The organism is Paraburkholderia sp. A1RI_3L, assembly GCF_048957895.1.
Lineage (GTDB): Bacteria > Pseudomonadota > Gammaproteobacteria > Burkholderiales > Burkholderiaceae > Paraburkholderia > Paraburkholderia kururiensis.
Window position 1 is genome coordinate 396,435 of sequence record NZ_JARCHA010000005.1, and the last position, 43,342, is coordinate 439,776.

Genomic DNA, 43,342 nt, shown 5'->3' on the forward strand with positions numbered 1-43,342 from the left:
AGTGATCGTCGTGGCGCGCCCCGACGACGACGCCACGCACGAATGCCTCGCCAAACACGTTGCGAGCCGCGTGCTGCCGCTCGTCGTGGTGCCCGTGGACGTGCCGGGCCAGGTGGCCGCGCTGAACCGCGGCCTCGATGCCGCCACGTGCGACGTCGTGGCCATCACCGACGACGACGCCGCGCCGCGCGCCGACTGGGTCGCGCGCATTGCGATGAGCTTCGAAAGCGACCCGCGTCTCGGTGCGCTGGGCGGTCGCGACTGGGTGCACGAGAAGGGCCGCGTGCTCGACGGCGCGCGCCCGCTCGTCGGCAAGCTGCGTCTGTCGGGCAAGATCGTGGGCAACCATCACCTCGGCGTGGGTAGCGCGCGCGAAGTGGACGTGCTCAAGGGCGCCAACATGAGCTACCGGCGCGAGGCGATTCGCCACATCCGCTTCGACAACCGGCTGCGCGGCGCGGGCGCCCAGGTCCACAACGACATGGCCTTCAGCATGAGCGTGAAGAACGCGGGCTGGAAGCTCGTCTACGACCCGCAGGTGGCCGTGGACCATTTCCCTGCCGAACGCTTCGACGACGACCGTCGCGACGCGCAAACCCTGCAGGCGGTGCGCAACGCCGCCTACAACCTGCACCTGATCCTGCGCGCCCAGTTGCCGCCGCTGCGCCGCGAGACAGCCTGGTGGTGGTACGCGCTGGTGGGCACGCGCGTCTATCCCGGCTTCGTGCATGCAGCGCTTGCGCTCGCCTCGAAGCGCGGACGCACCACGATCGCCCGCTGGCGCGCGGTGCGAACGGGCGCGCACGAGGCACGGCGCGCAGCGCTATGACCCACGCCGTTGACCGCGCTCGAGGTCCTGCCCTGGCCCGCGAACACCTTCCGGAGAACCGCATGAGCGTGACCCACGTCCACGTGCATCTTTTTTACGGCGCCGATCCGCGCTACTACCGCAAGGGCGAGAACATCGGCTGCCTGTATGGATATCACCACGCCGAGTCGCCTGAATTCGCGCTGTCCTATTCGGAGGACGCACGCGAAGGCGCGCCGGTGCGGCTTGCGCGTCGCGCGCTCAAGGCCGTGCTCGGTTTCGACTTCATTCACACGTGGCGCAATCGCTCAGCCATCCTGAATTCGGACGTGATCTGGACGCATACGGAGCACGAGCATCTTTCCGTGGCGTTGCTGCTGCTCCTGCTGGGCCGGCGCGCCGCACCGCCGATGCTGCTCGCCCAGAGCGTTTGGCTCTTCGACAAGTGGCCGCAATACGGCGCGCTGCGCCGCGCGTTCTATCGCAAGCTGATTGCGCGCGCCGACATGCTCACGACGCTTGCCAGCGAAAATGCCGCGCTGTGTCGCGACTATCTGAAGCGCGAGGCGCGCCACGTCTACTACGGACTCAACACCACGGACTTCCCCGTGCGTGAACCCGAGGCCTGGACACCGCATGCGCCGCTGCGCATCGCCGCCATCGGCAACGACCGCGATCGCGACTGGGAAACGCTCATCAAGGCGTTCGGCCACGACGCGCGCTACGCCGTGAAGCTGGCTACGCGCCGGCGCATTCCCGCTTCGCTGCACGCACCGAACGTGGAAATCGCGTCGGCTTCGGGACTCAAGAAGCAGCACGCGCTCTACGACTGGGCCGACGTGATCGTGGTGCCGCTGCGCCCCAACTCGCACGCCTCGGGCATTACGGTGATGCTGGAAGCCGCGGCGGTGGGCAAGCCGATGATCGTGACGAACGTGGGCGCGCTCGCGGACTATTTCGACGGCAAGGCCGTGTCCTACGTGCCGCCGTTCGACGCGCAAGCGTTGCGCGAGGCCGCAAACCGGCTCGTGGCGCAGCCCGCGGTGGCCCTTGCCCAGGCACGCGCGGCGGCGACGCAGCTCGTTTCGCGCGACCTCACGACGCAGCACTTCGCGCAGCAGCACGTCGAGATCACACGCGAGATGCTGCGCCTCGCGCGCCCGCAATCTCAACCTCAGCCCGTGTCACCTCGTGCCCGCGCAACGGCCGCCGATGAAGCGAAGGCGAACGAAACCGCCGTCATGCGGCGCGCGCCGAGCGAAGCAAGGGGAGGGCGATAGCCGATGACGATGTCCGTCACAGGCCCCGTTCATCCGAACGGCGGTGCGGCGAATGGGAGCATGCAGGGCGCGCAGGCGCCTGCTGCCCGCGCGTCGCGCCTCTTCGGCGGCGACTGGCTCGAATGGATGCCGCCGGTTGCGCTCTGGGTGATTACCGCCGCGTTGATCGTCGCGCACCAGGGCACCGTGCTCACGCTCGCGTTTCCCGTGCTCGCCACGGTCACGGGCGTGTGGCTCTATTTCCGCAGCCCCGCGCGCTACGTCGGCTTCATGTGGTGGACCTGGTTTCTGAGCCCGGAGGTGCGGCGCCTTGCCGACTACGGCAAGGGCGGCTTCACGCCCACGAGCCTGATCCAGATCGCGCCGCTCGCAGTGACCATGATCAGCGCGCTCTCGCTGCTGCGCTACTACCCGGTGCTCGCCCAGCGGCGCGGGCTGCCGGTGCTGCTGATACTGGGCGGCATCGGTTATGCCTTCATCGTGGGCGTGGTGGCAAGCGGGCCGCTCGCGGCCACCTACGACCTCGCGAACTGGATCTACCCGGTGCTGATCGGCTTTCACATCATGGCCAATACGCGCCAGTATCCGCAGTATCGCGACACCATCGTCAACACCTTCATCTGGGGCATGCTCGTGATGGGTGCCTACGGCGTGGTGCAGTTCTTCATCATGCCGCCGTGGGACGCCATGTGGATGATCGGCTCGAACATGAACTCGCAGGGCGACCCCGTGCCGTTCGGCGTGCGCGTGTTCAGCACGATGAACTCCTCCGGCCCGTTCGCGTTCGCGATGATGGGCGCCATGGTGCTCGTGATGGCCGCGCAGCATCGCTTTCGCTGGGTGGCCGGCGCGCTCGGCTTCCTCTCGTTTGCGCTTTCGCTCGTGCGCTCGACATGGGGCGGCTGGGTCATCGCGCTCCTCATCCAGCTCATGAAGTCGAACAACCGCGTGCGCGTGCGCATCGTGGCGAGCGGCGTGCTGCTCGCGGGCCTCAGCGTGCCGCTGCTTGCCGTGGGCCCCGTCGCCGAGCGCATGCAGGCGCGGCTGGACACGCTCGTGAACCTGCGCGACGACCAGAGCTACGCCGCGCGCAACGAGTTCTACGCCAACTTCGCCAAAACCGCGTTCACCGACGTCACGGGCGAAGGGCTGGGCGCCACGGGCGCCTCGACCAAGCTCTCGAGCGACAGCGGCGAACTGGGCAAGTACGGCAGTTTCGACAGCGGCGTGATGAACATTCCGTTCGTGCTCGGCTGGCCCGGCACGCTGCTCTATCTCGCCGGCACGCTGTGGCTGCTCGCGCGGGCCGTGCGGGCGTCGTTCGCGCTGCGCGAGGACCGTTATGCCTCCGCGTGCCTGAGCCTTGCGCTCGCCATCTTCGCGATGCTCGTCTTCACCAACTCGCTTGTGGGTACCGGCGGCCTGCTGCTGTTTTCAAGCGTGTTTTCCATTCTTTCCGCGGCACACTGGCAGAAATCTCAGAAAGCCATGCGCAGACGTGCCGCAACGCTCAACGGAGGCACCTGATTGAGAGTCGCCATCGTCACCCACGTGGTGCGCCACAACGACGGCCAGGGGCGCGTGAATCACGAGATTGCGCGGGCCGCGCTCGAAGAGGGCATGGAGGTCACGCTGGTGGCCTCGCACGTCGCACCGGAACTGCTCGCACATCCGCGCGTGCGCTGGGTCTGCGTGAAGCCCGGCAAATGGTGGCCCACCAACCTGCTGCGCCAGCAGGTTTTTGCCGCGAAAAGCGCGCTGTGGCTGCGCGCGCATCGCAGCGAATACGACGTGCTGCACGTGAACGGCTTCATCACGTGGGCCCGCGCGGACGTGAACACCGCGCACTTCGTGCATAGCGGCTGGGCGCGCAGCCGGTACTACCCGTTCGGGATCGGCCGCAGCCTGTGGTCGTCGTATCAGTACGTCTATACGCGCTGCAATGCGTGGCTCGAACGCTGGGCCTATCGACGCTCGCGCGTCATCACGGCGGTGTCGAAGAAGGTGGCTGACGAAATTCGCAGCATCGGGCTCACGCCTTCCAACCGGCTCGACGTGATCTACAACGGCGTGGATACGCAGGGCTTCGCCGCGGCGAGCGGCGACCGCGTGAAATTCGATTTGCCCGCCGACGCGTTTCTGCTGCTTTTCGTGGGCGACCTGCGCACGCCGCGCAAGAACCTCGGCACCGTGCTCGAAGCACTACGTGTGTTACCGCCGCGCGTACAGATTGCCGTGGCCGGCTACCTGCCGGGCAGCCCGTACCCCGAGATGGCCCGCAAGCTCGGCGTTGCGGACCGCGTGCATTTTCTCGGTCTCGTGAAAGACATGCCGGCGCTCATGCATTCCGTGAACGCCTTCGTGTTTCCTTCGCGCTACGAGGCGATGAGTCTTTCGCTGCTCGAAGCGATGGCGGCGGGCTTGCCTGTCGTGACCGCGCGCACCGCGGGCGGCGCCGAGATCATCACGCCCGAATGCGGAATCGTGCTGGAAGACCCCGACGATCCGCACGCGCTGGCCGAAGCCGTGGCGCGCCTTGCCGATTCATCGGACCGCTGCGAGGCCATGGGGCGTGCCGCGAGCGAACTGGCCACGCAGTTCGGCTGGACCCGCATGGCGCAGCAGTATCTCGCGCTCTACCGGCAACTCGCGGACGGCGAGGCGGGCCGCCGCGCCGAAGCGCCCGATGCAGCCTACGCGCAATAGCGTGAAGCACTTAAGACGTGGCGAACGGGCGCCTGCGCCCAGGTACACGTCAGCAAGCAACCCATGCAAAACGACAAAGGAACTGCCATGACCACCCGTTCAATCAAGTCGCTACAGATCGGCATGCACTGGTTTCCCGAGCGTGCCGGCGGGCTCGACCGCATGTACTACTCGCTCGTCGGCGCGCTGCCCGGCGCGGGCGTGGAAGTGCGCGGCGTCGTGGCGGGCTCGCCGCGCGTGGCGGCCGATACGGGCGGCGCCATCAACGGCTTCGGCTCCGCGTCGCAGTCGCTGCCGCTGCGCCTCATGGCCGCGCGCCGCGCACTGCGCCGCGAAATTCGCCGGCATCGGCCCGACGTGATCTCGTCGCACTTCGCGCTCTATACATTTCCCGGCCTCGACGTCACGCGCGGCATTCCGCAGGTCTCGCACTTTCAGGGACCGTGGGCCGACGAGAGCCAGGTGGAAGGCGCCGACTCGCTCGGCCAGCGCATGAAGCGCTACCTCGAGCAGTCGGTCTACGAACGTTCGTCGCGGCTCATCGTGCTTTCCAATGCGTTCGGCCAGATCCTCACGTCGCGCTACGGCATTCCGCCGGAACGCGTGCGTGTGGTGCCGGGCTGCGTCAACGTGGAGCAGTTCAATCTGCCGATGTCGCCAGCCGATGCGCGACTCAAGCTGCAACTGCCGCAAGGCCGGCCCATCGTGCTCGCGGTGCGGCGGCTGGTGCGCCGCATGGGGCTCGAAGATCTGATCGACGCCGTCGCGCTGCTCAAGAAGCGCGTGCCCGATGTGTTGCTGCTGATCGCAGGCAAGGGGCGTCTCGAAGGCGAGCTGCAACGGCGCATCGACGAAGCGGGGCTCAGCGACAACGTGAAGCTGCTCGGCTTCGTGCCCGATGCGCATCTCGCCGCGCTTTATCGCGCCGCTACGATCAGCGTGGTGCCCACGGTGGCGCTGGAGGGCTTCGGGCTCATCACGGTGGAGTCGCTCGCGTCGGGCACGCCGGTGCTCGTTACGCCGGTGGGCGGGCTGCCTGAAGCCGTAGCGGGCCTGTCGCAGGATCTGGTGTTGCCGTCGACGGGGGCATCCGCGATTGCCGATGGCCTCGCTGCCGCGCTGCGTGGCGCGCTTCGTTTGCCGGACGCCGAAGCCTGCTACGCCTATGCGCGCGACAACTTCGACAACGCGGTGATCGCGAGGCGCGTGGCGCAGGTGTACGAGGAGGCGATCGCCGAACGCGTGCATTGAGGTGGAGCGGGACGCGGGCCGTGCGGCATGGCCTGCGGTCTGCAATGCGGAGTGGCGACGTGGGGCGACGTGGTTTTTTTCGCTGCGCTATCGGGCGAAGACATCGAGACAGCAGGCAAGGGTGGGTGAGGGCGCCGCTACCCAGCACCTCTACCCGGCACCCTTGCCCACCGCCTCTTCCGATCAGAACGTTTCGTGGATTTGATTACGCGCGAGATCGGCCTGAACCATCATCTGGCACAACTGCTCCAGCGAGGTCTTCGGTTCCCAGCCGAGCACGGCCTTGGCCTTGTCCGCGCAGCCGATCAGCAGGTCCACCTCCGCAGGCCGATAAAAGCGGGGGTTCACGCGCACGAGCACCTTGCCCGTGGCCACGTCGATACCCGTTTCGCGTTCGTCCTTGCCCGACCATTCGAGCTGATAGCCCGCCGCGGCGAACGCCATGCGCACGAAGTCGCGCACGGTTTCCGTGCGGTTCGTGGCCAGCACGAAGGTGTCCGGCTCCGCGGCCTGCAACATGCGCCACATGCCTTCGACGTATTCGAGCGCGAAGCCCCAGTCGCGCTTCGCGTCGAGGTTGCCCAGTTCGAGCACGTCGCGCTTGCCGAGCTTGATCTTCGCGACGGTATCCGTGATCTTGCGCGTGACGAACTCGCGGCCGCGCAGCGGCGACTCGTGATTGAACAGAATGCCGCTCGACGCGAAGATGCCGTACGACTCGCGGTAATTGATCGTGCTCCAGTGCGCGAACAGCTTCGCGACGCCATAAGGGCTGCGCGGGTAAAACGGCGTGTCCTCGCGCTGCGGCACGGCCTGCACTTTGCCGAACATTTCGGAGGTCGAAGCCTGGTAGTAGCGCGTGGCCGGATTCACGATGCGAATGCCTTCCAGCAGATTCAGCGCACCCACGCCCGTGACTTCCGCCGTCGTGACGGGCTGGTCGAACGACACGCCCACGAAGCTCTGCGCCGCGAGGTTGTAGAGTTCATGCGCCTCGGCGCGTTCAAGCAGCCGCAGCGTGGAGCCGAGATCCGTAAGGTCGTGCTCCACGAGTTCCAGATGCGGATGATCGAGCACGCCCAATTCTTCCATGCGCCAGAAGTTCACGGAACTCGTGCGCCGGTAGGTGCCGGTCACGTGATAGCCCTTGCTGAGCAGCAGCTTCGTGAGATACGCGCCGTCCTGCCCGGACACGCCGGTGATGATCGCTTTGCGTTGATTGCTCATGGAATGTGCCTTCCCTATGTCGGAGAAAATAGGTGCGCCCGAATGCCCGGGCCGTGCTTGTCAGGACTCAGGACTCAGGACTGGCCGCCGGGAACGTGCCCATGCGAGGCCGCGCGTTCGCCGCTGGTTTCGACAAGGTCTCGCGCGTGGCGTGCCGCGCTGCTCGCCGTTCGTCTTTCACCCAGAAGTTTCTGCACGAGCGGATCGATCACTTCGAAGTCGTGTCCGGCCTTCAGCCGGTACAGCTCGGGCTTCGGATGCGCGCCGTCGGACATCATGAGTTTCCAGTCGGCAAGCGTCTGGATCGACGCGTAGTGATCGACGAGCGGCACGTGCTGCTCCTGCGCCACCCGCCGTGTCATCGCGACCATGGCGCCCAGCTTCGCGTTGAGGCAGCCATCGGGCATCGGGTTCGACGTTTGCAGCACGGGCAGCTTGCCTGCGACGAGCGCGTCTTTCACGAGTGCGGTTTCGGCGGCATAGAACTGTTCGGGCGTCTGGTTGCGCATCACTTCGTTGATGCCGTAGTTGAGGGTCACGATCTGAGCCGGGGAGGACGCAAGGCGTTCCTTCCAGGGCGGATTGCGGCTGCTGCCGTCCAGCAGCTGGCTCGCCATCGTGCCGCCAATGCCGTAGTTCGCGACGCTCACGTGCTCGCCGTGCGCGGCGCGCAGGTCGTCCTGCAGGTAGGTCACGGCGTTTTGAGGACGCGGGCCGCAGCGGCCGTCCGCGCACGAAATGCCGAGCGTGGTGGAATCGCCGTAGGCTTCTATCACGACGTTGCCGTTGCTCTTCGCTGAATCGTTCGCTGTAGCGGCGAGTACAGTCGAAGGGACAGCGCCTGTGCTCAATGCCGAGACGCATGCGGCCATGGCTATCGCGGTGCGGCGAAGACCGCGCGTTGCCGCTTCACGCCGCACGCACGAGCCGGCACGCTTCATCAGGCGCTGGGTCAGGCGCTTCATCAGACGCTTCATGCGCGCGTCCTCGCCGCAGCTTGTGCAGTTGATGAGGCTTGCACCGCCGAGGTAGACCGCTCATGCGCAGACGCAGCCACTGGTGTACGGCCCGCACCGAAGATGAGCCGACGCTCGAACGCGAACCAGCTCAGGCTCGCATAGACGAGCGTGATGGCAAGCGCAATGCCCGCGCTCGCCAGGCGGCTGTGACCGAGCGGCCACACCGCGTAGAGCACGGTGAGGTGGATCAGGTAAATCGTGTAGCTCACCGTACCGATGTAGACCAGTACCGGATGGCACAGCACGCGCTTCACGATGCCTTTCGATTCCAGCGCGATCACGACGATCGACGTGCAGAGCACGAGCGAAATGCTGTAGAGCGCCGCGTTGGAAAGCGGCGTATTGGCCGCCCGAAAGCGCGGAAAGTGCAGATGCAGCCATGCGAGCACCGCGAGCGCCGCAACGAAGCCGAACACCGCGAGCGGCTTGAAGCGGCCAATCGCCTGCGAATCGCGTCGCGACACCACCGCGAGCAGCGCGCCCGCGGCAAGCAGATCCATGCGGAACGGCGTGAGGTAATAGATGGGCCAGAACGTATCGAACCACGGCGTAGCGAGCGCGCGCAGCAACGGCACCACGACGATCAGCGCCGCCGCAACGAAACCCAGCGCACGTTCGGAAACGAGCAGGACCACGAACGGCCAGACGATGTAGAACTGCTCCTCCACAGCGAGCGACCACAGCACGTTGAGACTGTCGTGCCCGCTCTGGCCCAGTGCGTCGCCGATATTGGTCGCAAAGAACGTGTACCACGGCCAGTACCTGGCCCAGCCGAGCCCGAACAGCAGCGACGACACCACCATGAGCAGCACGTACGGCGGCAGGATGCGCCGCGCGCGGCGCGCATAGAAGTAGCCGAAATAGGACACCTGGCGCGCCTTTCGGTCGAGCAGGATGCCGGTGATCAGAAAGCCGCTCAGCACGAAGAAGAGATCCACGCCCATCCAGAGCGGCGCCTTCAGCGCATGCTGCGCAAACACGGCGAGCACGGCGATGGCGCGCAGCCCGTCGAGCTGCACGATGCGCCGGCTGTGGGAGGGCGGGGCAGGCAAAGTACTCGCTGTCATGAACCGTCCACGAAAGTCGAAAGAAGCACGCGCAGAAGCAGCGGAAGGCGTCAAGGGCGCAACCGTCTTTGCGTGCAATTCGATTCTAGGGAAAAGAAAATGGCGAAAAAACGGAAATGAAACAGCGTGAAACAACGATTGAATCCGATGAATGGCGAAAACCTTTCCGGTAATTCATCACCCATTCAGCCGAAAAGATGTAAAACCGCCCGAGATAGGGCTGGCGCGGGAAGGGAATATGTCACGCGCACGTCATTTCATCGTGCATTGATGATCTTCGGGTTTTAACGAAATGACCTTTCAATCCTCTTCGCTGAAACGAATATTTTTGAATTATTTTCGATTTTCGTCGCGGAGATTTTTCCGCTTACTGTGATGCCTGTCCACGCGGACCGCCAGCCGGCCCGACGACCTCGGCGGTCCTCGTCGCCTCATCGCACGCTTTACTGACTGGAGGATGTGCTTGCCGCCGTTCGTCTTGCCATTGCGTTTGCAGTTGCGTTCGCGTTCGCGTCCCGACGCGTCGATCAGGCCGCTCGCGGCCACGCTCGTCTGTGCGTTCATGGCGGCATGCGCCGCCATCGCGCCGCACTCTGCACGCGCACAAGCAGCACAAGCCGAAGCGAAAGCGCTCGACGTGAAGACCTCGTGGATCGGCAACACGTTCGGTTACGGCGATGGCACGTGGGTGCAGATCAACATCACGGCGATCGCTGTTGCGCCGGACGGCAAGGTGTACACCAATGCGCCGTGGGACGAGAGCGGTGCCGAAATCAGCGTGTATCAGAACGGCAAGGCGCTCGGCTTCGCGGGCGGCACGCACGGTTGGGGCAACAGCGGCGGCAACGCAATTGCGGTGAACCGGCGCTATGTCTTTGCGGCCGTGGCGGTGGGCAACGAACGCGGGCGCCTGAAGGGCGCCGGCATCTGGCCGGACAAAGGACACCAGTGGTACGGCATTACGCGCCGCGAGATTGCGGACCCGAAGCAGGCGGCGCCTTTTCAGCCGCAGGCACAACAGCAGGCACAGCCGCAGGCAAAAGCCGCTGATCCTCATGCAAGGCTCGCCGCGAGCTTCCTGATGGTGAACGACGTGCCCACGCCGGGCACGAGCCCGGCAAACGCAGCGAGCGACGACAGCGCGAACCGCACCGGCACGACCAGCGAAATAGGCGGGCTTGCTGCCAACGACACGACGCTTTACGCGGCCAACACGGCGCGCAATCGCATCGAGGTCTACGATGCCGAGTCGATGATGCTGAAGACGAAGTGGGACGTGCCCGAGCCGGGCCGCATGGCGCTCGCGGCCGACGGCACGCTCTGGGTGCTCACCGGTACACACAGCGGGCGCGCGCCGCGCGTGGCGCACTATGCGGCCTCGGGCCGGGCCATCGACGACACGTTCGCCCTGCCCGCCGACACCGTGGCCGTCGATATCGCCGCGGATTCGCAAGGCCGCGTGCTGATTGCCGACAACGGTCCGCGCCAGCAGGTATTGATCTACAGCCGCAGCGCCGGACGTTATACGCAAACGGCGACGCTCGGCGAGCGCGGCGGCATCTTCGCGGGCATAGCAGGCCGTCCGGGGCCGCAGCGCTTCAACGGGCTCACCGGCGTGGGCGTGGATGCGCGCGGCAACATCTACGTGTCCACCAACGGCATCGGGCCGCCCGATAGCGCGAGCGGTCACAACGGCCCAATCGGCGCGGGTCTGGGCGCCACGCTCGAAAGCTATGCGCCCGACGGTCAGCGGTTGTGGCAATTGCAAGGGCTGCTGTTCGTGGATGGCGCGTGGGTGGATCCGTCGCGGCCGGACAGCGTCTACACGGGCAACAAGCGCTTCGTGCTCGACTTCTCGAAGCCGGTGGGCGAGGAGTGGCGCTACGCGGGCTTCCTCTCGAACCGCTTCCGCTATCCCGAAGACCCGGTCTTCAACACAGACCAATGGCCAGGGCTGCCCACGGTGCGCAGGCTCAACGGCCACACGTTCCTCTACCTCACCGACATGTATGCGGACCACCTGAAGATCTATCGCTTCGACCCGCAACGTGAAGGCGAAACCGCGATTCCCTCGGGCTTCATCGCGGGCCGCGCGAAGGCCGTGGCGCGCGTGCCGAATGCGCCGCCCGGCGGCGACTGGATCTGGCGTGACGGGAACGGCAACGGCCGCTTCGACGCCGACGAATTCGACCTCAACACGAGCGGCACGAAGCTCGCGGGCGGCTGGGGCTGGTGGATCGACACGGCCGGCGACATCTGGCGCACACGCGACGCGAAGGGGATCTTTCGCTTTCGCTTCGGCGGGCTCGATGCGAAGGGGAATCCTAAGTATTCGTACACGGACCTCACCGCGTATGCGGTGCCCGCGCCGTTCACCGAATTGCGCCGCGCGATCTACGAGCCCGAGACCGACACGCTCTACGCCACCGGCTACACGCCGGAGGCGCCGCCAGACCGTGCGTTCTGGAAGGAAGCGGGCCGCGTGCTGGTGCGCTACGACCACTGGTCGAGCGGCAAGCCCGAGGCGCGCTACACGGTCACGCTGCCGTGGAACACGCAGTCGAAGCCCATTGCCACGGCCATTGGCGTGACAGTGGAAGGGCAGTACCTGTTCGTGGTGGAGCCCGTGGGCGTGGTGCACGTCTACGACAAGGCGAGCGGCAAGGAAGTGGGCATGATCCGGCCGGGCCCCGAGGTGGGGCGCGCATCGGGCTGGGTGGATGTGCCGTTCGGCGTGAGCGCCTACCGGCGCAGCAACGGCGAGTACCTCGTCTTCGTGGAGGAGGACGCGCGGGGCAAGGTGATGATGTATCGCTGGAAACCGGCTTGATGGGTCGTTGAAGCCGATGCGGGCACGCAGGCCCGCACGTTCGCAAGCAATGGTCACGACTCGCCGCGACCCACCGCGAATATTTTTCTGTACGGGAAAACCCGGCTGCGCCGATTTTTTACGTGCTTTACTGCAGCGCGGCCTGCACGGCAGGCCGCCCGTTTCGGGCGAAGCCCGCCCTGGGCGCATGCACTTTCCACGCAAAGGCTTCATCTGATGGACAAAGGCATCCTCAAGAACGTCGCAATCAATTTCTTCGGGCTCGTGCTGCCGACCTTCGTGTCGCTCGTCACGGTGCCGTCGTACATCCATCTGCTCGGCGTGGAGCGCTATGGCGTGATCGCGCTCGTGTGGACGCTGATCGGGTACTTCAGCGTGCTCGACCTCGGCATGAGCATGGCGGCGCAAAACCATATTTCGAAGGCGCGTGCCTCCAACGATGAAGACGAATGCGCCGACGTGTTCTGGAGCGCCTTCTGGCTCAATCTGGGCACCGGCGTGATCGGCGGGCTCCTCATCTACTTCGGCGCGTTCATCTATACCGCGTACTTCACGAAGGTGCCGCCCGCGCTTCAACACGAGGTCTACATGGCGTTGCCGTGGCTCGCCGTGGCCATTCCGGTGGCGAACGTGTCGTGGGTGTTCGCGGGCGCGATCAACGGCGCGGAACGCTTCGGCATCTACAACACGAACCAGACTATCGGCACCTTTCTGTTCCAGCTGCTGCCGCTAGGCGCCGCCTGGCTCATCGCGCCGAACCTGCAGAACGTGATTGCGGCGGCCGTCGTGGCGCGCCTCATTGCGGCCTGGCTGCTCGGACGTTCGGCGCTGCGCGTGCTGGGTCTCACGCGCATACGCGGGCCACGGCTCGGTACGTCGAAGGCACTCTTCAGCTTCGGCGGATGGATGCTCGTGGCCAGCGTGACCAACATGGTGGCCGAATCGCTGGACCGCGTGCTGCTGGGCACCGGTCTGGGCGCACGCTTCGTCACCTATTACACGGTGCCGCAGAACCTCGTGACGCGCCTCAACATCGTGCCCAACGCGCTCGTGCGCACCCTGTTTCCGCGCTTGTCCGCCGTGCGCCGCGACCATGCGGACGAGATCGCGCGCCAGTCCCTGGAATTCCTGAATGGTGTGTTCACGCCGGTCGCGCTCGTAGCCACCATCGTGCTGGAGCCGTTTCTGCGGCTGTGGGTGGGCAACGTCATCGCAAACGAAGCGGCACCCGTGGGCCGCATTCTCATCATCGGCGTGTGGCTGGTGGGGCAGGCCAGCGTTACGCGCATTCTCATCCAGTCGCAGAACAACCCCGCTGCGGCCGCGCGCGTGGGGCTCATAGAACTGCCCATCTTCGCGGGGCTGCTGTGGTTCGGCATCGCGCATTTCGGGCTCGCGGGCGCGGCGGTCGCGGTCGTGACGCGTGCGCTGTTCGACTACGTGGTGCTGCTGTACCTGAGCCGCATTCACATGCGGCCCATTCTGCTCGACATGCTGCCGCATCTCGCGTTTCTTGCGGGCAGCCTGTATCTCGCGAGCCTCGTGCCTACGCTCGCCATGGCCATTGCCGCCTGCGCGGCGGTGGTGGCCGCCAACGTCGTGTGGTCGGTCACGACGACACCCGCGCTGCGCGAACTGGCCCGTTCGCTGCTGGTGCGGCTGAATCCGAGGAAAAGCGCATGAATCCCGAACTGCTCGAACCCGCCGCTCTGCAACCGGTGCCGCTCGCGCGCACCGAGGTTTCCGATGCCGCCGTGACACCGGCTGTGCCGCGCCGGTCCATACCGGCACGCCGCACGCCCGCGGGCAACCGGCCCGTGCGCATCGCGATCGTGCATGACTGGCTCGTCACCTATGCGGGCGCCGAGCGCGTGCTCGAACAGATCGTGGCGTGCTTTCCCGAGGCGGACCTCTTCGCGCTGGTCGATTTCCTCGACGACCGCACGTTCCTGCGCGGCAAGCCCGTGACGACCTCGTTCATCCAGAACCTGCCGTTCGCGCGCACGAAGTACCGCTCGTACCTGCCGCTCATGCCGCTTGCCATCGAGCAGCTCGACGTTTCAGGCTACGACGTCGTCATCTCGAGCAGCCACGCCGTCGCCAAGGGGGTGCTGACGGGACCGGACCAGATCCACATCAGCTACGTGCATTCGCCGATCCGCTATGCGTGGGACCTGCAGCATCAATACCTGCAGGAATCGAAGCTCACGAACGGGCCGAAGTCCGCCGCCGCGCGTTTGATCCTGCATTACATCCGCACGTGGGACATCCGCACGGCGAATGCCGTGGACCACTTCGTCGCCAACTCGGAGTTCATTGCGCGGCGCGTTCACAAGGTCTACCAGCGCGACGCGCAGGTCGTGTTTCCGCCCGTGGACGTCGAGGCATTCACGCTCAACACGCAGAAGGACGACTTCTATCTCACCGCCTCGCGCATGGTGCCGTACAAGAAGATCGACCTCATCGTGGAGGCCTTCGCGCAGATGCCCGAGCGCAAGCTCGTGGTGATCGGCGACGGCCCCGACATGCAGAAGATTCGCGCGAAGGCGGCGCCCAACGTCGAGATCATGGGCTATCAGCCGTTCGCTGTTCTGCAGGACCGCATGCGTCGCGCGAAGGCATTCGTGTTCGCGGCCGAAGAGGACTTCGGCATTTCAGTGGTCGAAGCGCAGGCCTGCGGCACGCCCGTGATCGCGTTCGGCAAGGGCGGGGCGCTGGAGACCGTGCGCGATCTTTCGGAGCCGAAACCCACGGGCCTCTTCTTCGACGAGCAACGCGCCGATTCGATCGTGGCCGCCGTCGAGGCATTCGAGGCCAACGCACGCGCGTTCTCGCCGGTAGACTGCCGGGCGAACGCCGAGCGCTTTTCCATCACGCATTTTCGCGAACGCTTCTTCTCGCTCGTGCGCTCCGCCGTGCCTGCGCTCGAAGGCGCGACGCTGCCCGCGCTGGGGCAGCCGCCCGGCCTCGATGAATCGAAGCCTTCGGCCGCGGCGCGCGCGCTCCGTGTGCTCGCGGTGGACCAGAGCGGCGTGCTGGGTGGCGCCGAACTTTCGCTGCTCGAAATCGTGAAGGCACTGCGCGAGCGTATCGAAGTGGTGCTGTTCGAAGATGGACCGTTTCGCACGGCGCTCGATGCCGCGGGCGTTACGGTCAACGTGCTCGAGGCGGGCGCATTGCGTGCCGTGCGAAAGCAGGGCCGTGCGTTGCCGAAGGGCAAGGTGCTGGCGAGCGTCGTGGGCCTTGTGCGCAAGACTGCGCGACGCGCGCAGAGCGCCGATGTGATCTATGCCAACACGCAGCGCGCCATGGTGATCGGCGCGCTGGCGGGCCGGCTCGCGAAGCGGCCCGTGGTCTGGCATCTGCGCGACATCGTGAGCCCCGCGCATTTCGGCGCGGCGCAGCGCACCATCATCAAGTGGTGCGCAAAGCTCGGCATTGCGCACGTCATCGCGAATTCGCATGCCTCGGCGAAGGCGTTCGCCGCGCTCACGCAGTTCGACGAATCGCGCATCGACGTGGTGTTCAACGGCATCGACGAAGCGCCGTTCGAGGCCCTGCGCGAGGTGCCGCCGGCGCGCTTGCGGGCACGCCTTGGGTTGCCGCAGGACGCTTATCTGGTCGGCTCGTTCAGCCGCCTTGCGCGCTGGAAAGGGCAGCACGTGCTGCTCGAAGCGATGGTGCTCAACCCGCAGATGCATGCGGTGCTGGTGGGCGCGCCGCTGTTCGGCGAAGACGCTTACGAAGCAGAACTACGTGCCTATGTGCTCGCGAAGGGCCTCGGCGAGCGTGTGCATTTTCTCGGCTTTCAACGCGACGTCGCGGCCTGCATGTGCGCCGTGGATGTCGTCGCGCATACCTCGATCACGCCCGAGCCTTTCGGGCGTGTGGTGGTGGAAGGCATGCTTGCCGTGCGCCCGGTCGTGGCCGCGCGCGACGGCGGTGTGCTGGAGATCGTGGAAGACGGCGTGAACGGTCTCTTGTGTGCGCCTGGCGATGCGCACGCGCTGGCCGATACGCTCGCCGAACTGCGCGCGGACACCGGGTTGCGCGAGAGGCTGGTCGCCAACGGCTTGCAGACCGCGCGGCGGCGCTTCGGCACGAAGACTTATGTGGACGGCGTAGAACGCATTTTGCGAAAGGTCGCTGCCCCGCAGGCGAAGGGGTAGCTTCAATCACGGAGCATCGGTCATGGTGGCGGAACAGAAGAAACAGAACAAAACAGGGACGCGCCAGCGCGCCGGCGAATCTGCCGAACAGCGGGTCGCGAAAGACGTTCATGAACGGGTTCGTACAGCGGGTCTCACGCGTATTGCTCGCGCTGTGATGGTTGTGGCGATGGCGGCCACGGTCGGCACCATGGCAACCATGGCACCCGATGCTCACGCGCAATACACCACCGACTGGCTCGCGAACACCTACGGCACAATCGCCGCGCACGTGGGCAACGGCGCGCGTTCCATGTGGGTCTCGCCCGAAGGCGTGATCTACACCTCGTCGTTGTGGGACGAGAACGAAGGCGGCGTCGCGATCTACCAGAACGGTCAGAGCGCAGGCTCGATCGGCATTCACAGCGAGTTTCAGGGCAGCGCGATCACGGGCAACGTCACGTCGATCTTCGCGGCGCTCCAGTACAGCACGACCTACGGCAGCGGCGCAGTGGGCCGCTATAACCGCACCACAGGCACGCGCGATCTGCTGATCCAGGTGAGCGCGTGGAACGCGGTGACGCGCGGCGACGTCATCACAGGGCTCGCCACGGCGGGCTCGCTGTTGTACGCCAGCGATTTCCCAGGCAACCGCGTGCGCGTGTACACCACCGACGGCACCTGGCAGCGCGACATCAATATCACGGGCCCCGGCGCACTCGCCGTGGACAGCACCGGCAACCTCTGGGTCGCGCAGCAGAGCGCGGGCGCCGTGACCGAATTCAGCCCGACCGGCCAGTTGCTCAACACGATCCAGATGGCGACGAACGCACGCCCGTCTGCGCTGTACTTCGACGCATCGTCAGGTCAACTGATGGTGGGCGACGAAGGGCCGGACATGAACATCAAGCTTTACAACGTCGCCGCTACGCCGACGCTCGTGGGCACCTTCGGCGTGACGGGCGGCTACCTGGACAGCACGACCGGCGTGAAAGGGCAGGTAGGCCCCAAACGCTTCACGCGCGTGGTGGGCATCAGCAAGGACGCCGCGGGCAATCTCTACGTGCTCAACAACCCCTGGGGCGGCGGCTGGGACCTGGGCCGCAACGGCGCCACCGACATTCACTCGTACGATCCGGCCGGCAATCTGCGCTGGAAGCTGCAGGCGCTCAATTTCGAGGCCGCCGCTGCGCCCGATCCGGTCACTGACGGCGCGTTCTTCTACAGCGGCAACGAGGTCTACACGGGAACGGCGGGCGGCACCTATGTGGCGAACACCATCGATCCGTTCACCTATCCCACGGATCCGCGGCTCGACATGAACGACACGCAGCGCGGCCAGCACTTCGGCCAGCTCGTCGCCGTGAACGGCAACCGCATTCTGGTCGCGTCGGGCCAGAATCCGGGTGCCTTCAATTTCTATCACTTCAACCCGGCAAGCGGTTACGTCGCGATACCGGACGGGTCGCTGCCGGGCACCGCGTTCAATACGACGCGACAGGTCACGGGCGGCTTCTGTATCGACAGCCGTGGCGATATCTGGGCGGGACTCGACCGCACGAACCACATCTATCACTATCCGCTTACCGGTTTCGATGCGAGCGGCAGGCCCACATGGGGCACGCCCATTACGATCCGTATTCCGACGAGCGTCCGCCCGCTCACGCGCATCATCTACCTGCCCGAGAGCGACACGATGATCCTCGCGCAGGGCATTGCGGGCAGCTGGGACTGGACGGCGATGAGCACGCGCATCGAGGTCTATCACGGGTGGAATGCAGGCAACACGACCACGCCGAATCCCGTCATCACGCTTACGAGCGCCAACGCGAAGTCGATGGCGGCGGCGGGCCATTATCTCTTCCTCGGCTACGTGCATACCGTGCCGAACATCGACGTGTTCGACCTCAACACCGGCGCGCTCACCACTACGCTCGTGAATAACAACACGAGCGCGATGGATGTGGGTAACGACGTGGACTCGATGTATGGCGTGCGCGCCTACCTGAGCTCGACCGGTCAATACGTGATTACGAAGGACAACTACAACGGGTCGAGCCTCGTGGTTTATCGCTGGACGCCTTGAGGCGTTGCCAGCGGTTTGGCCGCGCGCGGCTTGAGGCTCGCGGACCAGCGCATGGCAGGCAGTTCGACGATGCGATAGAAGAGCCAGGCCACGGGCAGCACGGCGAGCATGAAAGCGAACGACGGCCAGATCGCAAGCTGCAGTTCGGAGCGGAAGAACAGCGAGCCGAGCAGCACGAAGATGGGCAGATGGATCAGATAGAGCGAGTAGCTGAAGTCGCCGAAGCGTGACAGCACGCTGAGCGCGACCCCCGGCGCACCGTTGCCTGTGCGTGCCGCCGCGCCGCGCGAGGCCGCTTGTGTCGCTTGTGCCGCTTGCCGGCCAAGCGCCGCGTAGAGCCAGCACGCGAAGCCCGTGGCCCAAAGCTGGAATGCACCGTACTGGCCGAAGTGGAATGCGCCGCAGCCCAGCACGATGAGCGCGGCCGCAGCGGCATACCAGAGGCGCGACGGCTGCCGACGCGGCATAGCGGTGCCCGATGCGACGGGTACAGAGGCCGCTGCAGGCCGCATGGCACCCGCGTCGGCAATCCACGCGCCCAGCATCCACGAGAGCCAGTACGACGTGAAGAACTGCAGATCGTGCCGCTCGAGCAGCCAGGCCGAGGCCACGTTGACGAGTGCGACGAGCGCCACGAGCGCAGGCATGCCGATCCGCTTTCTGAGCGCGAACACGAGCGGATAGACCGCGTAGAACTGGATTTCGAGCGAGAGCGTCCAGAGCGCGCCGTTCGAACCATAGGTCTTGCCGGCCACGCCTTGCAGCGAGAACAGATTGACGAGGAACGCCTGCAGCCCGATGTCGCGAATCTTGTGGCTCACGGGCGGCAGTTGCAGGCTGATGGAGTCGAGTACGAACGTGAGAATAAGGGCGGCCAGCAGCACCGGATAGATGCGCGCGAAGCGGCGCGCCCAGAAATTGAGGGTAGGGAGCCGGTAGCCTGGTTGTGCCGCGAGCCGCTGGGCGCCGCCGCGGTGAATGCAATAACCGCTGATCACGAAAAAGATCGGCACGCCGGCGGAACCCCAGGCAACCGGCAGCGTAAGCCACGCGGCAATTGCGCCCGGCGTGAGCGCGTGTCCCATTGTCTGATGGAAGCTCTGCATGCCGACCCACACCACCTGGCGGCAGTGGAAATAGGCGACGAGCAGCGCTGCGAAGCCGCGCATGGCGTCGATGAGGTGTTCCTTGCCGGCTGCCGCGTCGACATGGAGCGTGTCGCGAAGCGTTTCGCGGACGGCGGCGACGCGCAGGGACGAACCGGCGGCATCGAGTGCGGGATCGCTCATTCGGGTCCTCGTGACGGATAACGGGTGATGACAGGCGCGTCGATGCGCCTGCCCCAATCGTAGTGCAGCGGGATGGCCAAAAATGCAGCGAAAAAATGGATAAAAAATCGCGTTGTAACCTGACGCAAAGATGTCGCCCGGAAATAAAGCCATTCACAGGAAGCAGGCTTTCGGCGGGATTTCGTCCTGAATTATTTGCCGTTTTTTTCGTGATAACTTGAATCTTGGTGAATCTCGCATTCTTCTGTTCAAGGGTAGAGCCATGAATCTGCATCTACTGGCGGGCATTGCCGTCATCCTGATTCTCGTGGCCGCTTCGGCCTACCGGGAAGCCTTGCGCAACGAGCCGATCCGGCGCTTTACGACGTCTTCCGGCAAGTTGCCGGACGCCGACGAAACCGAGTAGACTGGCGCTCTGCTCGGGTATGCGTGGCATGTCTTGTGCGCTATGTCGGCGAGGCCATTCAGGCCGGAAAATCATGCTGCACCGCAATTTTGCCGGCTGCAAATCTTTCCGGCGGCGGTATCCACATGAGTTCGGTTCCGCGCATACCACCTGTTTTTTTCCTGCTAGCGTATTCAATGAGGCAATGAATACGCCATGTCACAAAAATAATTTCCACCAGACTTTTCGGGGATGCCGGCTCGCCGCTGCACGGGCGTGCCATATATCGGCAATCGATGGGGGAATACCTGCAATGCTAAAAGTTACCAAAGCTGTCTTTCCTGTGGCTGGTCTCGGGACACGCTTTTTGCCCGCTACCAAGGCAAGCCCGAAGGAAATGCTGCCCATCGTGGACAAACCGCTGATCCAGTACGCGGTAGAAGAGGCGATCGCGGCTGGCATCACGGAGATGATCTTCGTAACGGGCCGCAGCAAACGCGCCATTGAAGACCATTTCGACAAGTCGTACGAGATCGAGGCGGAACTCGAAGCACGCCGCAAGGACAAGCTGCTCGAACTCGTGCGCAGCATCAAGCCGAGTCACGTGGATTGTTTCTACGTGCGCCAGCCCGAAGCGCTGGGCCTGGGGCACGCGGTGCTGTGCGCCGAAAAGCTCGTGGGTGACAGCCCGTTCGCCGTGATTCTCGCGGACGACCTGCTGCACAGCACGACGCCGGTCATGAAGCAGCTCGTCAACGTCTTCAACCACTATCACAGCTCCGTGGTCGGCGTGGAGACGATCGCGCGCGAGCACAGCCGCTCGTACGGCGTGGTGGACGGCCGTGAATGGGAAGAGGATGTCATCAAGCTTTCGGGCATCGTCGAAAAGCCGGCTCCGGAAGTGGCGCCGTCGAACCTCGGCGTGGTGGGGCGCTACGTGTTGATGCCGACCATCTTCAAGCACATTCGCGCACTGAATCCAGGCACCGGCGGTGAGCTTCAGTTGACCGACGCGCTGCAATCGCTGCTCGCCGAGGAACAGGTACTGGCGTACCGCTATCACGGCACGCGCTTCGACTGCGGCAGCAAGATCGGCTACCTCAAGGCGACGGTGGAGTTCGCGCTGCGCCACCCCGAAGTCAAGGACGAGTTCGAGGAATATCTGCAGGCGTATCTGCCCACCCTGATCACGGCGGCGGCCGCCTGATTCCGGGGCCGGCTCCGGCTACCGGGGCCGCCACAGCACAAGTCATTCTCGAGTTCAAACGGGCGACCGGTCAGCAACCGGTCGCCCGTTGTCATTTCGTCTTCCCGATCGACACGAACACCTGCCCGGGCGGTGCGGCGCTTCGTAGCACGGCAGTTTTTCCGCGTCATGAAGGTGTGGCCAGGGAAAGCACCAGGCATCGCGCGAAATTCGTGTTTCATGCACGGTTCGCATCTTTCGAAGTCCAGAACAATGGGTCGGAAAATCGTGCCGTCCAGCGCGCGCACATTCATCAGACCATAGCGCTTCGCGCTTGAACTAAAAGAACAATCTAAAGAGGTTCAGAACGTCTGACGCTCACCGTGCCTAACGCCTGACGGCACGGGCGCGCACGCACGACCTTGCACACAACGACAATTGCGCGAGGCGAACATTGAGCTAAATCAAATGAACGACCCCGCGTTTCGTCTCGCATCGGCACCATGGAAAGCGCGCAGGAATCTCGTATTCCTAAAGATAAAAAACGGCTCGCCGTTAACTTGCCTAGCCATCCTGGGTCCGTATATCGCAATCGTTTTACGGATGTCCGGAAGGCCGCCCTTGTTCAACTCCTTGGGAAAAGGAATCTCAAATGCGCAAACTTCTGAAGGCATTTGTCCGCGACGAACGTGGCGTGAGCGCCATGGAGTACGCCATCATGGCCGGCATCGTTGCTGTTGCACTGACCGCTGTGGGAACGGCATTCAGCACGAACATCCAGACGCTCTTCACGAACCTCTACACGAAGATCACGGCCGCTTCGGCGAGCTGATTCGTCTGGCGAGGGGAGTCTGCCGCGTGCCGGTTCCCCTGCTTGCATCATGCCGTTACTTTCTCTTGCCCTTCGGGCCGTGGCGCTGGCCGTGCTGTTCTCGCTCGCCGTCGTCGACGTGCGTGCGCGACGCTTGCCTACGCGATCCGTGCTCGCACTCGGGCTGCTTTTCTTCGCGGATGCGCTCGTGGTTCACCGCAGCGCGTCCGATGTGCTCTCTCACGTGGCGTTGGCCGGCGTGGTCTTCGCGGTCTGTGCCGTATTGTTCGCGCTCGGCTGGATGGGCGGCGGCGACGCCAAGCTGGCCGCTGCGATCTTTCTGTGGGCGGGCCTGCCGCTCTCGTGGCCCGCACTCGTGCTGATATCGGTGAGCGGCACGGTAGTCGCGCTCGTCAGCCTCGCGACGCAGCGTCTTGACCCGCAGCATCGGGCGCGAGCGGTGCGGGCGCTTGCGATGTTTTCGGGCACGCGCGGCGTGCCCTATGGCGTTGCGCTCGCTGCGGGCGGCACGGCCGTGATCGGTCTGCCCGCGTGGTTCTCGCTGGTGGCTGTGCGATAGAAGGGGCCCGCCATGTCGAACATCATCAAGATTCTGCTGCTGCTCGTGGGCGCCGTGCTGATCGCATTGATCGTGCGAACGGTCGTGGCGAGCATTTCGCATCCCGCGCCTCAGGCCGTGTCCACCGTGAAGATCCGCGTGAGCGCGGCAGATTTGCCGCAAGGTCTGCTGCTGCGCGACGACGACCTCGCCTGGAAAGACGTGCCCGCAGGCAACGTGCCGGCCGCCGCCATCATCGCCAATGCGCCGAACGCCATCGAATTGAAGGGCGCGCTGCTGCGTCACGCAGCCGCGGCGGGCACCGTGCTCGGCCCCGACGACGTGATTCTGCCGAGCGCGCCGGGTTTCCTCGCTGCGACACTCAAGCCCGACATGCGCGCCGTCTCGGTCGCGATCGACGATGTGTCCGGCAACGCCGGTCTGATCCAGCCGGGTGATTACGTGGACCTGCTGCTCACCCAGCAGATGGACCACCGCACCGATTCCCCGGACCTCGCCGTATCGAGCGAAACCGTCGTGGAGCGCGTGCGCGTGCTGGCGGTGGGCTCGGAACTGAGCCGCCCGAAAACGAGCGACGCCCCCGACGCCAACAACCGCGCGCGCACCGTGACGCTGGAAGTCACACCGCACATGGCCGAAGTGGTGTCGGTCGCAGCGCGCCTCGGCAGCCTGTCGTTCGCGCTGCGCAGCTTCGCGAAGGCGAGCCGCGAGGCCGACGCTGCCTCCGCTGTACCGGCCTCGGGACCGCTGCAGGCGCGCCCCGTCTGGGCGGGCGACATCTCGAGCGCGGTACGCGAATTGCCGGCCCCGCACACGGCGCGCGCCGCGCAAGGCGCGCCTGTTGCCGTCGCGCCCACGCCGAAGGCCGTCGTCATCTATCGCGGTTCGGAGCGCTCGGACAACCTGGGTGGCGGCAGTGCCGGCACGCCGCCGCTGCCCTCGACCATGGCGGCGGCTGCGGCGGCCCTGTCGGGCAACGCCGGCATGCCGGCGGGCGGCCCGCCGCCGGCGCCGGGCGCACCCGAGCAACCCACGCGTTGACGAGCATGGTGCCTTTTTCAGGAACCCGAAGCATGAGCAAGCCCTATAGTCCGATTCGCAGCGCCGCGCCGTACGCCGGAACTCGACGCGCGGCGTGCCGGGTGCGCGTCTGGGCACGCGTCTGGGCGTTCATCCGGGCGGCCGGGCTCGCGTGGGCCGCGCTCACGTGGATCGTGCCCGCGCAAGCGGCTGCGCCGCAGGGCGAAGCAACGGTGGCCGGTCGTCAGGCGATCGGCGCAAACAGGAAGGAAGCCGCCGCATCGCGCAGTTCACACGACGTGCGCGAAACCAATGCGGCGCGCGCCGAACTCCCCGCATACGGAAGCGGACCGCTCGCCGTCACCGCGGGCAAGGGCACCTTGTTGCGGCTCAACGAGGACGCCACCTCGGTCTTCGTGGCCGACCCCAACGTGGCCGACGTCCACGTGCCGTCGCCGCGCGCCGTGTTCGTGCTCGGCAAGAAGAGCGGCACCACGACGCTCTATGTGCTCGGCCCCAACAACCGCACGCTGCTGCAACGCGCGATCACGGTTTCGCGCGACACCGACGCGCTGCGTGCCGCACTCGCCGCGCGCTTTCCGAACCTGAAGCTTTCCGTGACGGAAGGGGTGGGCTCGTTGCAGATTGCGGGGGACGCCGCCAACGCCGCCGATGCCGACGCCGTCGTCCAGGCCGTCACGCCCTGGCTCGACGACAAGGAGGTGCTGATCAACCGCATGACGGTGGCCCGCCCGCTCCAGGTGCAGTTGCTCGTGCGCATCACGGAAGTGGACCGCAACGTCACGCAGCAACTGGGCATCAACTGGCAGTCTATCGGCAATGCTACGGGCAACTGGTTCGGTGGCGTTTTCAGCGGCCGCCCGATCTTCACGACGACCAATGGCGTGACCGCGGCCAACCTGCCGACGAACAACGCATTCTCGCTGTTCGGCGCGTTTTCGACCGCCCACAGCAACCTCCAGGTGCTGATCGACGCGCTCAACGAGGAAGGTCTCCTCACCGTGCTCGCCGAACCGAACCTGGTCGCGCTCTCGGGGCAGACGGCGAGTTTCATCGCGGGGGGCGAATTTCCGATTCCGGTCTCGCAGGTGAACGGCGCCATCACCGTGGATTTCAAGCAGTTCGGCGTGAAGCTCGACTTCACGCCCACCGTGCTCGCCGACAACCGCATCAGCCTCAAGGTGCGCCCGGAAGTGAGCCAGATCGACACCTCGGTCAGCGTGACCACGGGCGGCATCACGGTGCCGGGCCTCTCGGTGCGCCGCGCGGATACCACGGTGGAACTGGGCAGCGGCCAGAGCTTCGCGATCGCAGGCCTGCTGCAAAGCGTGACGAAAGACACGGTGTCGCAGTTGCCTGGCCTCGGCTCGATTCCGATTCTCGGCAAGCTGTTCTCCTCCACGAACTACCTGAACAACAAGACCGAACTCGTCATCATGGTGACGCCGTACATCGTGCAGCCCACCCAGGCCGCGCGCCTGCGCTCGCCGCTCGAATCGCTGCAGTCGCCGGCCAACGACATCGAATACAGCTTCGGCCGGCGCTTCGGGCATGCCCCGGGCGACGGCACGGCGAGCAGCGCCGAACCCCGCCTCGTGGGCGCGGCCGGCTACGTCTACTGAGAGGCCCGCCATGACACGCGCATCGTTTCCGTTCGAACCCGTTCGCTGGCTCGTCATGTGCGCCTGCGCCGCGAGCCTCGCGGGGTGCTTTCATCCGCCGCGCGACATGCCCGACACCTCGGTGCTCACGCTGCGCGGCAACACCGTGATGCCGCCCGACTGCGAGAGCCTCTCGCGCGCCTCGGTGGCGATCGATGCGGGGCACGTGCGGCCGCGCATGGAATGGGGCTGCGCCACGTACACGAATCTCGCCGCGCAGATCGCCAATCCGCGCGACCTCGTGGCGCCGCAGCCGCTCGGGCCCGCGGATGCGGCGATGGCGGCCTCCGCTGTGCGCCGCTACGAAACCGGCAAGCTGACGCCGCTCGACCCGACCACGTCGCGCGACGCGAAATAACGCACGCCAAACCAGAGCCGACCATGAGCACGATGCCGTCCATTCTCCCGAAGACCCGCAGCGCCGCGCGCGCGGCCGACTTCGTGGCGTTCGTCGCCGACAAGGCCACGGAGCAGGTGCTGAAGAACTACGTGCTCGAACAGGCGATGCCGCACACGTACATCGCGGTAGGCACGATCGACGACGCGATCGCCCATCTGGCGAAGCTCGACCGCTCGCCGCAGTTCCTGCTGGTCGATCTGCAAGGCTGCGTGATGCCGCTCTCGGATCTGGGGCGGCTTGCCGAAGTGTGCGAGCCCTCGGTGCAGGTGATAACGCTCGGCGAGCGCAACGACGTAGGCCTTTTCCGCAGCCTGCTCAAGATCGGCGTGCGGGACTATCTGGTCAAGCCGCTCACGGTGGAGCTCATCAAGCGCACGGTGAACGTGACCGACGGCGTGGTGAATCAGGTCATGCTGGCGCGTGCCGGCAAGGCCATCGCGTTCGCGGGCACCCGCGGCGGCGTCGGCGTCACCACCGTTGCGCTCAACGTGGCGCGGCATCTTGCCGAAGAGACGCACCGGCGCATTGCCTATGTCGATCTCGACCTCTACAGCGGCGCGGCGAACTGCATGCTGGGCGCGCAGAGCAACAACGGTCTCTTCGACGTACTCCAGAACGTGCACCGCATCGATCCGCAATATGTGGAACGCACGCTGGTCCCGCACGGCACACGGCTCTTCATGCTGTCGGCGGAACTGGACTACGGCGCGCCGCATCCTTACGAGCCCGGCGCGCTCGCGCGTCTGCTCGCATTGCTGTGCGACAGCTTCCACTACGTGATTCTCGACGTAGCCGCCCCGGCGGATGCGCTCGGCAACGAGGCCTTCGATCACGCCTCGCGCGTGTATCTGGTCGCCGACCGCTCGGTGCACTCCACGCGCGAGGCCGTGCGCCTGCTGCGCTTCGTGGAAGACCGCGACAACAATCCCATCACATCGCTGCTCGTCAACAACGTTTCGCCGGCGGGCGCCGGCAAGGTGGAACTCGCTGACTTCACGGCCGCCGTGGGCCGTTCGGTGCTGCACGAGATTCCGTACGAGACGAAGGCGGTGGCCGTGGCCGAAAACCTGGGCGAGTCGCCGCGCGAGCGCGCGCCCAACGGCTTCAACCAGACGGTGCGGCGCATCGCAAGCGACCTCACGGGCCAGCGTCCCGCCGAAGCACCGAAGCGCGTGCCGCGCTTCCGCCTCTTGAGGAAACGCTGATGTTCGGCCAGAAGAAGCGCGTACCGGAGTTCGAAGAGAGCGGGGCGGGCGGAGCGAGCGCCGCGTCGGCGCCGCCGCTCGCGGAACTGCTCGCCGTTCGCGAGATGCAGCCGGTGCGTTCGGCGCAGGCCGAAAACGCCGAATCGCTGGTGCGTTCCGATCTCTTTCGCGTGATCCGCAACGGCGTGTTCTCGTCGATGAACGCATCGGCCGCCGTCGGCAAGACGCGCGAGCAGATGAAGCCCGGCGTCGAGCAACTGGTGCTCGAAATCGCGGAGCGCGAGCATCTGAACATGACGATGGCCGAGCAGACGCAGATCGTCGACGAACTGCTCAACGACATGTTCGGTCTCGGCCCCATCGAGCCGCTGCTTGCCGACGAAAGCGTGACCGACATACTCGTGAACGGCCCCGACCAGGTCTACGTGGAGCGGCATGGGCGGCTCGAACTCACGACATGCAAGTTCCGCGACAACGCGCACGTGATCAACGTGGCACAGCGCATTGCCGCGGGCGTGGGCCGCCGTGTGGACGAGAGCAGCCCGATGGTGGATGCGCGCCTCGCCGACGGCAGCCGCGTGAACGTGGTGCTCCCGCCGCTGGCCATTCGTGGCGCCTCCATCTCCATCCGCAAATTTTCGAAGCGCAACATCACGCTGCACCGCATGACGCAGCAGGGCAATCTTTCCGCCGCCATGGCGACGGTGCTCAAGATCGCGAGCACGTGCCGCCTCAACGTGCTCGTGTCGGGCGGCACGGGCTCGGGCAAGACGACGCTGCTCAATGCGCTCTCGCACTTCATCGATGCGGGCGAGCGCGTGGTCACCATCGAAGACGCCGCCGAACTCCAGCTCGTGCAGCCGCACGTGGTGAGTCTCGAAACGCGGCCCGAAAATACCGAGGGTCTCGGCGCCGTGGCGCAGCGCGATCTCGTGCGCAACGCGCTGCGGATGCGCCCGGACCGCATCATCCTTGGCGAAACGCGCGGCCCCGAAGCGTTCGACGTGCTGCAGGCCATGAACACGGGCCACGACGGCTCCATGACGACGATCCACGCGAACTCGCCGCGCGATGGCATAACGCGTCTGGAAAGCATGGTGATGATGGCCAACGGCAACCTGCCGCTCTTCTCCATTCGCCGCCAGATTGCGAGCGCGGTGCACATGATCGTGCAGATCGAGCGCATGCGCGACGGCATGCGGCGCGTAACGCGCATCACGGAACTGGTCGGCATGGAGGGCGACGTCATCATCACGCAGGACCTGTTCACGTTCCGCTACGACGCAAGCGCCTACAGCGAGGAAGTGAAAGGCGAGTTCGAGTGCGCGCCGGTACGCCCGGCCTTTGCGCCGCGCGCCGCGTACTACGGGCTCGAAGAGCAGTTGCTGGAAGCCATGAAGCCATGAATACCATCGACCTCGTCACCGTTGCGACGTTCGGCATCGCTATCGTGAGCGGCGTGATGTGGTTGATCGTGCAGGACATGCGTCGCAAGCTGTCCGCCGCGCGCATTCACGCCCGCATGGAAACGGCCTTCGACCTCGCGCAGCGCGCGAAGAAGGCCGACGGCAAGGCGCGCCGGCAGCATGCGGACCTCTTCAAGGTGGAACGCTACGAGAGCGCATGGGCGCGCTGGACGGCGCCGAAGCTGGCGCGTCTGCGCACCGTGGCGGGCAAGCGCGGTCTCAAGATCGTGGTGGGTGTGGCGTTCGCGGCCGAGATGGTGGCCGTGGTGATGCTCGCGTTCATGCCGCTGCCGGGCTTCGTCGCGACAATCCTGCCTGTCGCGCTGCCTGTGTTCGCCGCAATGAAGACTTACAGCTGGCTCGTGAACCGCTTCCGCCAGCGCTTTCTGGACGGCTTTCCCGACGTGATCGACCTGCTCGTGCGGGCGGTGCGCGCGGGCGTGCCCGTCACGCACGTAATCAGCACGGCGGCCGACGAAGTGGAAGAGCCGCTGCGCCAGGAGTTCAGGCTGATGGGCGACGCGCTGCAGGTGGGCCTCGACCTCGACGAAGTGCTGACCACGGCGGCGAGGCGCATCGCGGTTGCGGATTTCTCGTTCTTCTGCGTGTGCCTGAAGCTGCAACGCGAAACGGGCGGGCAACTGGGCGAAACGCTGGAGAACCTCGCGGGCATCGTGCGCAGCCGTCGCGAGATTCGCCAGAAGACGCGTGCGCTCACGGGCGAGGCGCGTATCACGACGCGCATTCTCACGGTGATTCCGCCGCTCATCCTGCTCTCGATGTTCCTCATCAACCGCAGCTACGTGATGGTGCTGTTCGAAACGCCGACCGGGACGAACATCCTCACCTATGCCGTGGTGTCGGTGGTGGTGGGCGTCGCGCTGATCACGAAGATGTCGAAGCTGAACACGATGCGATGAGCCCGAACCACACCGAAACGCTCGTCAACCTGCTCATGCTGCTGGCGCTCTTCGGCGCGCTCGCGCTGTGGTGGGTGCGCAAGCATGGCGGGCTGCGCGGGCGTATCGCGGAGCGCGTACGTCAGGCCGCGCTCTCGCAGCGCGCGCAGCGCGTGCACACCGACGAGACCGACGACGAAGCCAGCTGGCGCACGCGGCTCGCGCACCGGCTGGCCCGCATCGGCGACCGCCTGCCGTTCTTCGACGTGGCGTACCGCGCGAAACTGCAGAAGGAAATGCTGCGCGGCGGGTATCGCAGCCGTCACGCGGTGTCCGTGCTGCTTGCACTGAAGTTCGTCATGGCGCTTTCGTGCGCGACGCTTGCCGTGATGCTCGGCTCGCATGTGCCGAACGTGGGTCACTATCCCGCGGTGCGTGGGTCGATGATGCTGATCGCGTTCGTGGTCGGACAGGTGTTGCCCGAATACGTGCTCGCGTTCACCACCTCGCGGCGCCGCCGGCTCATGGCGACCTACCTGCCCGACGCGCTCGATCTGCTCGTGATCTGCACGAACGCGGGCAACAGTCTGGCCGTGAGCATCCGGCGCGTGGCGGACGAACTCGCTGACATCTGCGCGCCGCTTTCCGACGAGTTCTCGCTCACGGCGGACGAACTGCAACTCTCCGGCGACAACACCCGCGCATTGCAGGGGCTTGCCGACCGCATCGATCTGCCCTCCATTCGCGCGCTGATCTCCACGCTGATCCAGGCCATGCGCTACGGCACGCCCATTACGCACGCGCTGCGCACGCTGTCGCGCGCCGAGCGGCTCACGCATCTCGTCACGCTCGAAGAAAAGGCCGCCAAACTCGCGCCGAAGATGGTGGTGCCGATGATGATCTTCATTCTGCCGGCCGTCGTGGTGATTGCAGCGGGGCCGTCCGTCATTCAACTCATCGCGCTCATGGCATCGCAATGAAAACCGATCTCTTTTTCCGCGTAACGGTGCTCGTCTGCGTGCTGACCACCGCAGCCTGCACGACCACCGTGACGCAGCACGCCACCGACATCCGTCCGCTCGAACCGCGCGGCACGCCTTCCACGGCGAGCGAGTTGCGCATTGCCGAGACGGCGCTCGAATCGGGCAACCTCGATATGGCCACGACGATCTACAGTCGCATCGTGAAGGCCGACGAGAATTCGGTGCCGGGCCTCACGGGTCTCGGCAACACGCTCTATGCCGTGGGCGACTTCACGCGCGCGGGCGTGTATTTTCAGAAGGCGAGCCAGATCGAGCCGGACAATACGGCGCCGCTCATCGGCATGGCGCGCGTGGCGATGCATCAGCGGCGCCTTGCCGATGCTGCGGCGACATACCATCGCGTGCTCGCGCTCAAGCCGAACGATGCGCTCGCGAGTGCGGGACTCGGGGCCGCGCTCGACCTGGCCGGCGATCACGCGGGCGCGCAAGACGTGCTGCGCGCCGCGCTCAAGGCGAACCCGGGCGACCCGATGCTGGCCGTGAATCTGGGGCTCTCGCTCGTGCTGAGCGGGCACCCGCGCGAAGGTGCCAACGTGCTGCTCGACGTGACGCGGTTTCCTTCGGCGCCGCCGCAGGCCCGCGAAGACCTCGCGCTGGCCTATGGCCTGCTCGGCAATACCGAGGCCGCCGCCGAACTGCTCGGCCAGGACCTGCCGAAGGCCTCCGTGGACGATAATCTGCGCTATTACGCGCTGCAGCGGGCGCGGCTCATGGGGGCTTCGGCGCCATCGTCCATGTCTGCACCCATGTCTGCGCCAACGGCCACGAAGGTAGGGACGGCAAAGGAATCGGCGGTGAGTGCGCTTCCGGCGGCCGTGACGCAGGCGGCCAACGGCCCGCTTGCGCAATGACGCCACACGCGACGAGTCACAGGGCAGGGTGAAGCGATCATGAAAACGACGACGTCAATGCCGCTGCCGACGGTAGCCGAGGCCGGGCAGCGTGGCGCGCCAGAGGCGCCGGCAACGGGCCTGGACTTCCTGAACCCGGAGCACGCGGGCGAGGCCATTGCAGCGACGGCAGCGGATCTCAAGCCGCCCCTCACACCGGGCCGGTTCGCTACCGAAATCGCGGTGCGGCTCGGCGCCGTGCTGATGTTCTCGATGTTCGTTTCCTCGGCGCTGCATCAGTTCTATCGCGACCCCACGCGGCTCACGCTGATGCTGCTCGTCGTGTCTGAGGCGATCACGCTCGCGCTCGCCGTCTGCACGCGCGTGCCGCGCGAGCGCGACTGGCATCCGCTCACCGTGGTGATCTCGACCTGCGCGAGCTTCTACTTCGTGGCGTTCCAGTTGGCACCGGGCTCGCGCGTGCTGCCTGAAACCGTCGCGGCGGGCCTGCAGATCGCCGGCATGGCCCTGCAGATCAGCGCGAAGCTCACGCTGCGCCGCTCGTACGGCATCCTGCCCGCCAACCGCGGCGTCGTGGTGCGCGGGCCGTACCGCGTGCTGCGTCACCCCATTTATGTGGGGTACTTCATCACCAACGTGGGTTTTCTTGCGGCGAACTTCGGCGTGCGCAACCTGCTCATCCTCGTTTCGCTGTGGGCGTTGCAGGGGTATCGCGTACTGCGCGAGGAAAAGATGCTGCTCAAGGACCCGGCCTATCGCGACTACGCGCGGCGCGTGCGGTATCGCGTGATGCCGGGCCTGTTCTGAGACGCCGCGATCTGCCCGAACGCCTACTGACTCAGCACCACCTCGGTAAAACCGCTTCCGCTGCCGCCGGTCGTCTGGCACTGCATGGCGAAGAAGTTGTTCTTGTACTGGCAGTCTTCGCCATAACCCGGCCCGTTCGAACTGGTCGCGGAGCAGTGGCTGGAGGGGCCGTAATACTGTTCGCCCGGGCCCACGCCGCCTGCATCGTCCCACCAGTACACCGCCGCAGGCGCGATGTTCGAGCCGCCGCTCTGAAGGGCCGAGAGTTGCGCGCAGGTGGGCGCCGAGTAGCTGCCGCCGCCCGTGGTCGGCGCGAAGCATTTGGTGAGTGCCGCGGCGGGCGCTGAACTCGAATTCGAGAGCCCGCCGAGGTAGCTCGGCGTGACACCCGTCTGCACGTAGAGCACGCAGTTCGGGGTGGACGATGAACTCGACGTGAAATATTGGGTGCGGCAGTTGTAGGCCGTCGTGGTGGTGGCGCTCCAGCCGGAGCCCGACGTCGTGGACGACGACGTGCAGTTCGACTTGCCGGTGCTGGGCGCATTGATGCCGAGATAGGTGGAGAGGTTGTTGTACGACGACGAGGCGACCGGCACCGACCACGTCTGGCTGCCCACCGTCGCCGTGACGCCCGTGATGGTTCCGCCGGAGTTCTGCGTAACCGTGACGGTGTAGTTGTAGTTGGAGTTCTGCGTGGGCGGCTGCCCGTTCAGCAGCAGCGACGAATAGAACGTCTGCGTGCTCTTGTGCGGCGCGCCGTAGGAATTCGCACCCGTCACCGTCACGCCGCAGCCCGAGTTGCCCGTGTTGCCGTTGGTCTGGTTCACCATCGCCACGCCGAGCGGCTGGTTCGCGCTGATGGTGGGCAGTGCCTGACCCGAGGGCAGGGAGCCGCCGGTGCTGTTGCCGATCTCGTAGTAATTGCCGCTGGAACCCGTGGACCACGTGGGCACGGCCCCGAAGTCATAGCCGGAGCCGCTCGCGTTCTTCGGCACCTGGTACAGGTAGACGGCGTTGCCGTCGCAGGCCACGGAATTGACGTTGGTGAAACCGAGCTTAGCGGACACCACCGGATCGCTCGCGGTGCCGGTGGCCGTCATCGAGACCGAGGGCAGCAGCATCGAAAGCAGCGTGGTGGAGACGGTCGCGTTGGCCGAAACCGTGACGGTGTAGGCGACGGCCGTGCCGAGCGCCGGGTTGATGGTGCCGTTTGCGTTGGTGGTGACGGTGGGCGCGCCGGCCTTCATGGTGGCGGGCAGAATCGCGCGATTGAAGTAGTTGGCGGCAACCGTCGCGGCATTCGCGCCCTGGTCCGAGGTCGTGAAGACGCTCGCGCCCGCGAGCGCCGCTTCGTCCACGGCGTTCTGCAGAACCGCGCGGCACTGCACCATGCGCGCGTAATCCACCACGAGGCCGAAGATCAGCATCATGGGGATCAGCAGCAGCGCGAACGTGACGGCGATGGAGCCCGAGTCGTCCGCGGCGGCGCCGAAGGGGTTGCGCGCCGTGCGCGGCAAGCGAGTGCGCACGGGGTTTCTGGCGGCCCACAGTCTGCCCGAAGGGGCTGACGTGACTGATGCGGCTAACGTGGTCAACGTGGCGGACGGCATGCGGGAGTCCTCAGGAGCAGGGCGCCGCGCACGCGATCGTGCCCGTGATGCGCGGCCGGGCGAAGGCGGTTTGCGTGAGCGTGAACGCAGACGGAATCAGGTATTGGATCGGCGAGCTGTACTGATACGTCACCTGCACGACGATCACGCTGTCGCCGGGCGTACCCGCGTTAGGCACCAGATTCGTGGGCGATGCGACCAGCGTTTTCGCCGTGGCACCGAGCGCCGTGGCCGTCACGGTGCAGGCGTGGTCGCTTTCCCAGTCCACCGTGACACCCGTGGCGGTATAGTTCGTCACGCTCGCAATGGCCGCTGAAAACGAGCCTGCGCCCGATGTCGCACTGGCGGGGAACGGGTTCATCATCAGGCGCCCCGCTGCGCAGAAGTTGCCGAGGCTGCCCGTGGTGCCGCCTGAAACACCTGCGGCCTGCTGTGAGACGAGATCGGCCATCGACGTCGCCGCATTCGCAAGCTGCATGTTCACGCGCGCGTATTGCCCGATTTCGTAGATGCCGAACAGCACGCCTGTCATGAGCGGCAGGATGAAGACGAACTCGAGCGCCGCCACCCCGCGCGTGTTGTGAAGCAGACCCTGCACGAAGCCGCCTGCGCGGCGCAGAACCGTGCGCATCAGTAGGGCTCCGTCTGGAAGGCGAGGGTGGAGGTGAGCATCGCGTTGCCCGAAAAGAACGCAGCGACCCACGGCATCTGATAACCGACTTCGAGAATCACGTCGTACTTCGGCGAGAGCGCCGCCTTGGTCTGCGTCATCACGCCGTTGGTGATGGTGGCGGGCACGAGTGTCTTGAAGCCGCTGCCCGCCGGTGTGCTCGAGGCGGCGGAGGCCACATAGATCTGGATATTCGACGAGCACGACGGTACAAGATTGAAGCCGCTCACGGTGAGGTCATTGCAGACGGCGGTGGTCAGCGCGCTCGAATAACCGCCGGAACTGCCGGTGAACGTGCCGATGCGGATCAGCCGGGCGGCGTCGCGCGCGGCGTTGTCCATCAGCGACTGCGTCGTGAAGATCACGCCGAACTGGAACATGCCGATCACGACTGCGAGAAAGAGCGGGAGCACGATGGCGTACTCGATGGCGAAGTCGCCGCGGTCCTCCGAAGGCGCGGCGGCACGCGCGACGCTTGCGAGCAGCCGCACCGGCCGGGCATCGATGCGCGGCGAGCCAACAGCCGGCGCGGCAGCACGCCTGCGCGCGAGCGGTTGGGGATCGGGTCTCCTCATGAGCGACAAGCCTCGTGTCGGTGAGTCGGTGAGTCGGTGAGTCGGTGAATCGGTGAGTCGGTAAGTCTCTGCCGGGAAGCACCGCGGGCGCCACGGATGCTTCGCGCGGAGGCGATGCGGACTCTTCCGGGTTTTATTTAGAAAAGCTAAAAGTCGGACGAATGCCGCACGCCGTATTTGCCACTTCGCTGCTTTGACGGTTTGCCGCTTCGGCGAATACGGCGGCTACGTTACGAATATCGGCACGCAAGCGCGGAGACTTGAGAGTGACTTGAGCCTGGCCACACCGTGAATTTGATCGGCGTCGAATTGCACTACGGCCTGTTTCCAATGTGAACAGGCGCAAGGCCGGCTACGCGAGCGGGAAGCCTTCGGCAAAACTCTCGCGCAGATAGTTCACGAAAAGGCTCACCGCGCGCGGCACGTGCGAGGTGTAGGGTCGCAGCACATAAAGCTGGTCGGCGAACGTGCCCGTAATACGCCACTCGGGCAGCACTTCCACGAGCTTGCCCGCTCGCACGGCCGCCTGGGCGGTGAAGTCGGGCAAAAGCGCGATACCCAGGTTGTCCAGCGCGGCATCGCGCAGCGTCTCGCTGTTGTTCGCGCAAAACGGGCCGCTCACGGGCAACGCGATCGTTTCGGCAACCTGCGGCGCAGCGGGTCTGGACGTCCCTTTCGCTGGCGTCTTCGCGGCGGCCCGACGCGTTGCCTTGTGCTCGAACGACCACATCGCCGGACCGGTGGAGCGAGGGTAGAACAGGCAATCGTGGCCGGCGAGGTCGGCCGGCACCGTCGGCGTGCCGCGGCGGCGCAGATACGCGCGGGTCGCCACGATCACCGAACGCGTTTCGCACAGCTTCCACGCGACGCAGGTGTCGGGCGCGTCGGTGCTGTGACGGATGGCGAGATCGAACCCTTCGGCGGCGAGCGAAACGAGCCGGTCCGACACTTCGAGTTGAACCCGCACCTCAGGGTTTGCCCTTAGAAATGTGGGCAAACGCGGCACGAGTTGCTGCCGCGCAAACGCCACGGGTGCCGTCACGCGCAACAATCCGCGCGCGACGCCAGCCAGTTCGCGCACGCTCGCAAAGCTGGCCGCGATCTGCTCGTAGTGATGCCGCGTGTTCTCGACGAGCCGCTGCCCGGCCTCGGTGAGCCGCACGCTGCGCGTGGTGCGCTGCACGAGCGAAATGCCCGCGGCCCGCTCCAGTTCGGAAATGCGCTGGCTCATGGCCGCCTTGCTGACGCCGAGGCGCGCCGCGGCCGCCGTATAGCTGCCCTGTTCGGCCAGCATGGCGAGCCAGTGCAGATGGGTCCACAGACCTTCGATTTTTTCGATATCCATACGCTCATTGTTCACAATGGCAAACAACGCGTTCAACGATAGCACCTTTGCAGACGGCCCGGCTCTTCCTAAACTGACAGGCATCCCATTCCGTATGCACAGGAGCTCCTCATGCAGGCCTACAACGACAGCGCAGACGTCGGTCACTTCATTCATGGCGAGCGTGTTGCCGGCACCGGCAGCCGCACGCAGCCCGTCTTCAACCCGGCCACGGGCGCGCGGGCCCGCAAGCTGCTGCTGGGCGAAGCCGCGGACGTGGAAGCCGCCGTCGCGAGCGCCAGGGCGGCCTTTCCGAAGTGGAGCGATACGCCGCCCATTCGCCGCGCGCGCGTCATGCTGCGCTTTCTCGAACTCATGAACCAGCATCGCGACGAGCTGGCCGCCATCATCACGGCCGAGCACGGCAAGGTGTTCTCGGATGCGCAGGGCGAAGTGTCGCGCGGCATCGACGTCATCGAATTCGCGTGCGGCATTCCGCAACTGCTCAAGGGCGACTACACGGAGCAGGTTTCCACCGGCATCGACAACTGGACCGTGCGCCAGCCGCTCGGCGTGGTGGCCGGCATCACGCCGTTCAACTTCCCGTGCATGGTGCCGTGCTGGATGTTCCCGGTCGCAATCGCGTCGGGCAACACGTTCGTGCTGAAGCCGAGCGAGCGCGACCCTTCGGCGTCGCTCTTCATGGCCGGCCTGCTGAAGGAGGCCGGCCTGCCCGACGGCGTGTTCAACGTCGTGCAGGGCGACAAGGTGGTGGTCGACGCGCTGCTCACGCACCGCGACGTGAAGGCGGTGAGCTTTGTCGGTTCGACGCCGATTGCGAGCTACATCTACGAAACCGGCGCACGGCTCGGCAAGCGTGTGCAGGCGCTCGGCGGGGCGAAGAACCATCTCGTGGTGATGCCGGACGCCGACATCGACCAGGCGGTGGATGCGCTGATCGGCGCCGCCTACGGTTCTGCGGGCGAACGCTGCATGGCGATCTCGGTGGCGGTGCTGGTGGGCGACGTGGCTGACAAGATCGTGCTGGCACTCGCCGAACGCGCGCGCGCGCTGCGCATCGGCAACGGCATGGAGGCCGATGCGGAGATGGGGCCTGTCGTCACGCGTGAGGCGCTGCAGCGCATTGAAGGCTACATCGGGCTCGGCGTGGAAGAGGGGGCAAAACTCGTGGTGGACGGCCGCGGCCTCAAGGTGCCGGGTCACGAAGACGGCTTCTTCACGGGCGGCACGCTGTTCGACCACGTCACGCCGCAGATGCGCATCTACAAGGAAGAAATCTTCGGGCCGGTGCTCGCATGCGTGCGCGTGAAGGACTTCGGTGAAGCGGTCGATCTTATCAATGCGCACGAGTTCGGCAACGGCGTGGCGTGCTTCACGCGCGACGGCAACGTGGCCCGCGAGTTCGGCCGCCGTATCGAAGTGGGCATGGTGGGCATCAACGTGCCGATTCCGGTGCCCATGGCATGGCACGGCTTCGGCGGCTGGAAGCGCAGCCTGTTCGGCGACATGCACGCATACGGCGAAGAGGGCGTGCGCTTCTACACGAAGCAGAAGTCGATCATGCAGCGTTGGCCCGAGAGCATCGCAAAGGGCGCGGAATTCGCCATGCCCACGGCGAAGTAAGGCCGCTCTCGCGGGGTCCTTCCCGACATTGCCGACAGGAACCCCCGTCTTGCCGGCGGGTGCCGTCGCCGTTGATGCCTTGCCCGCCGCGATGGCGACGGGCAAGGCATGCATGCGCTTGCCGCAGTATGCTTGCCCGCTGTACCCATCACGTTTGGTCAAAAGGAGGGCGATATGACCCAGCAAGGAGAGGCGCGCGCATTGCTGCGTCGGCTCGGCATCGACAAACCCATCGTGCTCGCGCCCATGGCCGGCGTCGGTACGCCGGCGCTTGCGGCGGCGGTATCGAACGCGGGCGGCCTCGGCTCCATCGGCGTAGGCGCGATGAACGCGCAGGCCGCACGCAAGGCGATTCGCGACACACGCGAACTCACCGCGAGGCCGTTCAACGTCAACGTGTTCTGCCATCGGCCGGCCATTGCCAACGCGGCCGTGGAGCGGCAATGGCTCGAGTGGCTCGCGCCCGTGTTCCAGCGCTACGGCGCAGAGCCGCCAGCGAACCTCAGTGAGATCTATACGAGCTTCGTCGCGGACCCCGCGATGCTTGCCGTGTTCCTCGACGAAAAGCCCGCGGTGGTGAGCTTCCACTTTGGCCTGCCGCCCGCCGACGTCATCGCGAAGCTGCGCGCGGCCGGCATCCGGCTGCTCGCGAGCGCGACCAATCTCGATGAAGCCGCCCAGGTCGCGAGTGCCGGCGTGGACGCAATCGTGGCACAGGGCATCGAGGCCGGCGGCCATCGCGGTGTGTTCGATCCGGCCGCACGCGACGACCAGTTGGGCACGTTCGCGCTGACCCGGTTGCTTACGCGCGAATTCGATCTGCCTGTGATCGCGGCGGGCGGCATCATGGATGGCGCCGGCATCGCCGCGGCCTTGGCGCTCGGCGCGCAGGCGGCACAACTGGGCACGGCGTTCGTTGCGTGTCCCGAAACGTCGATCGACGAAGGCTACCGTCGCGCGATTCTGGGCGACGCCGCGCGCCACACCACGCTCACGCAGGCTATCTCGGGCCGCGCGGCGCGCGCCATGCTGAACCGCTTCACGGAACTCGGCAGTGCTCCTGTGGCACCCGCCACGCCCGATTACCCGATCGCCTACGACGCCGGCAAAGCGCTGCACGCGGCGGCGAAAACAAAGGGCGAATTCGGTTATGGCGCGCAATGGGCGGGCCAGGCCGCGGCGCTCGCGCGCGAGATGCCGGCCGCCGAACTCATGGCGCAGCTCGAAGCGGAACTCAAGGAGACGATCGGGCGCTTGCAGGGACTAGCGTAGGACGAGTGGCAAGGGCGGTCCGCCGCGTGGCAGCGCACGCAATCGTCAAAGATGGTCAAGTCAGGCGAGTCACGGGCGGGCAGCGTCAACCCGAAGGATTGCAGAACGTTTTCGGTCGGCAGGCGGCGAGGGGATTCGCCTCCGTGAAAACATCTCGTCTCAGGGAAACATCATGAAGAAATCGCACCTGCTGATGCTCGCCAGCGTCGCCGCAGCCGGTTTTTCGCTCGCGGCTCATGCCGTGGAAATCGGCGTCAACGTCGGCTTGCCCCCCGGCGCGGTGGTGACGGCGCCCGCGCCAGTCGCGGTCGTCTCGCCGGGCTGGTACGGCGATCGCTATTACGACGGCAACCGCTACTGGAGCCGCGACGACTGGAACGCGCATCAGCGCCATGGCAAGGACCATCGCCATTGCCCGCCCGGCCACGCGAAGAAGGGCGAGTGCTGAGCCCATGCCGGTGCGCAAGGCCATCGCCGCCGTGCTGCTAGCAGCCGCCTTGCTTGCGCAGGGCGGCTGCGGCATTTTCGGCTGCGGCGGCGCAGCGACCAACGGCGCCGCGTTTGGCGGCTGCCATGCCGGCACGCGCTTCTAGCGGCCGGTCTCCTTCATATCTGGAGCGGCGCATCGATTTGCATCGATTGGCATCCATTTCGCGCCGATTCGGGCGCACCTGACAGGACTTCCATGCCCAAACGCTTCATTTGCCTGCTCGCGGCCTGTGCCGCCATGAGTCTCGTCGCCGGCTGCGACGAGCAGAAGGTGGCCGACGTGGTCAACGCCATCAAGCCCGACCCGATGGCATTCGGCCATCTCCAGCCCGGCGTGTCCACCGTCGACGACGTGCGCCGCGACGCCGGCAAACCCGAAATCGTCTGGCAAAACGACGACGGTTCGATGCGGCTCGAATATCCGCGCGGACCCAACGGCACGCACACGTACATGCTCGACTTCGATGCCAACGGCCGGCTCGTCGCGATCACCCAGGCGCTGAGCGCCGCCAACATCGCGCGCGTGGTGCCTGGCATGACGAAGGACGACGTGCGGCGCCTGCTCGGCAAGCCCGCCCAGGTGGCGCAGTACGCGCTGAGCCAGGAAGAGGTGTGGAGCTGGCATTGGGACGAAGGCGGCGTGTCGCCGGATGCCATGTTCAACGCGCATTTCTCGCCCGACGGCGTCGTCGTGAAGACCTCGCGCTCCGAGGCGCCGGGGCATGAAAAACCGTAAGGCATCGAGATAGCCAGTAAGGCAACGTCGAAGTTATCCCCATATAAACCCTCAATTGCAGGGAAAACCCCAGTCGTAAAGGGCACGATCCAGCCAGGATTTCTCTTCAGTCCGCGCAGCGAAAGACCGTAATACAGTGCAGCGTCTGTCGATGGTCGTTTTCTGACGCAGAAGCAGGCGCAAGTGACGGTCCATCCGTCGGTGATGCAACCTCACGTGAAACCACCATGCGCACACTCGGCTTCAAGCAGAAACTCTGGCTGCCCCTCATCGCAAGTCTCGCGGCACTGCTCGTCATTTCAGTGTCCGCGGCCTATCTCTCGTACGAGACGCGCCTTGGAGAGCGCAAGGTCGATCTCGTCAACAGTGCGCAAATCGGCCTCTCCATCGTGAAGGAGTACGCCGCGCTCGCGCACGACGGCAAGTTGAGCGAAGACGATGCGCGCAAACAGGCGCTCGAGCGACTGCGCGGCGTCCGCTACGGCAGCGACGGCTACTTCCTCGTGCTCGATGGGAACGCGCGGATGGTCATGCACCCCATGAAGCCGAAAACCGAAGGCTCCGATCTTTCCAAAGTGACAGACGCCGACGGCCGGCATCACTACGTCACGTTCGTGCAGGTCGCAACGGGGCCGCAAGGCGCGGGCTTCGTCGATTACGTGTTTCCCCGCCCGGGCGTGAAGCCGGCAAAGGCCGTGCCGAAGCTCGGCTATGTGCTGCGCTACGAACCCTGGAACTGGATTCTCTCCACGGGCGCGTACCTGGACGACATCAAGGACAGTTTCTACACCTCGCTCTATGTGACGGTCGGCCTGTTCCTCGCCGTATCCGCAGTGCTCGGACTGCTGGTTGCGCTCATCAATCGCAGTATCGAACGCACGGTAGGCGGTGACCCGGTTCACGCGATGCAGGTCACGCACGAGATTGCGTCCGGCAACCTGACGGTGGCCGTCGAAACACGCAGCGGCGATACGTCGAGCCTCATGCAGGGCATTCGCGCCATGCGCGAGGCGCTGGGCGGCACCGTAAAGCACATCCGGCGCGCGGCGGAAACGATCACCGTGGCCACCGGCGAAATTGCGAGCGGCAACCTGGACCTCTCGGCGCGCACCGAAGAACAGGCGGCATCGCTCCAGGAGACCGCCGCGAGCCTCACGCAACTGACGCAGACCGTGAAGCACAACGCCGACAACGCGCGCGAGGCGAACGCGTTGGCCGCGCGCGCCACGGACATCACGGGCGCCGGCAACACCGCGGTGCACCACATGGTGGACACGATCGAGCGGATCAACAGCAGCTCCGCGAAGATTTCCGAGATCACGGGTGTGATCGAAGGCATCGCGTTTCAGACCAACATTCTTGCGCTCAACGCGGCCGTGGAAGCGGCGCGCGCCGGCGAAGACGGGCGCGGCTTCGCCGTGGTGGCGGGCGAGGTGCGCAACCTCGCGCAGCGCTCGGCATCGGCGGCCAAGGAGATCAAGGAACTGATCGGTTCCTCCGTAGCCATGATTCGCGACGGTGCGACCCAGGCCACTGAAGTGGGCACGACCATGGATCAGATCAAGCTTGCCATCAAGCAGGTGTCGGACATCGTGGGCGAGATTGCTTCGGCATCCGAAGAACAGAGCCGCGGCATCGAGCAGGTGAGCCTCGCCGTCACGCAGATGGACGAGGTCACGCAACGCAATGCCGCGCTCGTGGAAGAGGCCGCGGCCGCGGCGCAGTCGCTCGAAGAACAGGCGACGTCGCTGAAGGATGCGGTGGCGGCGTTCAATGTAGGGGACGGGCAGTGAGCGTAGTTGACCCGCGTCGGCTTGCTGCTTCCCCGTGCCGGAGTGGCTGATTCAGTCAAATGAGGCGCGGGGGAAGGGCACCGCGAGTGCCTGATCGGCCGCGGCGAGACGCGCGGCGGGTCTTCAAAGGCGAAACGCTGCTTTTAGCCGGGCTGCAGCGCGACGAATGCACTTACGACGTCGGGGTCGAAATGCGTTCCGGAACTGGCCACAATCAGGTCGACCGCGCTGCCGGCCGACATGGCGTCGTGGTATGGGCGCGTCATGGTCAACGCATCGAAGCAATCGGCGACGGCAATGATTCTCGACCAGAACGGAATATCGGCTGCCTTCAATCCGGACGGATAGCCGGTTCCGTCGTACCGCTCATGATGATGGAGCACTGCGTCAGCAATCAGCGCGTTGGCGGCGCCTTGCGAATTCTGCGAGGACAGAATCCGCTCGCCGATGGCGCTATGGGCCTGAATCACCTGGAATTCCGTGTCGTCGAGCGCGCCGGGCTTGAACAGCACCTTGTCCGGAATGGCGATTTTCCCGATGTCGTGTGCGAATCCCGCTTCGCGCAGCATGACGAGATCGGCGTCGCGCACGCCCAATGCGTGCCCCAGCGATTCGGCGAGCAAACCCACCCGCAGGCAATGCCCGGATGTGTCGCCGTCCCGTTCGTCTAGCGCGACGAGCAGTGCCCGGTTCACATGGGAACATTCCAGATTAGCGGCAAGAGGCATGGTATTCGACATTGCAGTCCTACACTTCAGTTCATCATGATTGTTCGACCTGTCGCGGTTCAAGCTGTCGCGTCGCCGCAGCCCGGACGGCCGTCACTGAACAACAGCCCCTAGGCCGGTGGGCTTTGCAGCCGGTTGCGGCTGCGTACGGGAAGACGGATAGGTCATATATCACAGGTTGCGCGACGGAAACATCGGCGCGGCACGAAAGCAGATTTCGGTGGCCGTTAGCCGGCGGACGGGCCGCGTACGATGGGCCGAATAGCGGACGCCCAAACTGTCACCAGTGTCGCTGGATGCATTGCCGGCTTCGAGGTCCCATGGGGAACGGGTAAGCATACCGAGGTCAAAACACGACATCTGAACTTTGGACTAACACATTATGTCGAGGCCAGATTCAAATGTCAGGACTTTGGCTAGATAGAAATGTCCGGTTTGAGCGTGGTGTTGGTCCT

At 65.6% G+C, this 43,342-nt stretch carries 38 protein-coding genes (1 of these 38 running past the window's edge); 28 read left to right on the forward strand and 10 right to left on the reverse strand.

Annotated features, from left to right (window positions below):
• From PXJ20_RS17160 to PXJ20_RS17180, 5 genes are all read left to right on the forward strand, one after another.
• A protein-coding gene (locus tag PXJ20_RS17160; protein ID WP_421029274.1) for a glycosyltransferase crosses the window boundary here: on the forward strand, positions 1 to 829 show its 3' portion. 95 nt of this gene lie to the left of the window's left edge; 829 of the gene's 924 nt are visible here — the last part of the coding sequence; its start codon lies beyond the left edge, outside the window; it ends in the stop codon at positions 827 to 829.
• A gap of 62 nt (positions 830 to 891) precedes the next feature.
• Positions 892 to 2,088: a glycosyltransferase gene (locus PXJ20_RS17165; RefSeq protein WP_421029273.1), complete on the forward strand. Its 1,197-nt coding sequence runs from the start codon at positions 892 to 894 to the stop codon at positions 2,086 to 2,088.
• Between the two features lie 60 nt (positions 2,089 to 2,148).
• Positions 2,149 to 3,615 (forward strand): O-antigen ligase family protein, encoded by a 1,467-nt coding sequence (locus PXJ20_RS17170; RefSeq protein WP_233411277.1) that lies wholly within the window; start codon positions 2,149 to 2,151, stop codon positions 3,613 to 3,615.
• Positions 3,616 to 4,794, forward strand: a complete 1,179-nt coding sequence (locus tag PXJ20_RS17175; protein ID WP_421029272.1) for a glycosyltransferase family 4 protein — start codon at positions 3,616 to 3,618, stop codon at positions 4,792 to 4,794. It abuts the gene before it with no gap.
• 87 nt (positions 4,795 to 4,881) lie between these two features.
• On the forward strand, positions 4,882 to 6,045 hold the full coding sequence (locus PXJ20_RS17180) for a glycosyltransferase family 4 protein (RefSeq protein WP_126877287.1): 1,164 nt from the start codon (positions 4,882 to 4,884) through the stop codon (positions 6,043 to 6,045).
• A gap of 183 nt (positions 6,046 to 6,228) precedes the next feature.
• On the opposite strand, the gene gmd is transcribed toward PXJ20_RS17180, so the two are convergent.
• The 3 genes from gmd to PXJ20_RS17195 all read right to left on the reverse strand — a co-directional run bounded on the left by gmd (position 6,229) and on the right by PXJ20_RS17195 (position 9,358).
• Entirely contained in the window at positions 6,229 to 7,272 is a 1,044-nt protein-coding gene (gene gmd / locus PXJ20_RS17185) for a GDP-mannose 4,6-dehydratase (RefSeq protein WP_017773923.1), read from the reverse strand.
• A 74-nt stretch (positions 7,273 to 7,346) separates the two neighbouring features.
• Entirely contained in the window at positions 7,347 to 8,144 is a 798-nt protein-coding gene (locus PXJ20_RS17190; protein WP_421030912.1) for an SGNH/GDSL hydrolase family protein, read from the reverse strand.
• Between the two features lie 101 nt (positions 8,145 to 8,245).
• Positions 8,246 to 9,358: an acyltransferase family protein gene (locus tag PXJ20_RS17195; protein ID WP_413211844.1), complete on the reverse strand. Its 1,113-nt coding sequence runs from the start codon at positions 9,356 to 9,358 to the stop codon at positions 8,246 to 8,248.
• A gap of 562 nt (positions 9,359 to 9,920) precedes the next feature.
• Here PXJ20_RS17195 and PXJ20_RS17200 point away from each other — a divergent pair.
• The 4 genes from PXJ20_RS17200 (at position 9,921) to PXJ20_RS17215 (ending at position 18,422) form a co-directional block, all read left to right on the forward strand.
• Complete coding sequence (locus PXJ20_RS17200; RefSeq protein ID WP_421030911.1) at positions 9,921 to 12,188, forward strand: hypothetical protein; 2,268 nt, start codon at positions 9,921 to 9,923, stop codon at positions 12,186 to 12,188.
• A 216-nt stretch (positions 12,189 to 12,404) separates the two neighbouring features.
• Complete coding sequence (locus PXJ20_RS17205; protein WP_413211842.1) at positions 12,405 to 13,871, forward strand: flippase; 1,467 nt, start codon at positions 12,405 to 12,407, stop codon at positions 13,869 to 13,871.
• Positions 13,868 to 16,357, forward strand: a complete 2,490-nt coding sequence (locus PXJ20_RS17210; RefSeq protein ID WP_421029271.1) for a glycosyltransferase family 4 protein — start codon at positions 13,868 to 13,870, stop codon at positions 16,355 to 16,357. The genes PXJ20_RS17205 and PXJ20_RS17210 overlap by 4 nt, the downstream gene beginning before the upstream one ends.
• 190 nt (positions 16,358 to 16,547) lie before the next feature.
• A complete protein-coding gene (locus PXJ20_RS17215; protein WP_421029270.1) occupies positions 16,548 to 18,422 on the forward strand; it encodes an SMP-30/gluconolactonase/LRE family protein in 1,875 nt (624 codons plus the stop codon).
• On the opposite strand, the gene PXJ20_RS17220 is transcribed toward PXJ20_RS17215, so the two are convergent.
• Positions 18,404 to 19,711, reverse strand: coding sequence for an acyltransferase family protein (locus PXJ20_RS17220; protein ID WP_421029269.1), 1,308 nt, complete (start codon positions 19,709 to 19,711; stop codon positions 18,404 to 18,406). The two genes, PXJ20_RS17215 and PXJ20_RS17220, sit on opposite strands and share 19 nt — an antisense overlap.
• Before the next feature lie 262 nt (positions 19,712 to 19,973).
• On the opposite strand from PXJ20_RS17220, the gene PXJ20_RS17225 reads away from it, so the two are divergent.
• Complete coding sequence (locus PXJ20_RS17225) at positions 19,974 to 20,117, forward strand: hypothetical protein (protein WP_017773931.1); 144 nt, start codon at positions 19,974 to 19,976, stop codon at positions 20,115 to 20,117.
• Positions 20,118 to 20,175: 58 nt separating this feature from the next.
• Here PXJ20_RS17225 and PXJ20_RS17230 read toward each other — a convergent pair whose 3' ends face one another.
• Positions 20,176 to 20,334 (reverse strand): hypothetical protein, encoded by a 159-nt coding sequence (locus PXJ20_RS17230; RefSeq protein WP_421029268.1) that lies wholly within the window; start codon positions 20,332 to 20,334, stop codon positions 20,176 to 20,178.
• A 75-nt stretch (positions 20,335 to 20,409) separates the two neighbouring features.
• On the opposite strand from PXJ20_RS17230, the gene galU reads away from it, so the two are divergent.
• The 12 genes from galU (at position 20,410) to PXJ20_RS17290 (ending at position 32,046) form a co-directional block, all read left to right on the forward strand.
• Complete coding sequence (gene galU, locus PXJ20_RS17235; RefSeq protein ID WP_026121272.1) at positions 20,410 to 21,303, forward strand: UTP--glucose-1-phosphate uridylyltransferase GalU; 894 nt, start codon at positions 20,410 to 20,412, stop codon at positions 21,301 to 21,303.
• Positions 21,304 to 21,934: 631 nt separating this feature from the next.
• The gene (locus PXJ20_RS17240; protein ID WP_421029267.1) at positions 21,935 to 22,114 is read left to right on the forward strand and encodes a Flp family type IVb pilin; all 180 of its coding nucleotides are present in this window, start codon (positions 21,935 to 21,937) and stop codon (positions 22,112 to 22,114) included.
• A gap of 49 nt (positions 22,115 to 22,163) precedes the next feature.
• Positions 22,164 to 22,673: an A24 family peptidase gene (locus PXJ20_RS17245; RefSeq protein WP_026121273.1), complete on the forward strand. Its 510-nt coding sequence runs from the start codon at positions 22,164 to 22,166 to the stop codon at positions 22,671 to 22,673.
• Between the two features lie 12 nt (positions 22,674 to 22,685).
• Entirely contained in the window at positions 22,686 to 23,714 is a 1,029-nt protein-coding gene (cpaB, locus tag PXJ20_RS17250; protein WP_421029266.1) for a Flp pilus assembly protein CpaB, read from the forward strand.
• A 32-nt stretch (positions 23,715 to 23,746) separates the two neighbouring features.
• Complete coding sequence (locus PXJ20_RS17255; RefSeq protein ID WP_421029265.1) at positions 23,747 to 25,336, forward strand: type II and III secretion system protein family protein; 1,590 nt, start codon at positions 23,747 to 23,749, stop codon at positions 25,334 to 25,336.
• A 10-nt stretch (positions 25,337 to 25,346) separates the two neighbouring features.
• Positions 25,347 to 25,733: a CpaD family pilus assembly lipoprotein gene (locus tag PXJ20_RS17260; protein WP_421029264.1), complete on the forward strand. Its 387-nt coding sequence runs from the start codon at positions 25,347 to 25,349 to the stop codon at positions 25,731 to 25,733.
• A gap of 23 nt (positions 25,734 to 25,756) precedes the next feature.
• Positions 25,757 to 26,980, forward strand: coding sequence for an AAA family ATPase (locus PXJ20_RS17265; protein ID WP_421029263.1), 1,224 nt, complete (start codon positions 25,757 to 25,759; stop codon positions 26,978 to 26,980).
• Positions 26,980 to 28,386: a CpaF family protein gene (locus PXJ20_RS17270; protein WP_277597985.1), complete on the forward strand. Its 1,407-nt coding sequence runs from the start codon at positions 26,980 to 26,982 to the stop codon at positions 28,384 to 28,386. Before PXJ20_RS17265 ends, PXJ20_RS17270 begins: the two co-directional genes overlap by 1 nt.
• The gene (locus PXJ20_RS17275) at positions 28,383 to 29,366 is read left to right on the forward strand and encodes a type II secretion system F family protein (protein WP_421029262.1); all 984 of its coding nucleotides are present in this window, start codon (positions 28,383 to 28,385) and stop codon (positions 29,364 to 29,366) included. Before PXJ20_RS17270 ends, PXJ20_RS17275 begins: the two co-directional genes overlap by 4 nt.
• On the forward strand, positions 29,363 to 30,325 hold the full coding sequence (locus PXJ20_RS17280) for a type II secretion system F family protein (protein ID WP_017773940.1): 963 nt from the start codon (positions 29,363 to 29,365) through the stop codon (positions 30,323 to 30,325). The genes PXJ20_RS17275 and PXJ20_RS17280 overlap by 4 nt, the downstream gene beginning before the upstream one ends.
• Positions 30,322 to 31,239, forward strand: coding sequence for a tetratricopeptide repeat protein (locus PXJ20_RS17285; protein WP_421029261.1), 918 nt, complete (start codon positions 30,322 to 30,324; stop codon positions 31,237 to 31,239). The genes PXJ20_RS17280 and PXJ20_RS17285 overlap by 4 nt, the downstream gene beginning before the upstream one ends.
• A 39-nt stretch (positions 31,240 to 31,278) precedes the next feature.
• A complete protein-coding gene (locus PXJ20_RS17290; RefSeq protein WP_421029260.1) occupies positions 31,279 to 32,046 on the forward strand; it encodes a methyltransferase family protein in 768 nt (255 codons plus the stop codon).
• Positions 32,047 to 32,069: 23 nt separating this feature from the next.
• Here the strand turns inward: PXJ20_RS17290 and PXJ20_RS17295 are convergent, their stop codons facing one another.
• The 4 genes from PXJ20_RS17295 to PXJ20_RS17310 form a co-directional block, all read right to left on the reverse strand.
• Complete coding sequence (locus PXJ20_RS17295) at positions 32,070 to 33,575, reverse strand: pilus assembly protein TadG-related protein (protein WP_421029259.1); 1,506 nt, start codon at positions 33,573 to 33,575, stop codon at positions 32,070 to 32,072.
• 91 nt (positions 33,576 to 33,666) lie between these two features.
• Positions 33,667 to 34,287, reverse strand: coding sequence for a TadE/TadG family type IV pilus assembly protein (locus PXJ20_RS17300; protein WP_017773943.1), 621 nt, complete (start codon positions 34,285 to 34,287; stop codon positions 33,667 to 33,669).
• Complete coding sequence (locus PXJ20_RS17305; RefSeq protein WP_126877274.1) at positions 34,287 to 34,901, reverse strand: TadE/TadG family type IV pilus assembly protein; 615 nt, start codon at positions 34,899 to 34,901, stop codon at positions 34,287 to 34,289. The genes PXJ20_RS17300 and PXJ20_RS17305 overlap by 1 nt, the downstream gene beginning before the upstream one ends.
• 352 nt (positions 34,902 to 35,253) lie before the next feature.
• Complete coding sequence (locus PXJ20_RS17310) at positions 35,254 to 36,246, reverse strand: LysR family transcriptional regulator (protein WP_126877273.1); 993 nt, start codon at positions 36,244 to 36,246, stop codon at positions 35,254 to 35,256.
• 111 nt (positions 36,247 to 36,357) lie between these two features.
• Here PXJ20_RS17310 and PXJ20_RS17315 point away from each other — a divergent pair, with 111 nt between their 5' ends.
• The 6 genes from PXJ20_RS17315 to PXJ20_RS17340 all read left to right on the forward strand — a co-directional run bounded on the left by PXJ20_RS17315 (position 36,358) and on the right by PXJ20_RS17340 (position 42,159).
• Complete coding sequence (locus PXJ20_RS17315; RefSeq protein WP_421029258.1) at positions 36,358 to 37,869, forward strand: CoA-acylating methylmalonate-semialdehyde dehydrogenase; 1,512 nt, start codon at positions 36,358 to 36,360, stop codon at positions 37,867 to 37,869.
• Positions 37,870 to 38,043: 174 nt separating this feature from the next.
• Positions 38,044 to 39,141 (forward strand): NAD(P)H-dependent flavin oxidoreductase, encoded by a 1,098-nt coding sequence (locus PXJ20_RS17320; protein WP_421029257.1) that lies wholly within the window; start codon positions 38,044 to 38,046, stop codon positions 39,139 to 39,141.
• A gap of 172 nt (positions 39,142 to 39,313) precedes the next feature.
• Positions 39,314 to 39,589 carry a hypothetical protein gene (locus PXJ20_RS17325; RefSeq protein WP_421029256.1) on the forward strand — a complete coding sequence of 92 codons (276 nt, stop codon included), beginning with the start codon at positions 39,314 to 39,316 and terminating at the stop codon, positions 39,587 to 39,589.
• A 4-nt stretch (positions 39,590 to 39,593) separates the two neighbouring features.
• Positions 39,594 to 39,734 carry a hypothetical protein gene (locus tag PXJ20_RS17330; protein WP_017773949.1) on the forward strand — a complete coding sequence of 47 codons (141 nt, stop codon included), beginning with the start codon at positions 39,594 to 39,596 and terminating at the stop codon, positions 39,732 to 39,734.
• 92 nt (positions 39,735 to 39,826) lie between these two features.
• The gene (locus tag PXJ20_RS17335) at positions 39,827 to 40,366 is read left to right on the forward strand and encodes a hypothetical protein (protein WP_421029255.1); all 540 of its coding nucleotides are present in this window, start codon (positions 39,827 to 39,829) and stop codon (positions 40,364 to 40,366) included.
• Positions 40,367 to 40,593: 227 nt separating this feature from the next.
• Positions 40,594 to 42,159 carry a methyl-accepting chemotaxis protein gene (locus PXJ20_RS17340; protein ID WP_421029254.1) on the forward strand — a complete coding sequence of 522 codons (1,566 nt, stop codon included), beginning with the start codon at positions 40,594 to 40,596 and terminating at the stop codon, positions 42,157 to 42,159.
• A 143-nt stretch (positions 42,160 to 42,302) separates the two neighbouring features.
• On the opposite strand, the gene PXJ20_RS17345 is transcribed toward PXJ20_RS17340, so the two are convergent.
• The gene (locus PXJ20_RS17345) at positions 42,303 to 42,950 is read right to left on the reverse strand and encodes an HD-GYP domain-containing protein (RefSeq protein WP_277597977.1); all 648 of its coding nucleotides are present in this window, start codon (positions 42,948 to 42,950) and stop codon (positions 42,303 to 42,305) included.
• Between the last annotated feature and the right edge of the window lie 392 nt (positions 42,951 to 43,342).

Excerpts from the sequence above, each read along its gene's own strand:
- PXJ20_RS17165 (WP_421029273.1), top strand. The coding sequence starts at position 892 with ATGAGCGTGACCCACGTCCACGTGCATCTTTTTTACGGCGCCGATCCG.
- PXJ20_RS17170 (WP_233411277.1), top strand. The coding sequence starts at position 2,149 with ATGCAGGGCGCGCAGGCGCCTGCTGCCCGCGCGTCGCGCCTCTTCGGC.
- PXJ20_RS17180 (WP_126877287.1), top strand. The coding sequence starts at position 4,882 with ATGACCACCCGTTCAATCAAGTCGCTACAGATCGGCATGCACTGGTTT.
- gmd (WP_017773923.1), bottom strand. The coding sequence starts at position 7,272 with ATGAGCAATCAACGCAAAGCGATCATCACCGGCGTGTCCGGGCAGGAC.
- PXJ20_RS17190 (WP_421030912.1), bottom strand. The coding sequence starts at position 8,144 with ATGGCCGCATGCGTCTCGGCATTGAGCACAGGCGCTGTCCCTTCGACT.
- PXJ20_RS17195 (WP_413211844.1), bottom strand. The coding sequence starts at position 9,358 with ATGACAGCGAGTACTTTGCCTGCCCCGCCCTCCCACAGCCGGCGCATC.
- PXJ20_RS17200 (WP_421030911.1), top strand. The coding sequence starts at position 9,921 with ATGGCGGCATGCGCCGCCATCGCGCCGCACTCTGCACGCGCACAAGCA.
- PXJ20_RS17205 (WP_413211842.1), top strand. The coding sequence starts at position 12,405 with ATGGACAAAGGCATCCTCAAGAACGTCGCAATCAATTTCTTCGGGCTC.
- PXJ20_RS17210 (WP_421029271.1), top strand. The coding sequence starts at position 13,868 with ATGAATCCCGAACTGCTCGAACCCGCCGCTCTGCAACCGGTGCCGCTC.
- PXJ20_RS17215 (WP_421029270.1), top strand. The coding sequence starts at position 16,548 with ATGGCAACCATGGCACCCGATGCTCACGCGCAATACACCACCGACTGG.
- PXJ20_RS17220 (WP_421029269.1), bottom strand. The coding sequence starts at position 19,711 with ATGAGCGATCCCGCACTCGATGCCGCCGGTTCGTCCCTGCGCGTCGCC.
- PXJ20_RS17225 (WP_017773931.1), top strand. The coding sequence starts at position 19,974 with ATGAATCTGCATCTACTGGCGGGCATTGCCGTCATCCTGATTCTCGTG.
- galU (WP_026121272.1), top strand. The coding sequence starts at position 20,410 with ATGCTAAAAGTTACCAAAGCTGTCTTTCCTGTGGCTGGTCTCGGGACA.
- PXJ20_RS17240 (WP_421029267.1), top strand. The coding sequence starts at position 21,935 with ATGCGCAAACTTCTGAAGGCATTTGTCCGCGACGAACGTGGCGTGAGC.
- PXJ20_RS17245 (WP_026121273.1), top strand. The coding sequence starts at position 22,164 with ATGCCGTTACTTTCTCTTGCCCTTCGGGCCGTGGCGCTGGCCGTGCTG.
- cpaB (WP_421029266.1), top strand. The coding sequence starts at position 22,686 with ATGTCGAACATCATCAAGATTCTGCTGCTGCTCGTGGGCGCCGTGCTG.
- PXJ20_RS17255 (WP_421029265.1), top strand. The coding sequence starts at position 23,747 with ATGAGCAAGCCCTATAGTCCGATTCGCAGCGCCGCGCCGTACGCCGGA.
- PXJ20_RS17260 (WP_421029264.1), top strand. The coding sequence starts at position 25,347 with ATGACACGCGCATCGTTTCCGTTCGAACCCGTTCGCTGGCTCGTCATG.
- PXJ20_RS17265 (WP_421029263.1), top strand. The coding sequence starts at position 25,757 with ATGAGCACGATGCCGTCCATTCTCCCGAAGACCCGCAGCGCCGCGCGC.
- PXJ20_RS17270 (WP_277597985.1), top strand. The coding sequence starts at position 26,980 with ATGTTCGGCCAGAAGAAGCGCGTACCGGAGTTCGAAGAGAGCGGGGCG.
- PXJ20_RS17275 (WP_421029262.1), top strand. The coding sequence starts at position 28,383 with ATGAATACCATCGACCTCGTCACCGTTGCGACGTTCGGCATCGCTATC.
- PXJ20_RS17280 (WP_017773940.1), top strand. The coding sequence starts at position 29,363 with ATGAGCCCGAACCACACCGAAACGCTCGTCAACCTGCTCATGCTGCTG.
- PXJ20_RS17285 (WP_421029261.1), top strand. The coding sequence starts at position 30,322 with ATGAAAACCGATCTCTTTTTCCGCGTAACGGTGCTCGTCTGCGTGCTG.
- PXJ20_RS17290 (WP_421029260.1), top strand. The coding sequence starts at position 31,279 with ATGAAAACGACGACGTCAATGCCGCTGCCGACGGTAGCCGAGGCCGGG.
- PXJ20_RS17300 (WP_017773943.1), bottom strand. The coding sequence starts at position 34,287 with ATGCGCACGGTTCTGCGCCGCGCAGGCGGCTTCGTGCAGGGTCTGCTT.
- PXJ20_RS17305 (WP_126877274.1), bottom strand. The coding sequence starts at position 34,901 with ATGAGGAGACCCGATCCCCAACCGCTCGCGCGCAGGCGTGCTGCCGCG.
- PXJ20_RS17310 (WP_126877273.1), bottom strand. The coding sequence starts at position 36,246 with ATGGATATCGAAAAAATCGAAGGTCTGTGGACCCATCTGCACTGGCTC.
- PXJ20_RS17315 (WP_421029258.1), top strand. The coding sequence starts at position 36,358 with ATGCAGGCCTACAACGACAGCGCAGACGTCGGTCACTTCATTCATGGC.
- PXJ20_RS17320 (WP_421029257.1), top strand. The coding sequence starts at position 38,044 with ATGACCCAGCAAGGAGAGGCGCGCGCATTGCTGCGTCGGCTCGGCATC.
- PXJ20_RS17325 (WP_421029256.1), top strand. The coding sequence starts at position 39,314 with ATGAAGAAATCGCACCTGCTGATGCTCGCCAGCGTCGCCGCAGCCGGT.
- PXJ20_RS17330 (WP_017773949.1), top strand. The coding sequence starts at position 39,594 with ATGCCGGTGCGCAAGGCCATCGCCGCCGTGCTGCTAGCAGCCGCCTTG.
- PXJ20_RS17335 (WP_421029255.1), top strand. The coding sequence starts at position 39,827 with ATGCCCAAACGCTTCATTTGCCTGCTCGCGGCCTGTGCCGCCATGAGT.
- PXJ20_RS17340 (WP_421029254.1), top strand. The coding sequence starts at position 40,594 with ATGCGCACACTCGGCTTCAAGCAGAAACTCTGGCTGCCCCTCATCGCA.